The organism is Streptomyces sp. NPDC049597 (genome assembly GCF_040675505.1).
Lineage (GTDB): Bacteria > Actinomycetota > Actinomycetes > Streptomycetales > Streptomycetaceae > Streptomyces.
In genome coordinates this window covers 228,444-282,711 of the sequence record NZ_JBFAOY010000005.1, presented here as the reverse complement: position 1 = coordinate 282,711, position 54,268 = coordinate 228,444, and the positions used below count along the sequence as shown (strand labels likewise).

The 54,268-nt window shown below is 71.5% G+C and carries 58 protein-coding genes and 1 riboswitch (1 of these 59 running past the window's edge); of the genes, 27 read left to right on the top strand and 31 right to left on the bottom strand.

Features of this window, described 5'->3' with window-relative positions; genetic code table 11:
- Positions 1 to 371: 371 nt before the first annotated feature.
- Entirely contained in the window at positions 372 to 1,013 is a 642-nt protein-coding gene (locus AB0K02_RS09440) for a DNA-3-methyladenine glycosylase (protein ID WP_365991752.1), read from the bottom strand.
- A gap of 73 nt (positions 1,014 to 1,086) precedes the next feature.
- Here AB0K02_RS09440 and AB0K02_RS09435 point away from each other — a divergent pair, with 73 nt between their 5' ends.
- The 3 genes from AB0K02_RS09435 to AB0K02_RS09425 all read left to right on the top strand — a co-directional run bounded on the left by AB0K02_RS09435 (position 1,087) and on the right by AB0K02_RS09425 (position 3,150).
- Entirely contained in the window at positions 1,087 to 1,869 is a 783-nt protein-coding gene (locus AB0K02_RS09435; protein WP_365991751.1) for a sporulation protein, read from the top strand.
- A gap of 43 nt (positions 1,870 to 1,912) precedes the next feature.
- Positions 1,913 to 2,449 carry a YbhB/YbcL family Raf kinase inhibitor-like protein gene (locus tag AB0K02_RS09430; protein ID WP_365991750.1) on the top strand — a complete coding sequence of 179 codons (537 nt, stop codon included), beginning with the start codon at positions 1,913 to 1,915 and terminating at the stop codon, positions 2,447 to 2,449.
- 191 nt (positions 2,450 to 2,640) lie between these two features.
- Positions 2,641 to 3,150, top strand: coding sequence for an HNH endonuclease (locus AB0K02_RS09425; RefSeq protein WP_365991749.1), 510 nt, complete (start codon positions 2,641 to 2,643; stop codon positions 3,148 to 3,150).
- Between the two features lie 73 nt (positions 3,151 to 3,223).
- On the opposite strand, the gene AB0K02_RS09420 is transcribed toward AB0K02_RS09425, so the two are convergent.
- The 4 genes from AB0K02_RS09420 to AB0K02_RS09405 form a co-directional block, all read right to left on the bottom strand.
- On the bottom strand, positions 3,224 to 3,997 hold the full coding sequence (locus AB0K02_RS09420) for a sulfite exporter TauE/SafE family protein (RefSeq protein ID WP_365991748.1): 774 nt from the start codon (positions 3,995 to 3,997) through the stop codon (positions 3,224 to 3,226).
- Between the two features lie 78 nt (positions 3,998 to 4,075).
- Positions 4,076 to 5,035: an SPFH domain-containing protein gene (locus AB0K02_RS09415; protein ID WP_365991747.1), complete on the bottom strand. Its 960-nt coding sequence runs from the start codon at positions 5,033 to 5,035 to the stop codon at positions 4,076 to 4,078.
- Positions 5,036 to 5,228: 193 nt separating this feature from the next.
- A complete protein-coding gene (locus tag AB0K02_RS09410) occupies positions 5,229 to 5,660 on the bottom strand; it encodes an NfeD family protein (protein ID WP_307716172.1) in 432 nt (143 codons plus the stop codon).
- Positions 5,661 to 5,744: 84 nt separating this feature from the next.
- Complete coding sequence (locus tag AB0K02_RS09405) at positions 5,745 to 6,536, bottom strand: ABC transporter ATP-binding protein (protein ID WP_365991746.1); 792 nt, start codon at positions 6,534 to 6,536, stop codon at positions 5,745 to 5,747.
- A 165-nt stretch (positions 6,537 to 6,701) separates the two neighbouring features.
- Between AB0K02_RS09405 and AB0K02_RS09400 the strand changes: the two genes are divergently transcribed.
- Positions 6,702 to 7,487 carry a hypothetical protein gene (locus AB0K02_RS09400; RefSeq protein ID WP_365991745.1) on the top strand — a complete coding sequence of 262 codons (786 nt, stop codon included), beginning with the start codon at positions 6,702 to 6,704 and terminating at the stop codon, positions 7,485 to 7,487.
- Between the two features lie 49 nt (positions 7,488 to 7,536).
- On the opposite strand, the gene AB0K02_RS09395 is transcribed toward AB0K02_RS09400, so the two are convergent.
- The gene (locus tag AB0K02_RS09395) at positions 7,537 to 8,181 is read right to left on the bottom strand and encodes a response regulator transcription factor (RefSeq protein WP_365991744.1); all 645 of its coding nucleotides are present in this window, start codon (positions 8,179 to 8,181) and stop codon (positions 7,537 to 7,539) included.
- Entirely contained in the window at positions 8,174 to 9,319 is a 1,146-nt protein-coding gene (locus AB0K02_RS09390) for a GAF domain-containing sensor histidine kinase (protein WP_365991743.1), read from the bottom strand. Before AB0K02_RS09390 ends, AB0K02_RS09395 begins: the two co-directional genes overlap by 8 nt.
- Positions 9,320 to 9,502: 183 nt before the next feature.
- Between AB0K02_RS09390 and AB0K02_RS09385 the strand changes: the two genes are divergently transcribed.
- The 3 genes from AB0K02_RS09385 to AB0K02_RS09375 all read left to right on the top strand — a co-directional run bounded on the left by AB0K02_RS09385 (position 9,503) and on the right by AB0K02_RS09375 (position 12,308).
- On the top strand, positions 9,503 to 10,198 hold the full coding sequence (locus AB0K02_RS09385; RefSeq protein WP_365991742.1) for an SDR family oxidoreductase: 696 nt from the start codon (positions 9,503 to 9,505) through the stop codon (positions 10,196 to 10,198).
- Positions 10,195 to 11,283, top strand: a complete 1,089-nt coding sequence (locus AB0K02_RS09380; protein ID WP_365991741.1) for an S-adenosylmethionine:tRNA ribosyltransferase-isomerase — start codon at positions 10,195 to 10,197, stop codon at positions 11,281 to 11,283. Before AB0K02_RS09385 ends, AB0K02_RS09380 begins: the two co-directional genes overlap by 4 nt.
- A 278-nt stretch (positions 11,284 to 11,561) precedes the next feature.
- Positions 11,562 to 12,308 (top strand): transglycosylase SLT domain-containing protein, encoded by a 747-nt coding sequence (locus AB0K02_RS09375; protein ID WP_365991740.1) that lies wholly within the window; start codon positions 11,562 to 11,564, stop codon positions 12,306 to 12,308.
- Between the two features lie 104 nt (positions 12,309 to 12,412).
- Here AB0K02_RS09375 and AB0K02_RS09370 read toward each other — a convergent pair whose 3' ends face one another.
- Positions 12,413 to 14,932 (bottom strand): FHA domain-containing protein, encoded by a 2,520-nt coding sequence (locus AB0K02_RS09370; RefSeq protein ID WP_365991738.1) that lies wholly within the window; start codon positions 14,930 to 14,932, stop codon positions 12,413 to 12,415.
- A gap of 309 nt (positions 14,933 to 15,241) precedes the next feature.
- Between AB0K02_RS09370 and serB the strand changes: the two genes are divergently transcribed.
- Entirely contained in the window at positions 15,242 to 16,468 is a 1,227-nt protein-coding gene (gene serB / locus AB0K02_RS09365; RefSeq protein ID WP_365991737.1) for a phosphoserine phosphatase SerB, read from the top strand.
- Positions 16,469 to 16,533: 65 nt separating this feature from the next.
- On the opposite strand, the gene AB0K02_RS09360 is transcribed toward serB, so the two are convergent.
- The 4 genes from AB0K02_RS09360 to AB0K02_RS09345 all read right to left on the bottom strand — a co-directional run bounded on the left by AB0K02_RS09360 (position 16,534) and on the right by AB0K02_RS09345 (position 18,942).
- Positions 16,534 to 17,085, bottom strand: coding sequence for a histidine phosphatase family protein (locus tag AB0K02_RS09360; RefSeq protein WP_365991736.1), 552 nt, complete (start codon positions 17,083 to 17,085; stop codon positions 16,534 to 16,536).
- Between the two features lie 71 nt (positions 17,086 to 17,156).
- The gene (locus AB0K02_RS09355; protein WP_365991735.1) at positions 17,157 to 17,363 is read right to left on the bottom strand and encodes a hypothetical protein; all 207 of its coding nucleotides are present in this window, start codon (positions 17,361 to 17,363) and stop codon (positions 17,157 to 17,159) included.
- Positions 17,364 to 17,519: 156 nt separating this feature from the next.
- Positions 17,520 to 17,636 (bottom strand): SGM_5486 family transporter-associated protein, encoded by a 117-nt coding sequence (locus AB0K02_RS09350; protein ID WP_256355980.1) that lies wholly within the window; start codon positions 17,634 to 17,636, stop codon positions 17,520 to 17,522.
- Positions 17,637 to 17,640: 4 nt separating this feature from the next.
- A complete protein-coding gene (locus AB0K02_RS09345; RefSeq protein WP_365991734.1) occupies positions 17,641 to 18,942 on the bottom strand; it encodes an MFS transporter in 1,302 nt (433 codons plus the stop codon).
- A 116-nt stretch (positions 18,943 to 19,058) separates the two neighbouring features.
- Between AB0K02_RS09345 and AB0K02_RS09340 the strand changes: the two genes are divergently transcribed.
- Positions 19,059 to 19,745 carry a FadR/GntR family transcriptional regulator gene (locus AB0K02_RS09340; protein WP_365991733.1) on the top strand — a complete coding sequence of 229 codons (687 nt, stop codon included), beginning with the start codon at positions 19,059 to 19,061 and terminating at the stop codon, positions 19,743 to 19,745.
- Here the strand turns inward: AB0K02_RS09340 and AB0K02_RS09335 are convergent.
- The 3 genes from AB0K02_RS09335 to fabG form a co-directional block, all read right to left on the bottom strand.
- Entirely contained in the window at positions 19,708 to 20,052 is a 345-nt protein-coding gene (locus AB0K02_RS09335; RefSeq protein WP_365991732.1) for a hypothetical protein, read from the bottom strand. The genes AB0K02_RS09340 and AB0K02_RS09335 overlap by 38 nt on opposite strands.
- A gap of 218 nt (positions 20,053 to 20,270) precedes the next feature.
- Entirely contained in the window at positions 20,271 to 21,038 is a 768-nt protein-coding gene (gene fabI, locus AB0K02_RS09330; protein WP_365991731.1) for an enoyl-ACP reductase FabI, read from the bottom strand.
- A 4-nt stretch (positions 21,039 to 21,042) separates the two neighbouring features.
- Complete coding sequence (gene fabG, locus AB0K02_RS09325) at positions 21,043 to 21,762, bottom strand: 3-oxoacyl-[acyl-carrier-protein] reductase (RefSeq protein ID WP_365991730.1); 720 nt, start codon at positions 21,760 to 21,762, stop codon at positions 21,043 to 21,045.
- Between the two features lie 247 nt (positions 21,763 to 22,009).
- Here fabG and AB0K02_RS09320 point away from each other — a divergent pair, with 247 nt between their 5' ends.
- Genes AB0K02_RS09320 through tyrS form a run of 3 tightly spaced genes read left to right on the top strand, consistent with a single transcriptional unit; the run spans position 22,010 to position 26,244 of the window.
- Entirely contained in the window at positions 22,010 to 23,533 is a 1,524-nt protein-coding gene (locus AB0K02_RS09320; protein WP_365991729.1) for a TldD/PmbA family protein, read from the top strand.
- Positions 23,530 to 24,921: a metallopeptidase TldD-related protein gene (locus tag AB0K02_RS09315; RefSeq protein WP_365991728.1), complete on the top strand. Its 1,392-nt coding sequence runs from the start codon at positions 23,530 to 23,532 to the stop codon at positions 24,919 to 24,921. Before AB0K02_RS09320 ends, AB0K02_RS09315 begins: the two co-directional genes overlap by 4 nt.
- 54 nt (positions 24,922 to 24,975) lie before the next feature.
- Positions 24,976 to 26,244 carry a tyrosine--tRNA ligase gene (tyrS, locus tag AB0K02_RS09310; protein ID WP_365991727.1) on the top strand — a complete coding sequence of 423 codons (1,269 nt, stop codon included), beginning with the start codon at positions 24,976 to 24,978 and terminating at the stop codon, positions 26,242 to 26,244.
- A gap of 117 nt (positions 26,245 to 26,361) precedes the next feature.
- Here tyrS and AB0K02_RS09305 read toward each other — a convergent pair whose 3' ends face one another.
- The gene (locus AB0K02_RS09305) at positions 26,362 to 26,640 is read right to left on the bottom strand and encodes a GlsB/YeaQ/YmgE family stress response membrane protein (RefSeq protein ID WP_365991726.1); all 279 of its coding nucleotides are present in this window, start codon (positions 26,638 to 26,640) and stop codon (positions 26,362 to 26,364) included.
- Positions 26,641 to 26,864: 224 nt separating this feature from the next.
- Between AB0K02_RS09305 and AB0K02_RS09300 the strand changes: the two genes are divergently transcribed.
- Positions 26,865 to 27,227 (top strand): DUF3099 domain-containing protein, encoded by a 363-nt coding sequence (locus AB0K02_RS09300; protein WP_365991763.1) that lies wholly within the window; start codon positions 26,865 to 26,867, stop codon positions 27,225 to 27,227.
- Positions 27,228 to 27,418: 191 nt separating this feature from the next.
- Complete coding sequence (locus AB0K02_RS09295; RefSeq protein ID WP_365991725.1) at positions 27,419 to 27,661, top strand: hypothetical protein; 243 nt, start codon at positions 27,419 to 27,421, stop codon at positions 27,659 to 27,661.
- Here AB0K02_RS09295 and moaA read toward each other — a convergent pair.
- The 3 genes from moaA to AB0K02_RS09280 all read right to left on the bottom strand — a co-directional run bounded on the left by moaA (position 27,644) and on the right by AB0K02_RS09280 (position 30,769).
- The gene (gene moaA, locus AB0K02_RS09290; RefSeq protein WP_365991724.1) at positions 27,644 to 28,633 is read right to left on the bottom strand and encodes a GTP 3',8-cyclase MoaA; all 990 of its coding nucleotides are present in this window, start codon (positions 28,631 to 28,633) and stop codon (positions 27,644 to 27,646) included. The two genes, AB0K02_RS09295 and moaA, sit on opposite strands and share 18 nt — an antisense overlap.
- 151 nt (positions 28,634 to 28,784) lie before the next feature.
- Positions 28,785 to 30,407 (bottom strand): cation acetate symporter, encoded by a 1,623-nt coding sequence (locus AB0K02_RS09285; protein ID WP_365991723.1) that lies wholly within the window; start codon positions 30,405 to 30,407, stop codon positions 28,785 to 28,787.
- On the bottom strand, positions 30,404 to 30,769 hold the full coding sequence (locus AB0K02_RS09280) for a DUF485 domain-containing protein (protein WP_365991722.1): 366 nt from the start codon (positions 30,767 to 30,769) through the stop codon (positions 30,404 to 30,406). Before AB0K02_RS09280 ends, AB0K02_RS09285 begins: the two co-directional genes overlap by 4 nt.
- 278 nt (positions 30,770 to 31,047) lie before the next feature.
- Here AB0K02_RS09280 and AB0K02_RS09275 point away from each other — a divergent pair, with 278 nt between their 5' ends.
- Entirely contained in the window at positions 31,048 to 32,580 is a 1,533-nt protein-coding gene (locus AB0K02_RS09275) for a S8 family serine peptidase (protein WP_365991721.1), read from the top strand.
- A gap of 85 nt (positions 32,581 to 32,665) precedes the next feature.
- Complete coding sequence (locus AB0K02_RS09270) at positions 32,666 to 34,048, top strand: CoA transferase (protein WP_365991720.1); 1,383 nt, start codon at positions 32,666 to 32,668, stop codon at positions 34,046 to 34,048.
- Between the two features lie 3 nt (positions 34,049 to 34,051).
- Here AB0K02_RS09270 and AB0K02_RS09265 read toward each other — a convergent pair whose 3' ends face one another.
- Complete coding sequence (locus tag AB0K02_RS09265; RefSeq protein WP_365991719.1) at positions 34,052 to 34,774, bottom strand: VIT family protein; 723 nt, start codon at positions 34,772 to 34,774, stop codon at positions 34,052 to 34,054.
- Between the two features lie 137 nt (positions 34,775 to 34,911).
- Here AB0K02_RS09265 and AB0K02_RS09260 point away from each other — a divergent pair, with 137 nt between their 5' ends.
- The 5 genes from AB0K02_RS09260 to AB0K02_RS09240 all read left to right on the top strand — a co-directional run bounded on the left by AB0K02_RS09260 (position 34,912) and on the right by AB0K02_RS09240 (position 39,790).
- On the top strand, positions 34,912 to 36,045 hold the full coding sequence (locus tag AB0K02_RS09260) for a DEDDh family exonuclease (RefSeq protein ID WP_365991718.1): 1,134 nt from the start codon (positions 34,912 to 34,914) through the stop codon (positions 36,043 to 36,045).
- Positions 36,046 to 36,108: 63 nt separating this feature from the next.
- Positions 36,109 to 36,342 (top strand): hypothetical protein, encoded by a 234-nt coding sequence (locus AB0K02_RS09255; protein WP_005319131.1) that lies wholly within the window; start codon positions 36,109 to 36,111, stop codon positions 36,340 to 36,342.
- Between the two features lie 84 nt (positions 36,343 to 36,426).
- Positions 36,427 to 37,215, top strand: a complete 789-nt coding sequence (locus AB0K02_RS09250; protein ID WP_365991717.1) for an SURF1 family protein — start codon at positions 36,427 to 36,429, stop codon at positions 37,213 to 37,215.
- A 30-nt stretch (positions 37,216 to 37,245) separates the two neighbouring features.
- Positions 37,246 to 39,030 carry a glycoside hydrolase family 15 protein gene (locus AB0K02_RS09245; protein WP_365991716.1) on the top strand — a complete coding sequence of 595 codons (1,785 nt, stop codon included), beginning with the start codon at positions 37,246 to 37,248 and terminating at the stop codon, positions 39,028 to 39,030.
- A 4-nt stretch (positions 39,031 to 39,034) separates the two neighbouring features.
- Positions 39,035 to 39,790 carry an SDR family oxidoreductase gene (locus AB0K02_RS09240; RefSeq protein ID WP_365991715.1) on the top strand — a complete coding sequence of 252 codons (756 nt, stop codon included), beginning with the start codon at positions 39,035 to 39,037 and terminating at the stop codon, positions 39,788 to 39,790.
- A gap of 48 nt (positions 39,791 to 39,838) precedes the next feature.
- Here AB0K02_RS09240 and amaP read toward each other — a convergent pair whose 3' ends face one another.
- The 5 genes from amaP to AB0K02_RS09215 are packed head-to-tail and all read right to left on the bottom strand — an operon-like array spanning position 39,839 to position 42,139.
- Positions 39,839 to 40,420: an alkaline shock response membrane anchor protein AmaP gene (gene amaP, locus AB0K02_RS09235; protein WP_365991762.1), complete on the bottom strand. Its 582-nt coding sequence runs from the start codon at positions 40,418 to 40,420 to the stop codon at positions 39,839 to 39,841.
- A 5-nt stretch (positions 40,421 to 40,425) separates the two neighbouring features.
- A complete protein-coding gene (locus AB0K02_RS09230; protein ID WP_365991713.1) occupies positions 40,426 to 41,088 on the bottom strand; it encodes a DUF6286 domain-containing protein in 663 nt (220 codons plus the stop codon).
- Complete coding sequence (locus tag AB0K02_RS09225; protein ID WP_365991712.1) at positions 41,085 to 41,432, bottom strand: hypothetical protein; 348 nt, start codon at positions 41,430 to 41,432, stop codon at positions 41,085 to 41,087. The genes AB0K02_RS09230 and AB0K02_RS09225 overlap by 4 nt, the downstream gene beginning before the upstream one ends.
- A gap of 6 nt (positions 41,433 to 41,438) precedes the next feature.
- Positions 41,439 to 41,630, bottom strand: coding sequence for a hypothetical protein (locus AB0K02_RS09220; RefSeq protein WP_365991711.1), 192 nt, complete (start codon positions 41,628 to 41,630; stop codon positions 41,439 to 41,441).
- Between the two features lie 11 nt (positions 41,631 to 41,641).
- Positions 41,642 to 42,139, bottom strand: coding sequence for an Asp23/Gls24 family envelope stress response protein (locus AB0K02_RS09215; RefSeq protein WP_365991710.1), 498 nt, complete (start codon positions 42,137 to 42,139; stop codon positions 41,642 to 41,644).
- A 91-nt stretch (positions 42,140 to 42,230) separates the two neighbouring features.
- Between AB0K02_RS09215 and AB0K02_RS09210 the strand changes: the two genes are divergently transcribed.
- The gene (locus AB0K02_RS09210; protein WP_365991709.1) at positions 42,231 to 42,899 is read left to right on the top strand and encodes a nucleopolyhedrovirus P10 family protein; all 669 of its coding nucleotides are present in this window, start codon (positions 42,231 to 42,233) and stop codon (positions 42,897 to 42,899) included.
- A gap of 77 nt (positions 42,900 to 42,976) precedes the next feature.
- Here the strand turns inward: AB0K02_RS09210 and AB0K02_RS09205 are convergent, their stop codons facing one another.
- The 3 genes from AB0K02_RS09205 to abc-f all read right to left on the bottom strand — a co-directional run bounded on the left by AB0K02_RS09205 (position 42,977) and on the right by abc-f (position 46,149).
- Positions 42,977 to 43,768 carry an enoyl-CoA hydratase/isomerase family protein gene (locus AB0K02_RS09205; protein ID WP_365991708.1) on the bottom strand — a complete coding sequence of 264 codons (792 nt, stop codon included), beginning with the start codon at positions 43,766 to 43,768 and terminating at the stop codon, positions 42,977 to 42,979.
- A 135-nt stretch (positions 43,769 to 43,903) separates the two neighbouring features.
- Positions 43,904 to 44,125: a helix-turn-helix domain-containing protein gene (locus AB0K02_RS09200; RefSeq protein WP_005319113.1), complete on the bottom strand. Its 222-nt coding sequence runs from the start codon at positions 44,123 to 44,125 to the stop codon at positions 43,904 to 43,906.
- A 425-nt stretch (positions 44,126 to 44,550) separates the two neighbouring features.
- Positions 44,551 to 46,149: a ribosomal protection-like ABC-F family protein gene (gene abc-f / locus AB0K02_RS09195; protein ID WP_365991707.1), complete on the bottom strand. Its 1,599-nt coding sequence runs from the start codon at positions 46,147 to 46,149 to the stop codon at positions 44,551 to 44,553.
- A 366-nt stretch (positions 46,150 to 46,515) separates the two neighbouring features.
- On the opposite strand from abc-f, the gene AB0K02_RS09190 reads away from it, so the two are divergent.
- Positions 46,516 to 46,923 carry a VOC family protein gene (locus AB0K02_RS09190; RefSeq protein WP_365991706.1) on the top strand — a complete coding sequence of 136 codons (408 nt, stop codon included), beginning with the start codon at positions 46,516 to 46,518 and terminating at the stop codon, positions 46,921 to 46,923.
- A 33-nt stretch (positions 46,924 to 46,956) separates the two neighbouring features.
- Here AB0K02_RS09190 and AB0K02_RS09185 read toward each other — a convergent pair whose 3' ends face one another.
- The 3 genes from AB0K02_RS09185 to AB0K02_RS09175 all read right to left on the bottom strand — a co-directional run bounded on the left by AB0K02_RS09185 (position 46,957) and on the right by AB0K02_RS09175 (position 50,773).
- Entirely contained in the window at positions 46,957 to 48,306 is a 1,350-nt protein-coding gene (locus tag AB0K02_RS09185) for a hypothetical protein (protein WP_365991705.1), read from the bottom strand.
- 170 nt (positions 48,307 to 48,476) lie between these two features.
- Positions 48,477 to 49,598, bottom strand: a complete 1,122-nt coding sequence (locus AB0K02_RS09180) for an alpha/beta fold hydrolase (RefSeq protein WP_365991704.1) — start codon at positions 49,596 to 49,598, stop codon at positions 48,477 to 48,479.
- Positions 49,599 to 50,098: 500 nt separating this feature from the next.
- The gene (locus tag AB0K02_RS09175; protein WP_365991703.1) at positions 50,099 to 50,773 is read right to left on the bottom strand and encodes a class II aldolase/adducin family protein; all 675 of its coding nucleotides are present in this window, start codon (positions 50,771 to 50,773) and stop codon (positions 50,099 to 50,101) included.
- Positions 50,774 to 50,983: 210 nt separating this feature from the next.
- Here AB0K02_RS09175 and AB0K02_RS09170 point away from each other — a divergent pair, with 210 nt between their 5' ends.
- From AB0K02_RS09170 to AB0K02_RS09155, 4 genes are all read left to right on the top strand, one after another.
- Entirely contained in the window at positions 50,984 to 52,210 is a 1,227-nt protein-coding gene (locus tag AB0K02_RS09170; RefSeq protein WP_365991702.1) for an inorganic phosphate transporter, read from the top strand.
- A 12-nt stretch (positions 52,211 to 52,222) separates the two neighbouring features.
- Positions 52,223 to 52,444: a hypothetical protein gene (locus tag AB0K02_RS09165; protein ID WP_365991701.1), complete on the top strand. Its 222-nt coding sequence runs from the start codon at positions 52,223 to 52,225 to the stop codon at positions 52,442 to 52,444.
- A 156-nt stretch (positions 52,445 to 52,600) separates the two neighbouring features.
- Positions 52,601 to 52,737, top strand: a riboswitch (cobalamin riboswitch).
- Between the two features lie 90 nt (positions 52,738 to 52,827).
- Positions 52,828 to 53,778 carry a cobalamin biosynthesis protein gene (locus AB0K02_RS09160; protein ID WP_365991700.1) on the top strand — a complete coding sequence of 317 codons (951 nt, stop codon included), beginning with the start codon at positions 52,828 to 52,830 and terminating at the stop codon, positions 53,776 to 53,778.
- Positions 53,775 to 54,268, top strand: partial view of a cobyric acid synthase gene (locus AB0K02_RS09155; RefSeq protein WP_365991699.1) — the start only. It continues 1,039 nt past the right edge of the window; 494 of the gene's 1,533 nt are visible here — the first part of the coding sequence; it begins with the start codon at positions 53,775 to 53,777; its stop codon lies beyond the right edge, outside the window. The genes AB0K02_RS09160 and AB0K02_RS09155 overlap by 4 nt, the downstream gene beginning before the upstream one ends.

The following is a 54,268-nucleotide window of genomic DNA, read 5'->3' as shown; positions in this document are numbered from 1 at the left end:
TTTTGGCACGCTGTTGAGTTCTCAAGGAACGGACGCTTCCTTTGTACTCACCCGCAGAATCTTCTGGGGCTTTCCTCCGGGCGCTTCCCTTCGGTCTTGCGTTTCCGACTCTATCAGACTCTTTCGTGTCCGATTCCCGGCCGGCGGGATCGCTTTCAGTTCTTCGCTTTCGCGTTTCCCTTTCGGCGTGGTCACTACTTTAGCGGATTTCCCCGGCGTCTCATAATCGAGTCGATCAGGTCGAATTTCGGCATGCCGAAATCGCACCCGTTCGGGTTTGTCGTCAGTAGTGGATGGCCGCTTCGGAGCTGCTGAAAAGCAGTGCCCCGTTCAAGCGGCTCGGGCTACGTTAGGCGTCTCGCCGTACCGAGTCAAGTCGCCCTGCGGCGCGGCGAGTGGGCCCGGTACGGGCTCACGGTGGGGTCGCCCTCGATCCAAAAGCGCCACGGATGGTACGCGCCTTCGCCGCCGACGCCCGTCCGTGGGCCGTTGCGCACCTGGTCGGGGGAGGGCGGGCGGCCATGGCAGAGGGTCAGCGGCGCGGCCGGGCCGTCGCAGAGGTCCGCCCCGTTGAGGGCGCGGTCGACACCGAGGGCGGTGGCCAGACGGGCCGGGCCTTTGGCCAGTTCCTTGTCATGGCGGGCCGAGACGCGTCGATGGCGGGTGAGCTCCGCGCCCACCTGGATCTCCCCCGCCCGCAGGAGGATTCCGCTCGCCTTCCCCTCGGGGCCGCACACCACGTTGAGGCAGTGCCACATGCCGTAGGTGAAGTAGACGTACGCGTGTCCGGGCGGGCCGAACATCACCTCGTTGCGCGCGGTGCGGCCGCGGAAGGCGTGGGAGCCGGGGTCGGACTCGCCCGCGTACGCCTCCACCTCGGTCAGGCGCAGCTCTATCGGGCCGTCCTCCGTCATGCGGATCAGCGTGCGGCCCAGCAGTTCGGGCGCCACTTCCAGGACCGGGCGGTCGAAGAAGGAGCGGGCCAGCGGCGTACGGTCGGAGCTCTCGATCATCGCTTCGAGCGTACCGGGGAACCGACTACGGTCGTCGGGCGTATGTAGGGGTCAGGACCTAGAAGGAGTGGACATGGGCTTCAAGAAGCTGCTCGCGAGCCTCGGCGCCGGTGGTGCGTCCGTCGAGACGGTGCTCACCGAGGAGAACGTCGTTCCGGGCGGGGTCGTCCAGGGCGAGGTGCGGATCCAGGGCGGTTCGGTCGATCAGCAGATCGAGGGGCTGTCCGTCGGCCTTCAGGCGCGTGTCGAGGTCGAGGGCGGTGACCAGGAGGTCAAGCAGGACATCGAGTTCACCAAGCAGCGGCTCGGTGGCGCGTTCGAGGTCAAGGCCGGCGCGGTGCACGTGGTGCCGTTCGGTCTCGAGATCCCGTGGGAGACGCCGGTCACGTCGATCGGAGGGCAGCAGCTGCGCGGGATGAACATCGGTGTGACGACCGAGCTGGAGATCGCGCGTGCCGTGGACTCGGGCGACCTCGACCCGATCAACGTGCACCCGCTGCCGTCGCAGCAGGCGATCCTCGACGCGTTCATCCAGCTGGGCTTCCGCTTCAAGAGCGCGGACATGGAGCGCGGTCACATCCGGGGGACGCGCCAGCGGCTGCCGTTCTACCAGGAGATCGAGTTCTTCCCGCCGCAGCAGTACCGCGGGCTCAACCAGGTCGAGCTGACGTTCGTCGCGGACGACCACGAGATGGACGTGGTCCTGGAGATGGACAAGAAGCCGGGTCTGTTCAGCGAGAGCAGCGACTCGTACAAGGCCTTCAAGGTCGGGCACCACGACTTCGCGGGGACCGACTGGGCCGCTTACCTGAACCAGTGGCTCGCCGACGTCGGTGGCCGTCGCAACTGGCTCTAGGCTCGGGCCACAGACGCAGGACAGCCGAATCGGAGGTTTTGACGTGACCGAGCTGAAGCGTGCGCCGCTGCCGCACGACTTCCACCCGCCGGTGCCGTCGTTCACGGTGGTGAGCGACGACATCGAGCCGGGGTCGGTACTGAAGGACGCCCAGGTCCACGCGGCGGGCAACACGTCCCCGCATCTGCGCTGGGAGGGCTTCCCGGCGGAGACCAAGAGCTTCGCCGTGACGTGTTTCGATCCGGACGCTCCGACGGGCAGCGGTTTCTGGCACTGGGTCCTGTTCGACATCCCGGCGTCGGTGACCGAGCTTCCGGCGGGTGCGGGCACCGGGAAGTTCGAGGGGCTGCCCGAGGGCGCGGTCCAGGCCCGCAACGACTACGGGTCGAAGGACTTCGGGGGTGCCGCTCCCCCGGCCGGTGAGAAGCACCGTTACGTGTTCACGGTGTACGCCGTGGACAGCGAGAAGCTCGGACCGGACGCGGACGCCTCGCCCGCGGTGGTGGGCTTCAACCTGCGCTTCCACACGCTCGCCCGCGCGCACGTCATCGCGGAGTACGAGGGACCCGCCGAGAGCTGATTGTTCGTTTTCCGTTTGCCCTGCCCTGGTCTTGGAGAGATCAGGGCAGGGCAGTTTTGTTGCCGGGGGCCGGGGGTTCGCTCTCCCGGAAGGCACAGATATTGCGTTGTCCATCTCGGCGCGCCCGGCCAGAGTTGATCCGAGCCCGATGCCCGCCGACGGGCTGGGCCGGCGAACGGGAGGTGGGCGAGATGCGGGACACGCTGGTGCTGAATGCGAGCTTCGAGCCGCTGTCGACGGTGACGCTCAACCGTGCGGTGGTGCTGGTGCTCCAGGACAAGGCCGTCGTCGAGCAGGCCCACCCCGGTCTCCGTGTCCGCGCGGCCGCCGTCGATCTTCCGGTGCCCCGGGTGATCAGGCTCTGCCGGTACGTACGGGTGCCGTTCCGAAGACAGGCGCCGTGGTCACGGCGGGGTGTGCTGGTCAGGGACCGGCACCGGTGCGCGTACTGCGGCAGGCGCGCGACGACCGTGGACCACGTGGTGCCGAGGTCGCACGGTGGTGCCGACTCCTGGCTGAACACGGTCGCCTCGTGCGCCGAGGACAATCACCGCAAGGCGGACCGTACGCCGGAGCAGGCGGGTATGCCGCTGCTGCACCAGCCGTTCGTGCCGTCGCCGGCGGAGGCGATGCTCCTCGGGATGAGGTCGGGCGAGCGGGCGGCCCTGCCGGACTGGCTGGCGGCGGACACCGCCGCGTAGTGCGCGGCGCAGGTCGCTGTCTCTCGTGAGGGAGCCCGTCCCCGTACGGCTAGGGGGCGGGCTCCCTCACGTGTCAGCGCAGGAGCAGCTGCACGATGGCGCAGGTGCCGACGACCACGATGAACACACGCAGCGCGGTGGGGTGCAGTTTGCGGCCGATCTTCGCCCCGAGCTGGCCGCCGATCGCCGAGCCGACGGCGATGAGGAGGACGGCGGTCCAGTCGAAGTCGGCGACGAAGAGGAAGAACAGTGCGGCGATGCTGTTCACGATGGCCGCGAGGACGTTCTTGACGGCGTTGAGGCGCTGGATGGTGTCGTCGAGCAGCATGCCCATGAGGGAGAGGTAGATGATCCCCTGGGCCGCGGTGAAGTAGCCGCCGTACACGCTGGCGAGCAGCAGGCCGCCGAAGAGGACGGGCCCGCCGTCGGTCTTGGTGAGGGTGCCGTTGCGTTCGCGGCGGCGCTGGACGGCGGTGGAGATGCGGGGCTGGAGCACGACGAGGACCAGGGCGAGCGCGACGAGGACGGGCACGATCGTCTCGAAGGCGGTCGACGGGAGCATCAGCAGCAGCACGGCTCCCGCGAGACCGCCGATCGCGGCGGCGACGCCGAGGCGCATCACGAGGGGCCGCTGGCCCTTGAGTTCCTCCCGGTAGCCTATGGCGCCGCTGATGGAGCCCGGGATGAGGCCGAGGGCGTTCGACACCGTGGCGGTGACGGGCGGCAGCCCGGTGGCCAGTAGTACCGGGAAGGTGATCAGGGTCCCCGAGCCCACGATGGTGTTGATGGTGCCGGCGCCGACTCCTGCGGCGAAAATCGCCAGTGACTCCCAGATGGGCAACGCCATCTCCTCCACGCTCGGTGAGACGCCTCCCCGCCATCAAGGTCGAGGGGCCTCAACGATCATGCACGAAGGATGCCGGCGTCAGTCGATGGGGGGCTGCTCGCGGCGTTCGGTGCCGCTGCCGTTCCCGTTGCCCGCCTTGCTCGGTCCGCCGCCCATGCCGGCCATCGGGTTGAAGTTGCCCATGGCTCCGGAGAGCCCCTTGAGGGCGTCGCCGATCTCGCTGGGCACGATCCAGAGCTTGTTGGCGTCGCCCTCGGCGATCTTCGGGAGCATCTGGAGGTACTGGTAGGCGAGGAGCTTCTGGTCGGCGTCTCCGGCGTGGATGGACTCGAAGACCGTACGGATGGCCTGGGCCTCGCCCTCGGCGCGCAGAGCCGCCGCCTTGGCCTCACCTTCGGCGCGGAGGATCGCGGACTGCTTCTCGCCCTCGGCGGTGAGGATCTGCGACTGCCGGATGCCCTCGGCGGTGAGGATGGCGGCGCGCTTGTCCCGGTCGGCGCGCATCTGCTTCTCCATCGAGTCCTGGATGGAGGTGGGCGGCTCGATGGCCTTGAGCTCGACGCGGTTGACGCGGATGCCCCACTTGCCGGTGGCCTCGTCGAGGACTCCGCGGAGCGCCGCGTTGATCTCCTCGCGGGAGGTCAGCGTCCGCTCCAGGTCCATGCCGCCGATGATGTTCCGCAGGGTGGTGACGGTGAGCTGCTCGATGGCCTGGATGTAGCTGGCGACTTCGTAGGTCGCGGCCCGGGCGTCGGTCACCTGGTAGTAGATGACGGTGTCGATGTTGACGACCAGGTTGTCCTGGGTGATCACCGGCTGGGGCGGGAAGGGGACGACCTGCTCGCGCAGGTCGATGCGGTTGCGGATGGAGTCGATGAAGGGGACGACGATGTTGAGGCCCGCGTTGAGGGTGCGGGTGTAGCGTCCGAACCGCTCCACGATGGCGGCGCTGGCCTGCGGGATGACCTGGATCGTCTTGATCAGGGCGATGAAGACCAGCACCACCAGAATGATCAGGACGATGATGATCGGTTGCATCGCGTTCCCTGTGCCCTTCGCTGCCGGATGATTCTGCGATTTCTGCGGATCGAGCTGAGGTCGGATCTGACGGCTGTGATGATCAGTTTCCCAGAACAGGGGCTGTGCTGTGGGCAGTTCGGAAGGTTCGGCCCGTTCCGGTCCGTTCGCCGGGGGGCTGCGGTCGTCGTCGCTGGGAACGCCGTCGTGGCGCTCACATCACGACGGCGGTGGCTCCGTCGATCTCGACCACGTCGACCTGCTGGCCCTGCTCGTAGGACATGGACGCGTCGAAGGAGCGGGCGGACCAGATCTCGCCGGCCAGCTTGATGCGGCCGCCGTTGCCGTCGACCCGTTCGACGACAACTGCCTGACGGCCTTTCAGGGCATCGACACCGCTGGCGAATCTCGGGCCCTGCTGGGCTCTGTGCCGGGCCGCGATGGGGCGTACGACCGCGATGAGCGCGACGGACACCGCGGCGAAGACGAGGACTTGAGCCACCGATCCGCCGCCGAGCGCCGCGACGACGGCCGCGGCCACGGCTCCGGCGGAGAACATTGCGAATTCGGGCATCGCGGTCAGCACGAGCGGAATGCCCAGCCCGACCGCGCCGATCAGCCACCACACCCATGCGTCGATGTCCACGTGGTCATGGTAGGTCCGCCGGTCGCGGTCCGGACAGGGGGCGATACGGGTCGCCTTCGGTTCTGCCCTTGTTCGTCAGGGAGTTCAGCCGAGCGGCAGGCCCTGCGCGGTCCAGCGCTCGCCGTTGCGCTCGACGACGAGCGGGAGGCCGAAGCAGTGGGACAGGTTGCGGGAGGTGAGCTCGGTCTCCATCGGGCCGGCGGCGAGCACCTTGCCCTGCCGGATCATCAGCACGTGGGTGAAGCCGGGCGCGATCTCCTCGACGTGGTGGGTCACCATGATCATGGAGGGCGCGTACGGGTCGCGGGCGAGCCGCCCGAGACGGCGCACCAGGTCCTCGCGGCCGCCGAGGTCCAGGCCGGCGGCGGGCTCGTCGAGGAGGAGCAGCTCGGGGTCGGTCATCATGGCGCGGGCGATCAGGGTGCGCTTGCGCTCGCCCTCGGAGAGGGTGCCGAACCTGCGGTCGAGGTACTCGGTCATGCCGAGCCGGTCGAGGAAGGCACGGGCGCGCTGCTCGTCGACCTCGTCGTAGTCCTCGTGCCAGGTGGCGGTCATGCCGTACGCGGCGGTGAGCACGGTCTGCAGGACCGTCTGGCGCTTGGGGAGCTTGTCGGCCATGGCGATGCCGGCCATGCCGATGCGGGGGCGGAGCTCGAACACGTCGACGCCGCCGAGGCGCTCGCCGAGGATCCGGGCCCGGCCGCTGGTGGGGAAGAGGTAACTGGAAGCGATGTTGAGCAGGGTGGTCTTGCCCGCGCCGTTGGGGCCCAGGATCACCCAGCGCTCACCCTCCTTGACCGACCAGGAGACGTCGTCCACCAGAGCGCGTCCGTCGCGGACCACGGATACGTCCACCAGCTCCAGTACATCGCTCATGAGCGCGTTGTCTCCCCATGCAATCGTCGAGGCCTTCGGGTGCGTGTGGGCGGTTCGTGCGCCTGTGGGCACAGCACCCAGGGAAAACCTACGCCACCTGCCCGGCGCTCCGGTCGCCCGGTCCCGTGCTAGGGGGTGTCCGCCGGGCACGCCTAGGGTGGGAGCATGCTTTCGGAACCTCGTTCAGGCCGCTTGGCGGCATGGGGAAACGCCCTTTTGGCAGGAGTTGTCTCGCCGGACGACGCCGTGCACGCGATCGTCGGCGACGATGCCGTGCACCGCGTGGAGGGACTGCCGGGCGAGGCCGGTCCGGTCGGGCTGACGCTCGCGCTCGGGCGGCTGCGGGCGCTGGGCGTGACCGGTTACCGGGTGGCTCTGCCCGCGCCGGGGCATCCGCTGGGGCTGAGCGGCCCGCCCGAGTTCAACGCGCGGGCGCTGGAGGCCGAGGAGGCCGTCGTCGCGACGGGCGCCGCGTACGGGCTGGTGCCGGAGATCCGCGAGGCGGGTCCGGCCGGGGACGTGCACGTGGACGTCCTGTGGCACTGCCTGCCGGTACGGGAGGCGCCGCCCGCCGACGTGCCCTCGCTCGGCGAGGCGGAGCGGGAGCTCGCGGAGGCGCTGCGCGAGGCGACGTCCACGCTGACCCGTCTGGATGTGGCCGCGTCGGGGCCGGTGGCGGAGGCGGCGGTGGACGTGTACCGGGCGCGGGCGGAGCGCGGGGCGGCGAGCACCCTGGCGCCGGGCTATCCGCCGCGTGCGGCACGGGTGCTGGAGCTGGCGCAGCGGATCGGGCTGCTGATCTCGGTGGCGTACGAGAACGGGCACGGCGGTGCGGTGAGCGCGGCGGAGATGGCGGCGCGGGTGGAGGCGCTGCGGCCGGTGGAGCGGGTGGCGCGCAGGGCGCAGGTGGCGGCGTACAACGCGTATGTGGAGGAGCGGCAGCGGGGGTGACGTCTCCTCCCGGGTCCGGGCCGCGTCCCGGGTCCGGGACGCCCTGCGATCAGCCGGTCAGCCCGTGCCGCACCGCCCAGAGCGCCGCCTGGGTGCGGTCGGCCAGGTCGAGCTTCATCAGGATGTTGGACACGTGCGTCTTCACCGTCTTCTCGGAGAGCACCAGCGCCCTGGCGATCTCCCGGTTGGACCGGCCGTCCGCTATCAGTCCCAGGACCTCGCGCTCCCGCTCCGTGAGGTTGCTCCCGCGGCCCGTGCCGCCCGGTGAGTCGTCCTCGGACAGCAGCGCGACCGCGACCTCCGGCTGGAGCAGGACGTGGCCCGCGTGGACCGAGCGGATCGCGCCGGCCAGAGCCTCCGGGTCGACGTCCTTGTAGACGTAGCCCGAGGCGCCCGCGCGCAGCGCCGGGACCACCGTGCGCTGCTCGGTGAAGCTGGTGACGATCAGGACCTTGGCCGGGTTGGCGAGCTCGCGCAGCTTGCGCAGGGCGTCGATGCCGTCCATGCCCGGCATCTTCACGTCCATCAGCACCACGTGGGGCTTCAGCTCCTCGGCCCGCGCGACGCCCTCCGCACCGTCGCCGGCCTCGCCCACCACCTCTATGTCGTCCTGGACCTCCAGGAACGTGCGCAGCCCGCGCCGCACCACCTGATGGTCGTCGACCAGCAGCACGCGGATCCTCCTGTCAGCCACCGGGGACCTCCATCTCGATCGTGGTGCCCTTGCCGGGCGCCGACTCCACACTGAGTGTGCCGCCGACACCGCCCGCCCGGTCCCGCATCGAGACGAGTCCGAGATGGCGCCCGGCCCTGCGCACGGTGCGGGGCTCGAACCCCTTGCCGTCGTCCCGCACGCTGAGCAGAACTCCTTGGCCGCGGCGGACGAGCACGACCTCGACGCGGTCCGCACCGGAGTGGCGCAGCGCGTTGTGCAGGGCCTCCTGGGCGACGCGCAGCAGGGCCTCCTCCTGGGCGGCGGGCAGGGCCCGCACCCCGCAGGCGTCGAAGGTGACCTCGGCGGTGTGCGCGCGGTCGAGGACCTGGATCTGGGTACGCAGCGTGTTGACGAGGCCGTCCTCGTCGAGGGCCGCGGGACGCAGCTCGACGACGGCGGCGCGCAGCTCGTCGGCCGCTTCGGCGGCGAGCTCGGCGACCTGCTGGAGCTCCCCCTTCGCCCTGCCCGGGTCACGGTCCACCAGGGCGGCGGCGGCCTGGGCGGTGAGCCGCAGGGAGAAGAGCTTCTGGCTCACGGCGTCGTGCAGCTCATGGGCGAGGCGGGAGCGCTCCTCGGCGATGGTCAGCTCGCGGCTGCGCTCGTACAGCCGGGCGTTGGTGAGGGCGATGGCCGCGTGCTGGGCGAGTATGCCGAGCAGTTCCTCGTCGTCCTCGGTGAAGCCGCACCCGCCGCCCTGCCTGGGGCAGCGCTTGTTGGCGAGGAAGAGCGCGCCCATGACCTCGTCGCCGTCCTTGATGGGCAGGCCCAGGAAGTCGGACATCTCGGGATGGGCGGAGGGCCAGCCCTCGAAGCGGGGGTCCTGGCGCACGTCGGCGAGCCGCTCCACCTTCGCCTCCTGCAGCATCGCGGCGAGGATGCCGTGCTGGCGCGGCAGGGGGCCGATGGCCTTCCACTGGTCGTCGCTGACGCCGTCGACGACGAACTGCGCGAAGCCGCCGTGGTCGTCGGGCACACCGAGCGCCGCGTACTCCGCGTCGAGGAGGTCGCGGGCGGAGGCCACGATCGTCTTGAGCACGTCGCGCACCTCGAGATGCCTGCTCATGGCGAGGAGCGCGGTGCTCACGGCGGCCAGGCCCGAGCTCGGTCGGTGACTCATGACCTCACCGTACCGGCGGGGTGTGACCGTGCGTATCGGCCCCGGGACCGCCCCCGCCTAGGCCGGGGGACGTAGGGCCAAATGCCCGTGCGGGAAGGGGCCGCGGCACGAGGCGGCGGGCCCCTCCGCGTTCCTACGTTGGCCGCACCACGCAGGAGCGGTACGGCGAAGGGGATGGGTCTCATGGCGGTTGCGGTGATCACAGGGGCGTCGAAGGGGCTGGGCCGCGCGCTCGCGGCCGGTCTCGCCGGGGAGGGCTGGGACCTGGTCCTCGGGGCACGCACCGAGGACGTACTGAAGGAGAGCGCCCGCCTGGCCGGTGTCCACGGCACACGAGTGGTGGCGGTGGCGGGGGACGTCACGGACGCCGCGCACCGCGCGGCGCTGGTGGCGGAGGCCGCTGGACTGGGCGGGCTCGATCTGGTGGTGAGCAACGCGAGCGCGCTGGGGGCGCAGCCGCTGGTGCGGCTGGAGTCCCTGCCCCTGGAGGGGCTGCGGGCGGCGGTGGAGACCAATGTGGTCGCGGCGCTCGGTCTGGTGCAGGAGGCACTGCCGATGCTGCGCAGGTCGCCGGCGGGGGCGGTGCTGGCGGTCAGCTCGGACGCGGCGGTGGAGGCGTACGGGACCTGGGGAGGCTACGGCGCTTCGAAGGCGGCGCTCGACCAGCTGGCCGCCGTGCTGGCCGTGGAGGAGCCGGGGCTGCGGGTGTGGAGCGTCGATCCGGGCGACATGGCGACGGACCTCTATGCGGCTGCCGTCCCGGACGACGACGAGCCCCGGCCGTCTCCGGAGTCCGTGGTGCCCGCCTTCCTGCGGCTGCTCTCGCAGCGTCCGGCCAGCGGCCGGTACACCGCTGCCGCCCTGCTGGAGTCCCGATGAGGACGGTGCCGGAGGAAAGGGCCGTGCTGGAGTCGCTGACGGTCCCCGAGGAGTTGTCGGCGCGGGTTCCGGCGGAGGAGCGGGGTGCGGGCCGCGACGACGTGCGGCTGCTGGTCTCACGCGGGACGCGGGTGTCGCACCACGCGTTCCGCGGTCTGCCGCGGCATCTGCGGGCGGGTGACGTGCTGGTCGTCAACACGTCATTGACGCTGGCGGCGGCGGTGGACGGCCGCGTGGGCGGCGAGCCGGTGGTGGTGCACTTCTCCACACAGGGGGACGACCTGCGGTGGGCGGTGGAGCTGCGGCGCCCGAACGGCTCGGGCAGTACGGTCCCGCGCCCGGGCGGGCCGAGCGGCGCGGTGGTGCGGCTGCCGGGCGGCGCGCACCTGGTGCTGGAGGAGCCGCTGACTCCGGGGGCGCGGCGGCTGTGGTGGGCGTCGGTGTCGGTCGGCGTGGCAGGGCTGCTGGCGCGGCACGGGCGGCCGATCCGCTACGGGTACACGACCAGGGACCAGCCGCTCGCCGCGTACCAGACGGTCTTCGCGCTGCCCTCCCCCGAAGGTTTCGGGTCGGCGGAGATGCCGAGCGCCGGGCGGCCGTTCACCGCGCCGCTGGTGGCGGAGCTGGTGAGCCGGGGGGTGCAGTTCGCGCCGGTCACGCTGCACACGGGCGTGGCGTCGGCGGAGGCGCACGAACCGCCGTATCCGGAGCGCTTCGAGGTGCCCGCGACGACGGCGTGGCTGGTGAACGCGGCACGGGCGGCGGGCGGCCGGGTCGTGGCGGTGGGGACGACGGCGGTGCGGGCCCTGGAGTCGGCGGCGGATCCGGCTGGGGTGGTGGGCCCCGCTGCCGGGTGGACGGATCTGGTGGTGACGCCGCGGCGGGGGGTGCGGGTGGTGGACGGCCTGCTGACCGGGCTGCACGAGCCGGCGGCGTCCCATCTGCTGATGCTCGGCGCGATCGCCGGCGAGGCGGCGTTGACCCGCGCGTACTCCGAAGCGCTGAGGCACCGCTACCTCTGGCACGAGTTCGGCGACGTCCATCTCGTGCTGCCGGACAGCGACGCTCACTCACTGAATTGCTGAAGCAACACACGGTGAGGCCGACGCGCGCGCCATGTGAGCCCGCGCATAGGACGTAGGTCACTTACGAACCTCTTTAGTGCGTACATAAAGGGCGCGTGAGCGGGGACAGGGCGCATGAATCGGACGTTTGGGATCAACGTGATCCACTACCGCGGATCGTACGTCACACCTTTGCCACCAGATTTTGCTGCCGCTAAGAATTGCCGACGTCGCTTCCGAACAGCGCAGAGCCGAACCGGCCTGGAGCGACTTTCCGCTATTCGAAGAGGTACGTCTGTATGTCCGCGTTCAACACCGCCGCTCTCCGTCGTCTCCGATCGCGCAAGGCCGCGGTCACCGGTGTCGCCGTCGCCGCTTCCGCCGCTCTGGCGCTGTCCCTGGCTCCCGGCGACGCCGAAGCCGGCACGACGACCGAGGTGGCCGCGGCCGCCCCCGTGGCCTGGAAGGTCAACGAGAAGCAGGCCGCCGCGGTGCAGGAGAGCATCGCCAACCAGCAGACCGCCTTCGAGGCCCAGCTCAAGGCCGCGCAGGCGAAGAAGAAGGCAGAGGCCGCCGAGGCCAAGAAGCAGGCCGAGGCGAAGAAGCTGGCTGAGGCCAAGAAGAAGGCCGAGGCCAAGAAGAAGGCGGAGGCCGCCGCGAAGAAGCGTGCCGCCGAGCAGGCCGCCAGCCGGTCCGCCGCGCGCAAGCCCGCGAAGGTCACCTACCCGAACAACCTGGACGGCTGGATCCGCGAGGCGCTGTCCATCATGAAGAAGCACAACATCCCCGGCACCTACGAGGGCATCCACCGCAACATCATGCGTGAGTCCAGCGGTAACCCGCGTGCCATCAACAACTGGGACATCAACGCGATCAACGGTGTCCCGTCGAAGGGCCTGCTGCAGGTCATCAAGCCCACCTTCGACGCGTACCACGTCCCCGGCACCTCCTGGGACCAGTACGACCCGGTCGCCAACATCGTCGCCGCCTGCAACTACGCGGCCGACCGCTACGGCTCCATGGACAACGTGAACAGCGCCTACTGAGGCACTGCCACGAACGGCGCCGCGACGAGGCGGTAGCAGACATACGCCGAAGGGCGCACCCCGTGCGGGGTGCGCCCTTCGGCGTCGTCAGGGGACGCGTGCGGTCACTTGCGCATGACCTCGGGCTCGTGGCGGCGCAGCAGGCGCTGGACCACGAAGCCGCAGATGATGCCGATGGCGAGCAGGACGGTGATGTTCATGCCCCACTGGCCGGCCGTGTGCTCCCACAGCGGGTCCAGGTCGGTGGGGTTCTTCGGGTCCCACGGCGGCATGAGGTGCGCCAGGTCGAGCGTGGTGCCGGCGCCGGCGATGGCCCAGCGGGACGGCATCAGCCAGGCGAACTGCTCCAGGCCGGGCGAGCCGTAGACCTGGAAGAGGATGCCGGTGAAGACGACCTGGACGATGGCGAACATGACCAGCAGCGGCATGGTCTTCTCGGCGGTCTTCACCAGCGAGGAGATGACCAGGCCGAACATCATCGAGGTGAAGCCGAGCGCGATGACGACGAGGCAGATCTCGACGGCCGGCGGCATGATCAGGCCCTCTTCGGGCAGCTCGCGCGTCGCGAAGCCGATGCCGCAGATGATCACGCCCTGCAGGGCCGTGATCACGCCGAGCACGATGACCTTGGACATCAGGTACGCCGAGCGGGACAGGCCGGTCGCCCGCTCCCGTTCGTAGATGACCCGTTCCTTGATCAGCTCTCGTACGGAGTTGGCCGCGCCGGAGAAGCACATGCCGACCGCGAGGATCAGCATGATCGTGCCGGCGTCGCCGTTGAACCTGGACGGCGGCTCGGGCGCCGCGAGGCCGAAGTCCGCCGGGATGACGACCGAGACCAGGCCGAGGACGGCCGGCAGGATCACCATCAGGCCCATGAAGCCCTTGTCGGACGCGATCACCGACGAGTAGCGGCGGATGAGGGTCCACAGCTGGGAGCCCCAGCTCTGCGGCTTGGGCGGGTTCATCTGCTGCGGGGGCGGCATGTTGACCGCCTGCGGGGCGACGGCGTCGAGGTCGGCCGCGTACATCTGGTAGTGCTGCGAACCGCGCCAGCGGCCGGCCCAGTCGTAGTCGCGGTAGTTCTCGAACGCGGAGAACACGTCCGCCCACGTGCTGTAGCCGAAGAAGTTGAGCGCCTCCTCCGGCGGGCCGAAGTAGGCGACGGAGCCGCCGGGCGCCATGACGAGGAGCTTGTCGCACAGCTGGAGCTCCGCCACGGAGTGGGTGACCACCAGGACGGTGCGGCCGTCGTCGGCGAGGCCGCGCAGCAGCTGCATGACGTCGCGGTCCATGCCCGGGTCGAGGCCGGAGGTCGGCTCGTCCAGGAAGATCAGCGACGGCTTGGTCAGCAGCTCCAGGGCGACGGAGACGCGCTTGCGCTGACCGCCGGACAGGGAGGTGACCTTCTTGTCCTTGTGGATGTCGAGCTTGAGCTCGCGCAGCACCTCGTCGATGCGCGCCTCGCGCTCGGCCTCGGTGGTGTCCGCCGGGAAGCGGAGCTTGGCCGCGTACTTGAGCGCCTTCCGGACGGTCAGCTCCTTGTGCAGGATGTCGTCCTGCGGAACCAGACCGATGCGCTGGCGCAGCTCGGCGAACTGCTTGTACAGGCTGCGGTTGTCGTAGAGGACGTCGCCCTGGTTGGCGGGCCGGTAGCCGGTCAGCGCCTTGAGCAGAGTGGACTTTCCGGATCCGGACGGGCCGATCACGCCGATCAGGGACTTCTCGGGGACGCCGAAGGAGACGTCGCGCAGGATCTGCTTGCCGCCGTCGACCGTGACGGTCAGGTGACGGGCGGAGAAGGAGACCTCACCGGTGTCGACGAACTCCTCGAGGCGGTCACCGACGAGCCGGAACGTGGAGTGACCGACACCGACGATGTCGTTCGGGCCGATGAGGACCGTGGACGACTTGGCGATCGGCTGACCGTTGACGTACGTGCCGTTGTGGGAGCCGAGGTCGCGGATCTCGAAGCGGCCGTCGGGCGTCGCGACGAATTCGGCATGGTGGCGCGAGACCTGCAGGTCGGAGACGACCAGCTCGTTCTCGAGCGCACGACCGATGCGCATCACGCGGCCGAGGGCCAGCTGGTGGAACGTCGTGGGGCTGCGGTCGCCGTAGACCGGCGGGGTGCCCTGTGCCTTGTGCACCCCCTGCTGGTGCGGGACCTGGGGCGGCTGCTGCGCCTGCGGGGCCGACGGCTGCTGCCAGCCCTGCTGGGCGGCCTGCGGCGCCTGGCCCTGCGGCCAGCCCTGCTGCGGGGCCGGGGCCTGCTGGGCGGCGGCCTGCTGGGGTGCGGCGGCCTGGGCGCTGTAGGCGGCGGCAGCGGTGAGGCTGAGCCGCGGACCGTCGGTGGCGTTGCCCAGATGGACGGCGGAGCCCGCGCCGATCTCCATCTGGTGGATCCGCTGACCCTGCACATAAGTGCCGTTGGTGCTGCCGTGGTCCTCGATGACCCAACTGCGCCCGCCCCAGCTGATCGTGGCGTGCCGCCACGAGACTCTGGCGTCGTCGACCACCAGATCACCCTGCGGGTCGCGGCCGAGGGTGTACGACCTGGACGGATCGAGGGTCCAGGTCCTTCCGTTCAATTCCAGTACGAGTTCCGGCACTCCATGCCCCACTAGTTGTCCCCCGAGCTACCCCCGTTGCCGGGAGTCTAGGGATGGCGAACATCGTGGGGAACTATTTCAGGCCGGGATCCGTATCCGAAACTCGGGCCTTGTAAACGCAGTGTTCGGTACGGAGTTGGGACCTTCGTGGATGATCGGGGACGCCCGGCGGGGCGGCACATCGTCCGCACTGCCCATGGACGGGGCGCAACAGTGCGTAACCATGACGAACCCGGGCGTGAGCGGCGTTGGGGGCCCGGGTGTCCGGCAGGCGGGACAGAAGGTGGGATCGCGGCCGCCGCCCGATACGGTGGTAACACCATGAGCGCATCGCAGCCCCCTCTCGGCAACGACATCCCGACCCTTCTCGTCAAGATCTTCGGGAAGGACCGTCCCGGTATCACCGCCGGGCTCTTCGACACCCTCGCGGCCTTCTCGGTCGACGTGATCGACATCGAGCAGGTCGTCTCGCGCGGACGCCTCGTGCTGTGCGCGCTCGTCACCGCGCCGACGGCCGGCGGCGCCACGGAGGGCGAGCTGCGGGCGACCGTGCACAGCTGGGCGGAGTCCCTGAAACTGCAGGCCGAGATCATCTCGGGTACCGGCGACAACCGGCCGCGCGGCAGCGGACGTTCCCATGTGACCGTGCTCGGTCACCCGCTGACGGCCGAGGCCACGGCGGCCATAGCGGGCCGGATCAGCGGCATGGGCGCGAACATCGACCGTATCTTCCGGCTGGCGAAATATCCCGTGACCGCCGTGGAGTTCGCGGTGTCCGGCGTGGAGACCGAGCCGTTGCGCACCGCGCTGGCCACCGAGTCGCACGAGATCGGCGTCGACGTGGCCGTCGTGTCGGCGGGCCTGCACCGGCGGGCCCAGCGCCTGGTCGTGATGGACGTCGACTCCACGCTCATCCAGGACGAGGTCATCGAGCTGTTCGCGGCCCATGCGGGCTGTGAGGACGAGGTGGCCGAGGTGACGGCCGCGGCGATGCGCGGCGAGCTGGACTTCGAGCAGTCCCTGCACGCGCGGGTGGCGCTGCTGGAGGGGCTGGACGCGTCGGTCGTCGACAAGGTGCGTGCCGAGGTGCGGCTCACGCCGGGGGCGCGAACCCTGATCCGTACGCTGAAGCGGCTCGGTTTCCAAGTGGGTGTCGTCTCGGGCGGGTTCACCCAGGTCACCGACGATCTCAAGGAGCGTCTCGGCCTCGATTTCGCGTCGGCGAACACCCTGGAGATCGAGAACGGCAAGCTGACCGGCCGGGTCGTGGGCGACGTCGTCGACCGGGCGGGCAAGGCGCGGCTGCTGCGCGCCTTCGCGGCCGAGGCCGGAGTGCCGCTGGCGCAGACGGTCGCGATCGGCGACGGCGCCAATGACCTGGACATGCTGAACGCCGCGGGGCTCGGGGTCGCGTTCAACGCCAAGCCCGTGGTCCGCAAGGCCGCGCACACCGCGGTCAACGTGCCCTTCCTGGACACGGTGCTGTATCTGCTGGGCGTCACCCGCGAAGAGGTCGAGGCCGCCGACGACGGCACCGAGGAGCACTGAGCGCGCAGAGCGCGATACGAAGGCCCCGGCGCACGGTGTGCGCCGGGGCCTCGCCGTTGCGGTGATCAGTCGTGCGGGGTCCAGTAGTCGAGCAGCTTGCCCACACCGTGCTCCACCGACTTCCAGGAGCCGGTGAACGAGACGACGGCGAACGCCGAGGTCGGGAAGCCGTCCTGGGTCATCCGGGCCAGCGCGTCGCCCTCCGCACTGCCCGAGAGGGCGTCGGCCAGGGCGTGCATACCGGGGTTGTGGCCGATGACGAGCAGGTCCTGGACCTCGTCCGGGGTCTCGTTGAGCAGGGCGATGAGCTCTCCGAGGGAGGCCTCGTACAGCCGCTCCTCGTAGACCGTCTTCGGGCGGTGCGGCAGCTCGTGCACGGCGAGCTTCCATGTCTCACGGGTTCTGGTCGCGGTGGAGCACAGGGCCAGGTCGAAGGCGATACCGGTGTCGGCGAGCCTGCGGCCGGCCACGGGGGCGTCCTTGCGGCCGCGCTCGGCGAGCGGGCGGTCGTGATCGGACACCTGGGGCCAGTCGGCCTTCGCGTGCCGGAGGAGGACGATCCTGCGGGACTCGGAAGATCCGGGGGGAGTCTCCCCGGAGGACACAGCGGCGCTCATGCCCCCCAGCTTCGCATGAAATGAGCCAGTGGGCGCAGGGTGTTGACGCGTCTCCCCCGAAGGGGAACGCGTCAGCGGACCAGTATCCGCAGGATCTGCCGCAGGAGGTCACCGGCCGCCGGACCGGCTCCGGCCGCGTGCGCGTCGCCGGGGGCGGCGATGAGCGTCAGCAGTGCGGCGAAGGCGAGCACGGGCAGGACGAGGGCCCACCACGGCAGTCTGGCCACGACGACGCCCGTGGCCGGGGGGTGGGGCCTGGTACGCGTCTGGGCCGTCATGGCCGCCTCCGTCGGGTCCGGGGTCGAGTCCCTCAAACGTACGGATCATGAAGCGCCGCGCACATCCGGTGACCCACCCACTTCACCCTGAGCCCGGCCCCCTAGGGGTCGCCGGCCGGCGCCGGCTTGTTCGGGGCCCGGGCCGGGACGGGACCGTCAGGGCGCCGCGACCGTGGCGATGATCGCGATCACCACGCCGATGAGAAGCATCGCGCCGAAGACTCCGAGGAGCTTCTTCTGGCCGTTCTGGGGGTTCGGGTCGAGCACAGGCATGGGATCAGTCTCGCACCCGCGTCTCGTCCTCGATCGTCCGGTCCCGTCCTGCCATCACGCCCACGATCATCTGGGGCACCAGCAGGCCGGCCATCAGCCCGAGCGGCAGCGCCCAGCCGCCGCTGTGCTGGTAGAGCACGCCCACCAGCAGCGGGCCCGGGATGGAGATCAGGTAGCCGGCGGACTGGGCGAAGGCCGACAGCCGTACGACGCCGGCGCCGGTGCGCGAGCGCATGCCGATCATGGTGAGGGCGAGGGGGAAGGCGCAGTTGGAGACGCCGAGCAGCAGCGCCCAGAGCCAGGCGCCCTGCACCGGCGCGAGGAGCAGGCCGAGGTAGCCGGCGAGTCCGCACACGCCCAGGGCGACGGCGATCAGGCCCTGGTTCTTCATGCGGGCCGCGAGACGCGGGATGACGAAGGCGAGCGGCACGCCCATCACCATGGTGACGGCCAGGAGCACCCCTGCCGTGGAGGCGGGGACGCCCGCGTCACGGAAGATCTGCGGCATCCAGCCCATCGTGATGTACGCGCCGGTGGCCTGGAGCCCGAAGAAGAAGCCGAGGGCCCACGCGGTGGGGCTGCGGGTCACGCGCGGCGCGGGGACGTCCTCGGCGGCTGCCGCACCGGCGGTGTGCGGGCGTGCGCGGTCCCGGTCGCGCACCAGCCCGAGCCAGGGCAGTACGGCCAGCGCGGCGACCGCGGCCCAGACCGCGAGCCCGACGCGCCAGCCGCCGCCCAGGGCCTGGGTGACGGGCACGGTCGCGGCGGCGGCGAGCGATGTGCCGAGCGCGAGGGCCATGGAGTAGAGGCCGGTCATCGTGCCGACCCGGTCGGGGAAGTACCGCTTGACGATCACCGGCATGAGGACGTTGCTGACGGCGATGCCCATGAGCGCGAGCGCGCTGGCGGCGAGGAAGCCCGGTGTGCCGCCCGCGAAGGGACGGACCAGGAGCCCGGCGGCGATGGCCGCCATGCCGGCGCAGACGACGGCGGCGGGTCCGAAGCGGCGGGCCAGCCGGGGGGCGGCGACGCCGAACACGGCGAAGCACAGCGGCGGTACGGACGTGAGGAGGCCGGCGACGCTGCCGCTCATGTGGAGCCCTACGCGCGCCTCTTCGAGGAGGGCGCCGAGGCTCGTGATCGCGGGCCGCAGGTTGAGGGCGGCGAGGACGATGCCGACGACGACGAGCCGGGTGGCCCACACGGAGCGCCGCCCCGCCGTCTCCGGCGCGGCGGCTTCCAGGGATGCGGCGAAGGAAGGGAGCGCCGTGGCGGCGCGGCGGAGGGTCCGGGTCTCGTCTGGCATGGGACCATCATAGAATCATGGGATGATTGGTTGTCCAATCCCGTACTACCCGGGCTTCTCCGCGGCCCGGTCGGCGTACGACCATGAATGGGCGACTCTCCACGACAAGGAGCACCATGGCGCTGTCCTCTCCCCGGCGTTCCGCGCTCTCGGACCAGGTGATCGCCGAGCTGCGCAACCAAATCACCTCGGGCGAGTGGCCGGTCGGCTCGCGCATCCCGACCGAGCCGGAACTTGTCGAGCAACTGGGCGTGGCCCGCAACACCGTCCGTGAGGCCGTGCGCGCGCTCGCCCACAACGGCCTGCTGGACATCCGCCAGGGCTCGGGCACCTACGTGATCGCCACCAGCGAGCTGGCCGGCGTGATGCATCGCCGGTTCGCCGGCGCCGACCCCCGTCATGTCGCCGAGCTGCGCTCCACGCTGGAGTCGTCCGCGGCCCGCCTCGCCGCAGAGCGGCGCACCGCGAAGGACCTGAGGCAGCTCGACACGCTGCTGGCCCGCCGCGAGGAGGCGTGGGCGTCGGGCGACGCGGAGCAGTTCGTCGCGGCCGACGCGACCTTCCACCTGGCCGTCGTGGCCGCCTCCCACAACGAGGTCATGACCGAGCTGTACGCGGACCTGGCGGACCTGCTGCGCGACTGGCTGCGCGGCGACGTGGGCGGCGAGCTGCGCGAGGAGAACTACATGGACCACGCGCGGATGGTCGAGGCGATCCGGGCCGGGGACGGCGAGGCAGCCGCCGCGGAGGCGGCGGGCTACCCGTTCATGTGCCTGCGGCGGCCCGCTGCGGCTGGTGGCTGATCCAGGCGGCCCGGATCTCCTTCCAGCACCGCTGGGTGAGCTCCGCGTACCCGGCGGGGCGCAGCTCGACCGGCTCCGAGTCGGCGTCGACGTCCCACCAGCGCGCGCATTCGACGTGCAGCTGAACGCGGTCAGCCGCGGGATAGGGGTTGTGGCAGTAGGCGGTGACCTCCGAGCCCTCGATCACCGTGCCGCAGTCGGCCCGGTAGTCGGGGGGCTGCTCCCGTGTGTGCTGCCGGGGGCTCTGCCGTTCCTGACGACTGCCGGTCTGGGACCCCGTCGGTGTCGCCCACAGCAGGACCGTCACCGTGGCGAGTACGGAGGCTTGACGCCAGTTCGTACACACAAGCAGTACCCCCTCGGCCGAACTGCGGCGCGAACGCCGCAAAAGCACCACAAGGAAGAGTTGCCCCTCCAGCATCGCCGCGCGCCGGTCGCACCGCCCACCCGTAGGGCCGAACGGGTGACGCCCCGCCCCCCGCGCGGTGCGGGGAACGGGGCGTCGTTCTGCTACGTCGCGCCTGGTCAGGCACCCATGATGTGCACGCCGCCGTCGACGTGGACGATCTCACCCGTGGTCTTCGGGAAGAAGTCGGAGAGCAGGGCGACCACACCGCGGCCGGCCGGCTCCGGGTCGGTCATGTCCCACTCGAGCGGGGAGCGCTCGTCCCAGACCTTCGCGAGGTCCGAGAAGCCCGGGATGGACTTGGCGGCCATGGAGCCGAGCGGGCCCGCCGAGATCAGGTTGCAGCGCACGTTCTGCTTGCCCAGGTCGCGCGCGAGGTAGCGGCTGGTGGCCTCCAGCGCGGCCTTGGCCGGGCCCATCCAGTCGTACTGCGGCCAGGCGAACTGGGCGTCGAAGGTCAGGCCGACGACGGAGCCGCCGTTCTGCATCAGCGGCAGGCAGGCCATGGTCAGCGACTTCAGCGAGAACGCCGAGACGTGCATCGCGGTCGCCACGGACTCGAACGGCGTGTTCAGGAAGTTGCCGCCGAGGGCGTCCTGCGGGGCGAAGCCGATGGAGTGGACGACGCCGTCGAGGCCGCCGAGCTCCTCGCGCACGGTGTCCTCGACGCGGGCAAGGTGCTCGTCGTTGGTGACGTCGAGCTCGATGACCTTGGCCGGCTTCGGCAGCTTCTTGGCGATGCGCTCGGTCAGGGTGGGCCGCGGGAAGGCCGTGAGGATGACCTCGGCACCCTGCTCCTGGGCCACCTTCGCGGTGTGGAAGGCGATGGAGGACTCCATCAGCACACCGGTGATCAGGACGCGCTTGCCCTCGAGAATTCCGCTCATGTGATCAGTGACCCATGCCCAATCCGCCGTCGACGGGAATGACGGCTCCAGTGATGTACGAGGCGTCGTCGGAGGTGAGGAAGCGCACGGTGGCCGCGATCTCCTCCGGCTGCGCGTAACGGCCGAGGGGCACCTGCGAGACGATGCCGGCGCGCTGCTCGTCCGTGAGCGCCTGGGTCATGTCGGTGTCGACAAAGCCGGGCGCGACGACGTTGAACGTGATGTTGCGCGAGCCGAGCTCACGCGCGAGGGAGCGGGCGAAGCCCACGAGAGCGGCCTTGGAGGCCGCGTAGTTGGCCTGCCCGGCGGAGCCCAGCAGCCCCACGACGGAGGAGATCAGGACGACGCGGCCCTTCTTGGCGCGGAGCATGCCGCGGTTGGCGCGCTTCACGACGCGGAAGGTACCGGTGAGATTGGTGTCGAGGACGGAGGTGAAGTCCTCCTCCGACATGCGCATCAGCAGCTGGTCCTTGGTGATACCGGCGTTGGCCACCAGCACCTCGACGGGACCGTGCTTCTCCTCGATCTCCTTGTACGCCTGCTCCACCTGCTCGGAGTCGGTGATGTCGCACTTGACCGCCAGGCACCCCAGCTCCGCCAGGGCGGCCGGGGGCTCCCCCGAGCGGTAGGTGATCGCGACGTTGTCGCCGTTCTCGGCGAACGCGCGGGCGATGGCGAGGCCGATGCCCCGGTTTCCTCCGGTGACGAGAACCGAGCGGCTCAACGGATCACCCTTTCCCTATGCGGCTGGTACGTCTGCAAACTATCGGTACGGCACGGCGTACGGAGAATCGGGGCCTGACAGCGCCTTCCACCCGTCGCTGTCGGATCCCTACAGAAAGTCCCCGCAAAGCCCCCGCGCAAAGTCCCCCTCGCGGGCAGGGAGCCACGGTCCCTCCGAACTGGCTGGCGACGGGCCCGTCCGGCGCGACATGATCGGGGCGACCACGTCTCGACGACAGGAGACATCCGTGCCTCATTCCATCGACGCGGCCTTCACGGCGCTGCCGCTGAGGGCGCTCGCCGACGCGGCGCTCGCCCGGGCGCGCGCGCTCGGCGCCGAGCACGCCGACTTCCGCCTGGAGCGCGTCCGCAGCGCCTCCTGGCGGCTGCGGGACGCCAAACCCGCCGGATCGTCCGACTCCACGGACCTCGGGTACGCGGTGCGGGTGGTGCACGGCGGCGCCTGGGGATTCGCCTCCGGTGTCGACATGACCATGGACGCCGCGGCCAGGGTCGCCGGGCAGGCCGTGGCGATGGCGAAGCTGTCCGCGAAGGTGATCGCGGCGGCGGGCTCCGACGAGCGCGTGGAGCTGGCGGACGAGCCGGTCCACGCGGACAAGACCTGGGTCTCCTCGTACGAGGTCAACCCCTTCGACGTGCCGGGCGAGGACAAGAGCGCGCTGCTCGCCGACTGGAGTTCCCGGCTGCTGCGGGCGCCGGGGGTGGCGCACGTGGACGCCTCGCTGCTGACCGTGCAGGAGAACAAGTTCTACGCGGACACCGCGGGGACGGTCACCACGCAGCAGCGGGTGCGGCTGCACCCGCAGCTCACGGCGGTCGCCGTCGACGAGACGACCGGCGAGTTCGACTCCATGCGCACCATCGCGCCGCCCGTGGGACGCGGCTGGGAGTACCTGACCGGCACCGGCTGGGACTGGGACGCCGAGCTGGAGCGCATCCCGGAGCTGCTCGCGGAGAAGATGCGCGCGCCGAGCGTCGAGGCCGGGCGCTACGACCTGGTCGTCGACCCGTCGAACCTGTGGCTGACGATCCACGAGTCGATCGGCCACGCCACGGAGCTGGACCGCGCGCTCGGCTACGAGGCGGCCTACGCGGGGACGTCGTTCGCGACCTTCGACCAGCTCGGGAAGCTGGCGTACGGCTCCTCCGTGATGAACGTGACCGGTGACCGGACCGCCGAACACGGGCTGGCGACGATCGGCTACGACGACGAGGGCGTCGAGGCGCAGAGCTGGGACCTGGTCAAGGACGGCACGCTGGTGGGCTACCAGCTGGACCGGCGCATCGCGAAGCTCACGGGCCTCGGCCGCTCCAACGGCTGCGCCTTCGCCGACTCCCCCGCCCATGTGCCGGTGCAGCGGATGGCGAACGTGTCGCTGCAGCCGGACCCCGGCGGTCTGTCGACGGAGGACCTGATCGGCGGGGTGGAGCACGGGATCTACGTGGTCGGCGACCGGTCGTGGTCGATCGACATGCAGCGCTACAACTTCCAGTTCACCGGGCAGCGGTTCTTCCGCATCGAGAACGGCCGGCTGGCCGGTCAGCTGAGGGACGTCGCGTACCAGGCGACGACGACGGAGTTCTGGGGCTCGATGGAGCAGGTCGGCGGGCCGCAGACGTACGTGCTGGGCGGCGCCTTCAACTGCGGCAAGGCACAGCCGGGCCAGGTCGCCGCGGTCTCCCACGGCTGCCCCTCCGCCCTCTTCCGGGGCGTCAACATTCTCAATACGACGCAGGAGGCAGGCCGATGAGCCGGGTGAGCAAGCCGCACGAGATCGTCGAGCGGGCGCTGGAGCTGTCGACGGCGGACGGCTGTGTCGTCATCGCCGACGAGCACTCCTCGGCGAACCTGCGCTGGGCCGGCAACGCGCTGACCACCAACGGCGTGACCCGCGGCCGTACCCTCACCGTCGTCGCCACGGTCGACGGCTCCGAGGGCACGGCGTCCGGCGTGGTCTCGCAGTCGGCCGTGACCGCCGACGACCTGGCGCGGCTCGTGCGCGCCGCGGAGGCCGCCGCGCGGTCCGCCGGGCCGGCCGAGGACGCCCAGCCGCTGGTCGAGGGCGTGGCCGTCTCCCCCCACTTCACGGACGCGCCGGCGGAGACGTCGTCGGCGGTGTTCGCGGACTTCGCACCGGCGCTCGGCGAGGCGTTCGCCCGGGCCGGCGCGGGCGGGCGGGAACTGTACGGCTTCGCCAACCACGAGCTGACCTCGACGTACCTCGGCACCTCGACGGGGCTGCGGCTGCGCCACGACCAGCCGACCGGCACGCTGGAGCTCAACGCCAAGTCGCCCGACCGTATGCGCTCGGCCTGGGCGGGCCGTTCCACGCGGGACTTCACGGATGTGGACCCGGCGGCGCTGGACGCCGAACTGGCGGTGCGGCTCGGCTGGGCGGAGCGCCGCCTCGACCTGCCGGCTGGTCGCTACGAGACGCTGCTGCCGCCGACCGCCGTGGCCGATCTGCTGATCTACCAGATGTGGTCGTCGACGGCCCGGGACGCGGCGGAGGGCCGTACGGTCTTCTCCAAGCCCGGCGGTGGCACCCGTATCGGCGAGGCGCTGTCCTCGCTGCCGCTGACGCTGCGCAGCGATCCGCACGAGCCGGGGCTGGAGGCGGCGCCCTTCGTGATCGCGCACTCGTCCGGCGACGACGCCTCGGTGTTCGACAACGGTCTGCCGCTGTCGCCGACGGACTGGGTGCGTGACGGGAAGCTGGCACACCTGATCACGACCCGGCACACCGCCGGCCTGACCGGCCTGCCAATCGCCCCGGGAACGGACAACCTGATCCTTGACGCGGGCGGCGAGCGCTCGCTGGCGGAGATGGTCTCGGCCACCGAGCGCGGTCTGCTGCTGACCTGCCTCTGGTACATCCGCGAGGTCGACCCCGCGACGCTGCTCCTGACCGGCTTGACCAGGGACGGCGTGTACCTGGTGGAGAACGGCGAGGTCGTGGGCGAGGTGAACAACTTCCGCTTCAACGAGTCGCCCGTCGACCTGCTGGGGCGCGCGACGGAGGCCGGCCGGACGGAGAAGACGCTGCCGCGCGAATGGGGCGATTGGTTCACCCGCGCCGCGATGCCCGCGCTACGGGTGCCGGACTTCAACATGAGCTCGGTCAGCCGGGGCGTGTGACCCGCCTAGACTGACTCCCACCGATCCATTCACGTACGAGGAGACGGAAGAACCGTGACGGACATCGTCGACGAGCTGAAGTGGCGCGGGCTGATCGCCCAGTCCACTGACGAGGACGCTTTGCGCAAGGCGCTCGCGGACGGTCCCGTCACCTTCTATTGCGGCTTCGACCCGACGGCGGCGAGCCTCCACGTCGGGCACCTGGTGCAGGTGCTCACCGTGCGCCGGCTCCAGCTGGCCGGGCACCGGCCGCTGGCGCTGGTGGGCGGGGCCACGGGTCAGATCGGTGACCCGCGGCCGACCGCCGAGCGCACGCTGAACGATCCGGAGACGATCGCGCAGTGGGTGACCCGGCTGCGTGCGCAGATCGAGCCGTACCTCTCCTTCGAGGGCGACAACGCCGCGATCATGGTGAACAACCTGGACTGGACCGCGGGCATGTCCGCGATCGAGTTCCTGCGGGACATCGGCAAGCACTTCCGCGTCAACAAGATGCTCACCAAGGACTCCGTCGCCCGGCGCCTGGAGTCCGAACAGGGCATCAGCTACACGGAGTTCAGCTACCAGCTGCTGCAGGGCATGGACTTCCTGGAGCTGTACCGGCGGTACGGCTGCACCCTGCAGCAGGGCGGCAGCGACCAGTGGGGCAACCTCACGGCGGGCCTGGACCTGATCCACCGCCTGGAGCCCGACGCGGAGGTGCACGCGCTGGCCACTCCGCTGATGACCAAGGCCGACGGCACCAAGTTCGGCAAGTCGGAGACCGGCACGCTCTGGCTCGACCCGGAGATGACCACGCCGTACGCGTTCTACCAGTTCTGGCTGAACACGGACGACCGGGACATCAACCGGTACCTGCGCGTCCTCAGCTTCAAGAGCCGTGAGGAGCTCGAGGAGCTGGAGAAGCAGACGGCGGAGCGTCCGCAGGCCCGCGCCGCGCAGCGCGCGCTGGCCGAGGAGCTGACGACCCTGGTGCACGGCGCCGACCAGTGCGCCGCGGTGATCAACGCGTCCAAGGCGCTGTTCGGGCAGGGCGAGCTCGACGAGCTCGACGAGCCGACGCTGCGTGCGGCGCTCTCGGAGCTGCCTCAGGCGCGGGTGTCCGAGCTGGCGCCGGTCGTGGACCTGTTCGCCGAGGTGGGCCTGGTCGCCAGCAAGTCGGCCGCCCGGCGCACGGTGAAGGAGGGCGGTGCCTACGTGAACAACGTGAAGGTCACCGCCGAGGACGCCGTGGCGACGCCGGAGGAACTGCTGCACGGGCGCTGGCTGGTGCTGCGCCGCGGCAAGAAGAACCTGGCGGCGGTCGAGGTCACGGCGGGCTGACCGGGCAGGACGGAAGAACGGCGGCGGCCGGGCGGGCTCTGTGCCCTCCCGGCCGCCGCCGTCGTCCGTGATCCGTTGTGCCGTTCCGTCACGCCGTCGTCCGGCGACGGCGGCCCGTCATGCGCGGCGTTTCCTGCCGCCGCGGGCCGCGGTGTACGCCATGTCGCCCAGGAACACGATGACGATGGCCGCCGCGAGCTGAAGTGCGTGCCGGCCCCAGTCGATGCCGGGGGTCTCCTGGATTCCGAAGCCCCGGGCGAGGGCGTTGCCGATGATCGCCCCGATGATGCCGAAGATGGTGGTCAGCCAGAGAGGACTGTGCTGCTTGCCGGGGATGACCGCCTTCGCGATCAGGCCGAGCACGAATCCCACGATGATCGCCCACAACCAGCCCATGGCTGCCTCCTTGTACGGCTCCCAGCGAGCAGTTACGCCTGCCAGTCTCGGCCCCTGGGCCGTACGGCGCATGTCGAAGGCACCCGTACGCGTCCCGGCGCAGACGGGGCACGCAGGACCGGGGGCCACCCGCTCTCGAAGGCGGCGCAGTCGCGGCGTACCGTTGATGGGGTCAGCGCGGGACGTCCGGGATCGTCCGGCGCGGAATTCGGGTGGTGGAGCAGATGCGCAGGCGGGGCGGCACGGAGGTCTTCCGGATCACGGGGGCCCGGCAGGGGCTCGCCGACGATGTCCGCGGTCGGCAGCGGCGCTATGTGATCTCCATGTCCGTGCGCACGGTGTCGGTGATCCTCGCCGCGGTCCTGTGGAACGTGGAACGCCATGTGGCCGTCGTCGCCCTGGTGCTCGGCGTTGTCCTGCCGTACATCTCCGTGGTCATCGCCAATGCGGGCCGGGAGCACGCGCCGTCTCTGCCGTCGACGTTCGTGGCCCCGCCGTCGCGGCCCATGATCGAGCCGGCGCCCGAGGACTCCTCGTCGGCCGGCGGATCTTTCACGCATGAGCGCCCCATGTCCGAACAGGGCTGATGACGACCGTCCGTGACGGGGCCCGCGAACCTCAGGAAAACCTCAGATCAATCATGAAGTTCCTGTGCACGGTGGCCCGTTACCCGTGACATACTGCCTAGGCGCTCCGCATCCCCCGTCGGAGCGACGGACCGACGCCGGGCAGCTCCCCCCGTGGCTGCCCGGCGTCGCCATGTGGGGACAATGATCGGGTGAGTGACGAAACCCCGATCTGTTCCGCCAAGGGCTGCCGCGCCGACGCCGTCTGGGTCCTCGCGTGGAACAACCCGAAGCTGCACACCCCCGAGCGCCGCAAGACCTGGCTGGCCTGCGAGGAGCACCGGGAGCACCTCTCGCAGTTCCTCGGCGTGCGAGGGTTCCTCAAGGACGTCGTGGCCCTGGAGGAGTGGGAGCGCGCGCGGGGGCGGGAGGGCGGATCAGCCGCCGATCGCTGACATGGGGCGCTCGGGCTGGAGGAACGACGGGTCGTCCAGACCGGATCCGGCCTTCTTCCCCCACATCGCCAGCCGCCATATGCGGGCAATCTCCTCGTCCGGCGCGTCCGAGCGCAGCGCCGCCCGCAGGTCCGTCTCCTCGGTGGCGAACAGGCAGGTGCGCACCTGGCCGTCCGCGGTGAGGCGTGTGCGGTCGCAGGCCCGGCAGAAGGGGCGGGTGACGGAGGCGATGACGCCGACGCGGTGCGACCCGCCGTCGACGACCCACCGCTCCGCGGGCGCGGAGCCACGGGCGGCGTCACCTTCGGGGGTGAGCGAGAATCGTGTACGCAGAGAGGCGAGGATGTCACCGGCCGTGATCATCCCGTCCCGCTTCCAGCCGTGCTGGGCGTCCAGCGGCATCTGCTCGATGAACCGCAGCTCGTAGTCGTTCTCGACGGCCCAGGCGAGCAGGTCGGGGGCCTCGTCGTCGTTGAGCCCCGGCATGAGGACCGCGTTGACCTTGACCGGGGTGAGTCCGGCGGCGCGGGCGGCCTCCAGCCCGTCGAGCACGTCGTGGTGGCGGTCGCGGCGGGTGAGCGTCTTGAAGACGTCGGGGCGCAGGGTGTCGAGGGAGACGTTGACCCGGTCGAGGCCGGCGGTCTTGAGGGCCTCCGCGGTGCGCTTGAGTCCGATGCCGTTGGTGGTCAGGGACATCTTCGGGCGGGGCTCGAGGGCGGCGACACGCTCGACGATGCCGACGAGGCCGGGGCGCAGCAGGGGCTCGCCGCCGGTGAAGCGGACCTCGGTGATGCCGAGGTCGGTGACCGCGATGCGGATCAGGCGGACGATCTCGTCGTCGGTGAGCAGGTCGGGCTTCTTCAGCCACTGCAGGCCCTCTTCGGGCATGCAGTACGTACATCGCAGGTTGCACCGGTCGGTCAGGGAAACCCGCAGGTCGGTAGCCACTCGGCCAAAGGTGTCGATGAGCACTGTGGGCCCCCTCCCCATTCGCGGATCTGACTCTTCCGAGCCTACGTCAGGGCACGGACATCGCGTGTGGCCCATTTGGCACGAGGCGCGGCACGGCCGCGTCGTAGGACTCTACGACGCGGCCGCTACGGCGGTGTGTCGGCGGGCTCACTCAGTGCGCGCCGACACCGGTGAGGGACTTGACCTCCAGCTCGGCGTACTTGCCCTTGTCGGGCTCCTCCTTGGACAGCAGGGAGCCGATCCAGCCGAGCAGGAAGCCGACCGGGATGGAGATCAGGCCGGGGTTCTCCAGCGGGAACCAGGAGAAGTCGGCGTCGGGGAACATCGAGGTGGGCTTGCCGGAGACGACCGGCGAGAAGAGCACCAGGACGACCGAGGCGACCAGGCCGCCGTAGATGGACCACAGGGCGCCCTGGGTGGTGAATCTCTTCCAGAACAGGCTGTACAGGATCGTCGGCAGGTTCGCGGACGCGGCGACCGCGAAGGCGAGGGCGACCAGGCCGGCGACGTTCAGGTCGCGAGCGAGGGCGCCGAGCGCGATGGACACGATGCCGATGGCGACGGTCGCCCAGCGGGCCGCGCGGACCTCCTCCTTCTCGGTGGCCTGTCCCTTGCGGATGACGTTGGCGTAGATGTCGTGCGCGAAGGACGACGAGGAGGCGAGGGTGAGGCCCGCGACCACGGCCAGGATGGTGGCGAAGGCGACGGCGGAGATCACGGCGAGGAGGATGGCGCCGCCCGCCGAGTCGACACCGCCGATGTGCAGGGCCAGCAGGGGTGCCGCCGTGTTGCCCGCCTTGTTGGACGCGGTGATCTCCGCCGGTCCGACGAGCGCCGCCGCGCCGAAGCCGAGCGCGATGGTCATCAGGTAGAAGGCGCCGATGATGCCGATGGCCCAGTTGACGGACTTACGGGCGGCCTTCGCGGTGGGCACGGTGTAGAAGCGGATCAGGATGTGCGGCAGGCCCGCGGTGCCGAGGACGAGCGCGATGCCGAGCGAGATGAAGTCCAGCTTGGACGTCCCGGTGGCGCCGTACTTGAGGCCGGGCTCAAGGAACGCCGCGCCCTTGCCGCTCTTCTCGGCCGCCTGGCCGAGCAGGTCGGAGATGTTGAAGTTGAACTTCAGCAGCACCAGGAACGTGATGAGCAGGGTGCCCGCGATGAGCAGGACGGCCTTGACCATCTGCACCCAGGTGGTGCCCTTCATGCCGCCGATGGTGACGTACACGATCATCAGCAGACCGACGAGGGCCACGATGGCGATCTTCCCGCCGTCGCTGGTGATGCCGAGCAGCAGGGAGACGAGGACGCCGGCGCCCGCCATCTGGGCCAGCAGGTAGAAGATCGAGACGACGATCGTGGACGTACCCGCCGCGGTGCGCACGGGGCGCTGGCGCATGCGGTAGGCGAGGACGTCGCCCATCGTGTAGCGCCCGGAGTTGCGCAGCGGTTCCGCGACGAGCAGCAGGGCGACGAGCCAGGCGACCAGGAAGCCGATCGAGTAGAGGAAGCCGTCGTAGCCGAAGAGGGCGATGGCGCCGGCGATGCCGAGGAACGAGGCGGCCGACATGTAGTCGCCGGAGATGGCGAGGCCGTTCTGGAAGCCGGTGAACTGGCGGCCGCCCGCGTAGAAGTCGGAGGCGTCCTTGGTCTGCCGGCCCGCCCACACCGTGATGAAGAGGGTGGCGACGACGAAAGCGGCGAACAGGGTGATGATGAGCGGCCGGTGCTCGGTGGTCGCGCTCGACGCCGCGAGCTGGAGCGTGGGGCTCATGCGTCGGCCTCCATACGGGACTTGATGGCTTCCGCCTTGGGGTCGAGCTTCGCGGCGGCGTGCCGCGAGTAGAACCAGGCGATGAGGAACGTGGTGGCGAACTGGGCGAGGCCGAAGACCAGGGCGACGTTGATGTTGCCGAAGAGCTTCGTGCCCATGAAGGCGCCGGCGTAGTTCGAGAGCAGGACGTAGAGCAGGTACCAGGCGATGAACGCGACGGTCAGGGGGAAGGCGAAGGAGCGGTAGGCGCGGCGCAGTTCGCCGAATTCCGCACTCTCCTGCACCTGGACGAACGACTCTGTCGTGGGCTGGGCGGGGCTGGCGCCCTTACCGCCCGGGGGCGGCGGTGCATCGGTGGCCACGGAGACTCCTCGCGACGCGGGTTCGGTGGTGACGGTCATGGGGATGTTGCCTGCGGGAGCTGTGTGATGTTGCTCCACTCCCTGACAACGGCACGGACCGGGCACCGAACCGGTTCACGTTCGGTCTTTTTCCTCTGCACTTCTTGTCCTACTTGTTGTCGTACATCTGCGCGGATCCATTGAAGAGCCGCCTTGATCAGCGATAGCTTCGCCCGGCATAACCCGCCCATTCGCAAGGGGTGTTTGGGCGGTTTTTTCACGGATGATGTGGAGAACCCATGGCTCATCTGGGATCCAGACGACGGCGCGCACTCGCGCTGCCCGCCGGTCTGGCGCTCACGGCCTCCCTCGGATTCCTGCCGGCGGGTACGGCGTCGGCAGCAATCACCGACGACGTTCCGGCAGCGGTCCGGACGGACGGTCCGAAGCTGTCCTACGTGGTCAACGTCCAGGGCGGTCACGGCACCTCGAAGGCCGTCAAGAAGGCGATAGCCAAGGCCGGTGGATCGATCGTCCACGCGTACGACCAGATAGGCGTCATCGTCGTCCACTCGCAGAACCCTGCGTTCGCGGAGACGATCCGTCAGGTCCGCGGAGTCGCGTCGGCCGGTGCCACGCGCACCGCCCCGCTCGCGCCCGTGGCGGACACGGCCATCGAGTCGGAGCGCCCGCTCACCGCCGAGGAGGCAAAGGCGGCGGCGGGGCAGGCGGCGGCGGGCCAGGACGCGCTCGAGCCGCTGCAGTGGGACCTGCCCGCCATCAAGGCGGACAAGGCCCACGAGAAGACGCTCGGCAGCAAGAAGGTCACGGTCGCGGTCATCGACACGGGTGTCGACGACACGCACCCGGACCTGGCGCCCAACTTCGACCGCGAGGCATCCGTCAGCTGTGTCGGCGGTGTGCCCGACACGGCGGACGGCGCCTGGCGCCCGGGCCCGACGGAGAGCGACCACGGCACGCACGTCGCGGGCACGATCGCGGCGGCGAAGAACGGCACCGGCATCACGGGTGTCGCTCCGGGCGTGAAGGTCTCCGGCATCAAGGTCTCGCAGCCCGACGGCTTCTTCTACACCGAGGCCGTCGTCTGCGGCTTCGTGTGGGCCGCCGAGCACGGTGTCGACGTGACCAACAACAGCTACTACACCGACCCGTGGCTGTTCAACTGCAAGAACGACGCCGACCAGGCCGCTCTGATCGAGTCGCACCGGCGCGCCATCCGGTACGCGGAGAGCAAGGGCGCGGTGAACGTCGCCGCGGCCGGCAACTCGCGGATGGACCTCGCGGCCGACGAGCTCACCGACACCTCGAGCCCGAACGACACCACGCCGGTCGAGCGCAAGGTCAACCCGGCCGAGTGCCTGGACATCCCGACGCAGATCCCGGGCGTCGTCACGGTCTCCGCGCTGGGCGCGAAGAACCTGAAGTCCTCGTACTCCAACTACGGCAACGGCGTCATCGACATCTCCGCCCCCGGCGGCGACGCCACCCGCTACCAGGCGCCCGACGCGCCGGCCGTCGACGGCCGGATCCTGTCGACCCTGCCCGGCGGCGGCTTCGGCTACAAGGCCGGTACGTCGATGGCCTCGCCGCACGTCGCGGGTGTCGCCGCGCTGATCAAGTCGACGCATCCGTACGCGTCGCCGGCGATGGTGAAGGCCCTGCTCTCCGTGCAGGCCGACGACACCGCCTGCACCAACCCGTACGACATCGACAAGAACGGGACGGTCGACGCGGTCTGCGAGGGCGACGAGGACAAGAACGGCTTCTACGGTGAGGGCGTCGCCGACGCTCTCGACGCCGTTCGCCGCTAGTCACCTCTGAGCTCTGCTCCCCGGGGCCCGGTGCGGTTTTCCGCGCCGGGCCCCTTCGCATGGCACTCGGTGCCATAGTGGCTCCATGGGTCGGACATCTTCGAGCGGCACGGCCGCTGCCTGGGCCGCTCTGGGCGGCGATCCCGCTCTTTCGGACCGCGTGACGTACGGGGGCCGGGGCGCGCTGCCGGCCCGTCTGCCGGTCATGGAACTCGCGCGGTCCACGGTGGCCGTGTGCTCACTGGCCGCCGCGGAACTCGCCGCCCGCCGCACCGGCGGCCCCGTCCCGGCGGTCCGCGTGGACGACGGCGCCGTGACCGCGGCGTTCCTCAGCGACCGGCTGGTGAGGGTGGACCAAGCGGCCGCGGTGACGTTCGCCCCCCTGTCCCGCTTCTGGCGCGCGGCCGACGGCTGGGTGCGGACGCACGCCAATTACCCGCACCACCGGGCCCGGTTGCTCGCCGCACTCGGCCTGCCCGGCGACGCGGGCGAGGACGCCGTCGCGGCCTCCGTCGCTGAGCGGCGGGCGCTGGACGTCGAGGAGACCGTGTACGCGGCGGGCGGCCTGGCCGTCGCCGCACGCGGTCCGAAGGAGTGGGCCGGGCATCCGCAGGGCGCTGCCGCGGCCGCGCACCCTCTGCTGGTCGTGCGGCGCGTCGGGGACGGCTCCGCGCCGAGGGTGACGGGCGGTTCGGCGGCGCTGCCCTGTGCGGGGCTGCGCGTGCTCGACCTGACCAGAGTGCTGGCGGGCCCGGTCGCCACCCGCACCCTGGCCCTGCTCGGCGCCGATGTGCTGAGGGTCGACTCCCCGGGGCTGCCGGAGAGTCAGGAGGCCCACAACGACACGGGCATGGGCAAGCGGTCCACCCGGCTCGACCTGGCCGTCGCCGCGGACCGGGACACCTTCGAGGACCTGCTCTCCTCCGCCGACGTGGTGGTCACCGGCTACCGGCCGGGCGCCCTGGACCGGTTCGGTCTCGCACCCGAGGAGCTGGCGGTACGGCGCCCCGGCCTGGTCGTGGCCCGGCTGTCCGCGTGGGGGCGGTACGGGCCGTGGGCGGACCGGCGCGGTTTCGACAGCCTGGTCCAGGCCGCCTCCGGTATCGCGGAGATTGAAGGGGACGGGGAGCGTCCGGGGGCACTGCCCGCGCAGGCCCTGGACCACGGCACCGGCTACCTGCTCGCCGCCGGCGTGCTGCGGGCGCTGACCGAGCAGCACGGGACGGGCGGCGCGCGGCTGGTCGAGCTGGCTCTCGCGCAGACGGCCGCGTGGCTGGTGAACGGCCTGGAGAAGACACCGGACGCCGCCCCCGGCGAGTACGACGCCGAGCGGTGGCTCACCGAGACGGACAGCCCCATGGGCCGGCTGCGCCATGCCCTGCCCGCGGTCGCGTTCGACGGCGGCCCCGCCGGCTGGGCCCGCCCAGCAGGGCTCCTGGGCGCGGACACGCCCCGGTGGCGCGACTGACCCTCAGACGCCCGCCGCGCCCAGCAGCGTCCCGGCCGCGTACGTCACCGCCATGGCCAGCGCCCCGCCGGCGGTGTTGCGCAGCACGGCGGGGCCCGGTTCCGCCGCGCCCAGACGGGCGCTCCACCAGCCGGTGAGGGCCAGGGCCGCGAGCACCGACAGGACCGTGACGTACAGGCGCGCCGATGAGGGCGGCAGGACGATCGCGAGCAGCGGCAGCAGCGCGCCCGCCGTGAAGGCGAGGAAGCTCGCGCCCGCCGCGTGCCAGGGATTGGTCAGCCGGTCGGGGTCGATCCCGAGTTCCACGCGCGCGTGCGCGCGCAGGGCGTCCCGTTCGGTGAGCTGCTCGGCGGCCTCCCTGGCCACGTCGCGGGACAGGCCGCGCTCGGCCAACAGCTGGGTGAGTTCGTCGAGTTCGGCCTGGGGCTGCTCGCGCAGCTCCCGCCTCTCGACGGCGAGCGCGGCCTTCTCCGAGTCCCGCTGGGTGGACACGGAGACGTATTCGCCCGCGGCCATCGACATGGAGCCCGCGAGCAGTCCGGCGAGGCCCGCGGTGAGCAGGGTCCCGCGCGCGTCGGTCGCACCGGCGACGCCCACGACGAGGCCGGCGGTGGAGACGACTCCGTCGTTGGCACCGAGGACAGCGGCGCGCAGCCAGTTGAGACGCGTGCCGAGTCCGTCGCCGTGCGGTTCGTCGTGCGCCTGCCGCGAAGTCTGGTCACTCATTCCCGGAGCGTCTCACCCGAGCCGTGAACCGCGCCCGGACAACCCGCCGGAACGGGACCGGAGATCGGGCGTCGCCCGGTGCGGGGCGCCGGTAGCACGGGGCCGTCCTGCGTTGTCGGTCCCGGCCCGTATTCTCTGTGACCATGCTCGACGACCGTACGACCGCAGCGACGACGTGGCCGACCGCGTACCCCGACGGGTACGCGGTCGTCGACGTGGAGACCACCGGCCTGCACCACTACGACCGGATAGTGTCCGCTGCCGTCTACCGCCTGGACTCCCGGGGCGACATCGAGGACCACTGGTACACCCTCGTCAACCCCGAGCGCGATCCCGGCCCGGTCGAGATCCACGGTCTGACGAGCGAGATGCTCCGCGGCGCGCCGCTCTTCGGTGACATCACCGACGAACTCACCGAGCGCCTGGAGGGCCGCGTCCTGGTCGCGCACAACGCCAAGTTCGACTGGGGCATGCTCGCCCGGGAGTACGCGCGCGCGGGGCGGACGGCGCCGGTCCGGCAGCGTCTGTGCACCATCGCGCTCGCCAGGGAGCTCGCGCTGCCACTGCCCAACTTCAGGCTGGAGACCCTCGCCGCGCACTACGGCGTCGTGCAGCAGCGGGCCCACCACGCGCTGGACGACGCGCGGGTGCTGGCCGAGGCGTTCCGGCCGAGTCTGCACTCGGCGGCGAGCGACGGCGTACGGCTGCCGCTGCTGGAGTGCCGCCCGCTGACCGAGTGGTCCGACACCCCGCCCGCACCGCGCGTCGGCTACCAGCCGTCGTACGGGCGGAGCAGCTGGCGGCCGTCGCGCAAGCGGCCCCCGTGCCCCTACCCCAACCCGGGCAGGTACGAGCCGGGCGGGCAGCTGAAGCAGGGCATGCGGGTGGCGTTCTCCGGCGACACCTCCATAGAGCGCGAGTTGCTGGAGGACCGGGCGACCGAGGAGGGCCTGCACGTCGCCACGAGCGTGTCGCGGCTGACGAGCCTGCTGGTGACCAACGACCCGCACGCGTCGACGTCGAAGGCGCTCAAGGCCGCTTCGTACGGCACACCGGTCGTCGACGAGGCGGCGTTCACCCAGCTGTTGGGGCACGTGGTCCCGGCGGCGGGCACCGCCGCGGCCACGGCCACGGGAGGCGTCCCTGCGCCGGGACGCCCGGCGGGTCCGCCCGAGCAGCGGTCGGAGCGCGTGGAGCACGTGACGGAGCCGGGGACGGACCGCGGGGCGGCGCAGGAAATGCTGCCGGGCACGGCACCCGCATCGGAGTGAACCCGGCGCGACTCGCCCGCCGCCCGCTCGCCCCCGCCCGCCGCGCGTCCCACCCTGTGGCGCATGGCACGTTGCGAGGTTTGCGGAAACGACTACGGCATGTCCTTCGAGGTGCACGCGCAGGGCGCGGTGCACGTCTTCGACTGCTTCTCCTGCGCCATTCACCGCATGGCGCCCATCTGTGAGCACTGCCGGGTCCAGATCATCGGCCAGGGTGTCGAGGCCGAGGGCCACTGGTACTGCGGCGCGCACTGCGCCCGCGCCGAGGGGAGGGCCGGCATCGTCGACAGGGTGTGACCCCGCCGTGCCCCGGCGCCGGGACGGGGCGCCACCGGGACCCCCCGTCCCGGCGCCGGGGAACTAGCAGGTACGGTCGAAGCCGTGTACCGCTTCCTGTTGTCCCGGCAGTGGGTGATCCTCACCCTCATCGCCCTCGTTCTCATCCCCACGATGGTCGAGCTGGGCTTCTGGCAGCTGCACCGCCACGAGCGCCGCGTCGCGCAGAACTCCCTGATCGCCCGGAACCTGGAAGCCGCGCCGGTGCCGGTGTCCGACCTGACGTCCCCCGGGCACACCGTCCCGCGGGACGACTACTGGCGGCAGGTCACCGCGACGGGCACCTTCGACCCGGCCCATGAGGTCGTCGTACGCCGCCGCACCAACGCCGACGACCGCGTCGGCTTCCATGTGCTGACTCCCCTGCTGCTGGCCGACGGCTCAGCGGTGCTCGTCAACCGCGGCTGGGTGCCGGCCGCCGCCGACCAGAAGGCGTTCCCCGAGGTGCCGCCCGCACCCGGGCACACCGTCACCGTCACCGGCCGGCTCAAAGCGGACGAGACGACCGGTGCGAGCGGCATCAAGGACCTGGCCGGTCTGCCGCCCCGCCAGGTGATGCTGATCAACAGCAAGCAGCAGGCGAAGCTGCTGGACCGCCCGGTGCTCGGCGGCTATCTGGAGCAGACGGACCCGAAGTCCGCCGCGGCCGGCCCGGAACAGATCCCCGACCCCGACCACGACTCCATCGGCGCGCACATGGCGTATGCCGTCCAGTGGTGGCTGTTCGCCGCGGCCGTGCCTGTCGGCTGGTCGATTCTCGTACGGCGGGAGAAGCGGGACAGAGCGGCGGCGGCCGCGAACGGCACGCCGGAACCGGCCCACGCGGCTGCTTAACGGCCGACCGGGCCGGGAACACGCCAGAGCGTGACCCAACGTATCGAGGACTACGCCCTCATCGGTGATCTGCAGACCGCGGCACTGGTCGGTGCCGACGGTTCGATCGACTGGCTGTGCCTGCCCCGGTTCGACTCCGCGGCCTGCTTCGCGGCGCTCGTCGGCAACGAGGAGAACGGGCACTGGCGGCTCGCACCCAAGGGCGCCGTCCGGTGCACGAGTCGTCGATATGTCGATGAGTCACTGGTACTCGAGACGACGTGGCAGACTCGCACAGGAACCGTCAAAGTGCTTGATTTCATGCCACAAAGGGACAAAGCCCCCGACGTGGTGCGCATCGTGGCAGGCGTCAGCGGCACCGTCGAGATGGCCTCCGTCCTGCGGCTGCGCTTCGACTACGGCGACATCGTGCCCTGGATGCGGCGCGCCGACGGCCACCGGGTCGCCGTGGCGGGCCCCGACTCCGTCTGGCTGCGCAGCGAACCCCAGGTGCAGACCTGGGGCCAGCAGTTCAGCACCTGCTCGGCGTTCACCGTCGCGGCGGGCGAGAAGGTGGCCTTCGTCCTCACCTGGCACCCGTCGCACAAGCCGCGCCCCGCGCTGGTCGACCCCCATGAAGCGCTGCGCCACTGCCTGGAGGACTGGGCCGAGTGGTCGTCCCGGTGCCGTTACGAGGGCCCGTACCGGGATGCGGTCCTGCGCTCACTGATCACCCTCAAGGCGCTCACCTACGCGCCCACGGGCGGCATCGTCGCCGCCCCGACGACGTCGCTCCCCGAGGAGATCGGCGGTGTGCGCAACTGGGACTACCGCTTCTGCTGGCTGCGCGACTCCACTCTGACGCTCGGCGCGCTGCTCGCGGCGGGCTATCTCGACGAGGCGGCGGCCTGGCGCGACTGGCTGCTGCGCGCGGTGGCCGGCGACCCCGCCGACCTGCAGATCATGTACGGCCTCGCGGGCGAACGCCGACTGGCCGAGATGGAGCTGGGCTGGCTCGGCGGCTACGCCGGGTCCGTCCCGGTCCGCGTCGGCAACGACGCGGCCTACCAGCTCCAGCTCGACGTCTACGGCGAGGTGATCGACTCGCTCTTCCTGGCCAGGGCGGCGGGCCTGAAGGCCGAGCGGCACGCGTGGAACATCCAGTTGAGCCTCCTCGGCTTCCTGGAGTCGAAGTGGCGAGAACCGGACCAGGGGCTGTGGGAGGTGCGCGGGCCGCGCCGCCACTTCGTGCACTCCAAGATCATGGCGTGGGTCGCGGCCGATCGCGCCGTACGCACCCTGGAGGCCCACCCGGCGCTGCGCGGGGACGCCGCGCGCTGGCGCACGATGCGCGACGAGGTGCACCGGGAGGTGTGCGAGAAGGGCTTCGACCCGGTGCGGAACACGTTCACGCAGTCGTACGGCTCGACGGACCTGGACGCGGCGACGCTGCTGATCCCGCACGTCGGCTTCCTGCCCCCGGACGATCCCCGGGTCCTCGGCACGATCAAGGCGGTGCAGGCCGAGCTCGGCAGCGGCCCGCTGGTGCGGCGCTACAGCACGGAGGGCATCTCCGTCGACGGCCTGCCGGGCGGCGAGGGCGCGTTCCTGGCGTGCTCGTTCTGGATGACGGACGCGCTGTGCATGACGGGGCGTGTGGAGGAGGCACGCGAGATGTTCGAACACCTGCTGGCACTGCGCAACGACGTGGGCCTGCTGTCCGAGGAGTACGACCCGGTGGCGGGCCGCCAGCTCGGCAACTTCCCCCAGGCGTTCAGCCATATCGGGCTGGTGCACACCGCCCTCGCGCTGGGCCGGCACGAGGCGGCAGGATAGGCCCATGGATCTTGGACTGAAGGAACGCGTCTACATCGTCACCGGCGCCTCCCGCGGCCTGGGCAACGCCTCCGCGCGGGCCCTGGTGGCCGACGGCGCGAAGGTTGTCATCACGGGCCGGGACGAGAAGACGGTCAAGGAAGCGGCTGCCGAACTGGGACCGAACGCGGTGGGCCTGGCGACGGACAACGCCGACCCGGCCGGCGCCGAGCGCCTGGTGGCGGCGGCCCGCGCGCACTTCGGCCGCTTCGACGGCATTCTCATCAGCGTGGGCGGTCCGGCACCGGGCTTCGTCGCGGACAACACGGACGAGCAGTGGCGGTCGGCGTTCGAGTCGGTCTTCCTGGGCGCGGTGCGGCTGGCTCGGACCGCGGCGGCGGAACTGAACGAGGGCGGCGTGATCGGCTTCGTCCTGTCGGGGTCCGTCCACGAACCGATTCCCGGCCTGACGATCTCCAACGGGCTGCGCCCCGGTCTCGCGGGCTTCGCCAAGTCCCTCGCCGACGAACTGGGGCCGCGGGGCATCCGCGTGATCGGTCTGCTCCCCTCACGCATCGACACGGACCGGGTCCGGGAGCTCGACGCGCTGTCCGGCGACGCGGAGGCGGCGCGCACGGGCAACGAGTCGCGGATCCCGCTGCGGCGCTACGGCACGCCGGCGGAGTTCGGCACGGTCGCGGCGTTCCTGCTGTCACCGGCGGCGTCGTACCTGACGGGCGTCATGCTCCCGGTGGACGGCGGGGCGCGGCACGGTTTCTGACGGCGGCCGCGGACCGGGGCACCGGGGGCGACGCGCCCTCGGTGCCCTTCATGTCACGCGTTGCGCCTTGTGCTTCGCGATCCGCAGCCTCGTCTCGGTCGGCAGCGACGACAGCCCCGCCGACTCCCGCGCATGCGCCACCGCCTCGTCGACCAGCCGGGACACCGTCTCGGCCGGAGCCGCATGGGGCTCCAGTCGCAGCAGGATCCTCGCCTGGGGAGCCCTGCGGCTGCGGCCCGTCAGCAGGACCCGTGCGTGGGAGACGCCCTCCAGCGACTCCGCCTCCCCCGTCATCACGTGCTCCAGCGCCCGGCCGCGCAGCAGCGCGCCCTCTCCGTCGCCGGTGTCCACGAGGACCTCGGCGAGGCGGGGGCGGCGCAGCTGTGCGAGAAGCCACCACAGGGCCAGCAGCACCAGCGCCGCGAGGACCGCGATGACGAGCGGCCACCACCAGCCCTCGTCCCGCCACCTCATTCGGTCCGCATCGCTGAGCAGCACGTCGCGCCGCCCGCTCCAGGGCCACCACGAGGGCACGGACAGCCCGGTCCCTGCCGCCAGTACGGCGCCGCCCGCGCACACCAGCACCAGCCCGGCGAGGCCGAGCACGACCCGGTTGACCGTTTTGATCATCCGTCTCACCCCTCGCTCCTGAGCTTTCCGGCCGGAGGGCGGCCGACGTGGACGGCCAGGGCGGGGGGTCTGGCGAGGCCCAGTTCCTTGAGGCCGATTCCGAGCGCGGTGTCCAGGTCGGCGCGTACGTCGTCGAGTTCGCGGAAGTGGGAGCGGGCACGCACCGTGGCCTTGGTGCGTCCCATCCGGACCCGTACGGACTGCACTCCGGACACCTCCATCGCGCGGTCGCGCAGCACGAGCGCCGCCGCCTGCCGGTCCAGTCCGGCCCGTACGTGCGCGCGGTCGCGATGCATGGGCAGCACCCCGCGCAGCCCCGGCGTCACCGCGAGAACGATCAGCCAGACGCCGACGAGCACCGCCGCCGCGGCGACCGCGAGGACCGCCACCTCGTCGAGACGCCATCGGTCGAGGTGGCCGGCCAGGGCGCGCCGCCAGTACATGGCGGGTCGGCCGGCCCGTACCGCGGCGACGTCGTAGAGCAACAGCCCCGATCCCGCGAGGACCACCAGGGCCAGCAGCGCGGCGGGGACGCGGCGCGCCGACCAGAAGCGCCCCGCCCCGCCGTGCTCGCCTTCCGGGGGGACCGGCGCGGGGTCGTAGGCCGCGGCGGAGGCGGACTGGTCCAGTTCACGGACGGGCCGGTGGCTCTGTCCGGGCTCGGTCATCGAATCCTCCCCTGGGCCGAGTGCCGCGAGTGGACGGAGTGCAGGCGCTCGACCTGCACCGCCACCTCGGGCACCTCCATCCCCGCCAACGTCCTTACCCGTTGGGTCACTTGACGACGCACCGCGCCGCACTGGCGGCCGATGTCACCCGGGTAGTCGAGTTCGAGACTGACGCGGACCCGAGCCGTGTCGTGGTGCACGACGACCATCGCGTGCGGCGGCGAGGCGCCCTCGGGCCGACGCCCGAGGGCCTCCCGTGCCGCCTGCGTGGCGATCTTCGCCACGACGCGGTCGGCGATGGTGGTCGCGCCGCGTTCGGCGGGGGCCACACGGTCGGCGGCCACCGTGCGTCACCGCCGCCCTTCGCCACGATCGCGACCCCGGAAGAAGTCACCGACCTCCAGGTCGCCCTCGAGAAACCTGCCCGCCACGAAACCGACCGCCCCCAATGCGGCGACGAGCAGAAACGCCCCGAACCCGCCGAAGTACCCGGCGAATCCGAGCGCCATGCCGGCCACCATGCCGACCACGGCCATGCTCATTCTGAGCTCCTCTACTGGAGACGCGGCTCCGCCTCGTCCTCTTCCTCATCGGGCAGCTTGACGTCGCTCACGGCGATGTTGACCTCGACCACCTCCAGGCCGGTCATCCGCTCGACGGCGGCGACGACGTTCTCGCGGACGTCGCGCGCGACATCGGCGATGGCGACGCCGTAGTCGACGACGATCTCCAGGTCCAGGGCGGTCTGCACCTCACCGACCTCGGCCTTGACGCCGCGCGTCACACCGGCCCTGGCGCCACCGCCGGGCACCCGGTCGCGTACGGCTCCGATGGTGCGGGAGAGACCGCTGCCCATGGCGTGGACGCCGACGACGTCCCGCGCGGCAAGTCCGGCGATCTTCTCCACGACGCCGTCGGCGATCGTGGTGCGTCCGCGGACGCCGGGTTCCACCCGCTTGCCGATCGAGGTCCTGCGGGACGACGGCTCGCCACCGCCGGCCGTTTCGTTCCCCGTGTTCTGGGGCCGGTTGCGCTCACCTGTCTCAGTCATCGCGGTGTCCTTTCGGGTGGTGATTACCTCCCTTTGCCCACATTAAGTGCGGTTGCCCGGTTCCGCGCCGGGGATGCGGCAGGCTGGAGGAATGAGCACTGCGGGAGCGATGGGGCGCATGCGACGGGCGATGGGGCTCGGCAGGCTGGTGGCGCTGGGAGGGCCTGAGGACGGCACCTGGCTGGCTGAACGCGCGGCCGCCTCGGTGCTCGTCAAGGCCGCGGCGAAGGCGGTACGGGGGGCGGCCGTGACCCGGCTCGACGTGCGGCTCGCGGACCACGCAGCGGCGGGCGAGCCCGCGGTGCCCCCGCCGCCGAGCGCCCTGCCGCCGGGCGACCACCGGATCGCGGCGGAGATCGCGGTGTGGAGCGGGGAGCCGCTGCCGGCCGTGACGGCGGCCCTGCGGTCGGCGCTGGCCAGGGCGGCGGCGGACCGGCTGGGCCTCGTGGTCTCCGAAGTGGATCTGCGGGTGGCGTCGCTGCCGGACAGCCCCTTGCCACCGGCTCCGGAACGTGCCCCCACGGCCGTGACGCCCTCGGACGCGGCGGGTGAGGCCGCGGCGGCGACGGCGGGCGTGGTGTGCCTGACGGCGGAGCTGGGCGGCGGCGCCGTGCACACGGCAGCGGACCGGGTACGGGTCGAGGTCGCAACGGCCGACGGGTTCCGGGCGCTGGACGTGGGCCGTGCGGTGCGTGCGGCGGTGTCCGCCGCGCTCGCGGACGGCCGCCCGGTCGCGGTCCTGATCTCCTCGGTCGCCTGACGCCCGTGGCGAGTACGCCGCACACCGGCCGCTCCCGTGGGAGCGGCCGGTGTGCGGCGTACGCGTGTGGTGCCCGGTCAGTCGCCGAGACCGGCGAGGTCCCGGAGCCTGCGGGCCTGGGCGGCGCGCTCGGCCGCGCGCTGCTCCTCGAAGGTGCGGCCCGAGGCGCCCTGGAGCAGGGCCTTGGTCTCGATCACGGCGTCGCGGGGCGCGGCGACGAGCGCGGCGGCGAGGTCCCGTACGGCGGCGTCGAGTTCGGCGCCGGGCACGACGAGGTTGGCGAGGCCGGTGCGCTCGGCCTCCTCGGCGTGGACGAACCGGCCGGTCGCGCAGATCTCGAGCGCGCGGGCGTAGCCGACGAGCGATACCAGGGGATGCGTGCCGGTGAGGTCCGGGACGAGCCCGAGGCTGGTCTCCCGCATGGCGAACTGGACGTCCTCGGCGACCACCCGCAGGTCACACGCGAGGGCGAGCTGGAAGCCCGCGCCGATCGCATGGCCCTGAACGGCCGCGATCGTGACGATGTCGCTGCGGCGCCACCAGGTGAACGCTTCCTGGAACTCGGCGATGGCCGCGTCGACCTCCGCGTCGCTGCTGCGTGCGAGGTCGATGAACGACGGCTCGCCGTCGAAGCCCTCAGGGGTGAAGGCCTGCCGGTCGAGTCCCGCGGAGAAGGACTTGCCCTCACCGCGCAGCACCACGACACGCACGTCGCCCGGCAGTGACCGGCCGGCCTGCGTCAATGCCCGCCACAGCGCGAAGTCCTGGGCGTTGCGCTTGTCCGGCTTGGTCAGGGTCACCGTGGCAACGGCGCCGTCGACGGTGAGTCGCACACCGTCCTTGTCGAGCACAGGGTCGAGCGAAGTCATGGGACGCCTCCGGTTCGGTGCAGTGGTGCCTACGAAGATAAGCGACTGCACAGTAACCACCCGGACCGGTCGGACGACCGCCCGGGTGGCCACCGCGGAACCGATGGGCCGCAGGAGTCCTTACGACGGGCTGTGTCAGGCCGAAGCGGCCTTCTTGCCCCTCGTCGCTCCGCCGCGTCCACGCAAAACGACTCCGGACTCACTGAGCATCCGATGGACGAATCCGTAGGAGCGGCCGGTCTCTTCGGCCAGCGCCCGGATGCTCGCACCGGAGTCGTACTTCTTCTTCAGGTCTGCCGCGAGCTTGTCGCGCGCGGCGCCGGTAACCCGGCTGCCCTTCTTCAGAGTCTCGGCCACCCGTGCCTCCTCATGGGAAGTGCGCTCTGGACTTCTCATGATCACCCCTCTCGGGCGTCCTGGCCACCCATTCGACAAGGTCCGTACGGAACGCTTGGCCATGCGATATGCGGCCCCCATGACCGGAATCAATCCCTCCGGTCATACGAGAGGGAACGTATCGCCGGACCGTTCGCGAAAATGCCTGGTCAGGGGGTGCGGAAGGGTGTGTGCAGGCCGGGGGGGCAGGCGCGGGCGGCAGGCGAGCCGCCACGCCGCAGTACGAGACGCTCTCACGCAGATGATGGATCACGCGTAGGCCGAATGATCCATAAGGAGTGGATCAACGGGCGGGCACAGGCCCCGGACGGCTCGGCGAGGACGAGGCGTACGACGGCCGCGAGCGGCTCGGCGAGCGCGGACCGCGCCCGGAGGCGCCGCACGCGTCAGGCGAGCGCCACCAGGTCCGCGTAGTCCGCACCCCACAGGTCCTCGACGCCGTCAGGCAGCAGGATGATCCGCTCCGGCTCCAGGGCCTCGACCGCGCCCTCGTCGTGGGTGACGAGGATGACGGCGCCCTTGTAGGTGCGCAGCGCGCCGAGGATCTCCTCGCGGCTGGCGGGGTCCAGGTTGTTGGTGGGCTCGTCGAGCAGCAGGACATTGGCCGACGAGACGACCAGCGTGGCCAGCGCGAGACGGGTCTTCTCACCACCGGAGAGCACCCCGGCCGGCTTGTCGACGTCGTCACCGGAGAAGAGGAATGAACCGAGCGTCTTGCGCACCTCGACGAGGTCGAGGTCGGGCGCCGCGGAGCGCATGTTCTCCAGGACGGTCCGGTCCGGATCGAGGGTCTCGTGCTCCTGGGCGTAGTACCCGAGCTTGAGGCCGTGGCCGGGGGTGACCGAGCCGGTGTCGGGCTTCTCGACGCCGGCGAGGAGACGCAGCAGCGTCGTCTTGCCCGCGCCGTTGAGCCCGAGGATGACGACGCGCGAGCCCTTGTCGATGGCGAGGTCGACGTCGGTGAAGATCTCGAGCGAGCCGTAGGACTTGGACAGGCCCTCGGCGGTCAACGGCGTCCTGCCGCACGGTGCGGGCTCGGGGAAACGCAGCTTGGCGACCTTGTCGGCGATCCGGATCTCCTCCAGGCCGGACAGCAGGCGCTCGGCACGGCGGGCCATGTTCTGCGCGGCGACCGTCTTCGTGGCCTTGGCCCGCATCTTGTCGGCCTGGGAGTTGAGGGCGGCGGCCTTCTTCTCGGCGTTCTGCCGCTCGCGCCTGCGGCGCTTCTCGTCGGCCTCACGCTGTTGCTGGTAGAGCTTCCAGCCCATGTTGTAGACGTCGATCACGGAGCGGTTGGCGTCGAGGTAGAAGACCTTGTTGACGACCGTCTCGACGAGATCGACGTCGTGGGAGATCACGATGAAGCCGCCGCGGTAGGTCTTCAGATAGTCGCGCAGCCAGACGATCGAGTCGGCGTCGAGGTGGTTCGTGGGCTCGTCGAGGAGCAGGGTGTCGGCGTCCGAGAAGAGGATGCGGGCGAGCTCCACACGGCGGCGCTGACCACCGGAGAGCGTGTGCAGCGGCTGTCCGAGGACCCGGTCCGGCAGACCGAGCGCGGCGGCGATGGTGGCGGCCTCGGCCTCGGCGGCGTATCCGCCCTTGGTCAGGAACTCCGTCTCCTGGCGCTCGTACTGCCTGAGCGCCTTCTCGCGGGTGGCGCCGAGCCCGTTGGCGATGCGGTCCTCGTTCTGGCGCATCTTGCGGATCAGGACGTCGAGGCCGCGGGCGGAGAGGATGCGGTCGCGGGCGAGGACGTCGAGGTCGCCGGTGCGGGGGTCCTGCGGCAGGTAGCCGACCTCGCCGGAGCGGGAGATCGTGCCGCCGGCGGGGATGCCCTCGCCGGCGAGGCACTTGGTGAGCGTGGTCTTGCCCGCTCCGTTGCGGCCGACGAGGCCGATGCGGTCGCCCTTGGCGATACGGAAGGAGGCCGACTCGATGAGGACGCGCGCGCCTGCGCGCAGCTCGATACCGGATGCGGTGATCACGGGGGAAATACTCCAGGGCGGTGGGACGGCGGAAGGGACGGGCGAGCGACGCTTCGACGCCGTCTAATGCACAAGGAGAATTGCCATACGGCTCAGTCTAACGGGGCATGGCAAGTGCTTTTCCGGCTGCGGCCGCAGCGGGGCGGTCTTCTCCCCGCGGGTCCGCGGCGCGCCGGGACGGCCGCGGCACAGTGGCGGCGCGGGGGCGTACCGCGTCGACCTGGACGGCCCGGTACGACACGTTCGGCTGAGCCTTTCCGCGCGGTGTTGACGAGCGGGGCGATGCGGCCCGGGATTGTCGGTGGGCGGTGCCAGACTGAGACGCAGATCACCATCCTGTCGTCGAGCGAGTGAGGAGTGATCGGGATGACGCCGTCGCCGAACATCTGTCCCACGCTGGTCTACCAGGACGCCAAGGCCGCGATCAGACAGCTCACCGAAGCCTTCGGCTTCACCGAACACGCGGTGTACGAGGACGAGGACGGCGGGGTGCTGCACGCGGAACTGACGTATGGCAACGGCATGGTGATGCTGGGCAGCAAGGGCACCGGCAGCGAGTTCGACAAGCTGATGCAGGGGGCGGGCCCGGCTGGGGTGTTCGTCCATGTCGACGACGTGGACGCGCACCACGGTACGGCGGTCGAGCACGGCGCCGAGATCGTCATGCCGCCGACCGATCAGGACTACGGGGCACGGGACTACATGGCCCGGGACGTCGAGGGCAACATCTGGAGCTTCGGCTCGTACACACCGGGGGTGGCGGAGTCGTCGTAGCCCGCGCCGCCCCCGGTGTGCGTGTGACGCGTGTCAGACGCCGCCGGTGTGCACCTGGAAGGCAGCCCGCCGGACGGCCTTGGCCAGGGCCGGGTCCGGGTGCGCGGCGGCGAGGGCGACGAGGACCTGGACCGTACGGGGGTGGCCCCCGGCCCGGACCTCGTCGATGAGCGCCGGGACCGTGCCCTGGACCGCGGAGTCGAGGTGGCGCAGCAGCAGTTGGGGCTCCCCGTGGTCCGCGACGGCGGCTGCGGTGTCCACCCAGAGCCAGGTGGCCTCCTCACGGGTGAGGACCTCGGCGGCGTCCTCGGGATCGGCGCCCTCGTACTCGGCGAGCCACAGCAGGGCGTAGGGGCGCAGGGACGGTTCGACGGCGGCCGCGCGGACCTCGGGCTCGGCGGGGGCGCCGACGACGCGGAGCGCCTCGAAGGCCAGTCCGCGCAGCAGGGCGTCCTCGCCCCGTGCGACGGCGAGGAGCTCGGCGACCGCGCTGGAGACGGTGCGGGCGGCGAGCCAGGCACGGTATTCGGCGCGTGCGGGTCCGGGGGTGAGACGGGCGCATCCCCGGAGCATGTCCTCGGCGGACTGCTCGATGTTGCCCGCGGGACTCTGGGCGGCGACGCAGATCTGCTCGAGTTTGACCCACACCGCCCAGTTGCCGAGGGGGGTGAGCGTGGCCTGGCCGCGCTCGAGAGTCAGGGCGCCGACGGCGGCGAGTCCTTCGAGGGCCCAGTCGAGCAGCACGGAGAGGGGGACGTCGTCGCCGTCGACGGGGGCTCCGGGCTCGTCGGCGGTGGGCTGCGTCTCGCCCCGGGGGCCGTAAGGGACCTCGCAGCGCTCCTCGCGCAATTCGGCGACGCGCTGCTGCAGCAGATCGAGCAGGGCCGGTACGAGCACGGGGCCGGCCGAGAGCTGGAGGAGGGAGAGCACTTGAGGCACGGCCTCGACGACCTCGGCCACGACGGTGGGTGCGACGTCCTCGGGGGCGGGGTGCGCGAGCGACCATGCGTCGAACAGAGCGACCCAGCCGCGCAGCACGGCCATGTCGTCACGGTCCCAGGCGCGCAGCCGCCAGCCGGGGCGCGCGGTGCCGCCGTGCAGTTCGATCAGGCCGGCGAGGCGGGCGCGGTCCCAGCCCGCGCGGACCTGGTCCGGCGTCAGGCCGAGTGCGGAGGCGGCCCGTTCCCGCGCGCCGACGACGAGCGCGACGGTGCTCGGGTCACCGCCGGGTCCGCCGGGCAGGGACGCGGCCGCTCCCGCGGCGGCCCAGCGGGCGATGCGTACGGCGTCGGCGAGGACCGCGCGGGCCTGTCGTGCCAGCTCTGCGGGGGCGGGCGTGCCCTCCGGCGGACGCGGCGCCGGACGGCTGCGCCGGGTCGTCACGGCCCGTCGTGCGGTGGCCAGGGATCGCGGGCGGACAAGACGGAGTCTGGAGTTGCGCGCCAATTGCTCATCAGGCTTTCGGGACGTCACGGGGAGCAGTCTTCCCGCTGACGGCCCGAAAGCCCAAACGGACGGGGGGAGGCCGGGTCGGACACGGCTCTCGCCTGCGGTTACATGAGGGGGGTGAGGAAGCGGCGAAGGGCTTCTTCGTACGCCTCGGGGTCGGCGTTCCACATCGCGGCGTGCGGGGCGCCGGGCACGGTGTGCAGGCCGATCAGACCGGGGCGTTCGGCCGCCAGCCGGCGCGAGTGCTGCCAGGGGGCGATGGTGTCGTCCGGCCCGTGGAAGATCAGCACCGGGACGCGGACGGCCGACGGGTCTGCGGCCTCGGCGATCCGGTCGCCGTGCGGGCCGGTGCGGCCGAGCGCGGCGCGCACGGCGAGGGGAAGCAGCGGCCCCGGGGTGTGCCGGGCGGTGGCCAGGGCGCGCAGGGTCGTCTCCCAGTCGAGGACCGGCGAGTCCAGCACAAGCCCGCTGATGCGGTCGCGCAGGCCCGAGTTGGCGGCGGCCCGCAGCGCCATCGAGGCGCCGACGGACCAGCCGTGGACGATGACGCGTTCGGCGCCGTGCCGCACGGCGTGCCGTACGGCCGCGTCCAGGTCGCGCCACTCGGAGTCGCCGAGGTGGCTCAGGCCGTCCGGCGGGCGGGGAGCGCCCTCGTCTCCGCGGTAGGCGAGGTTCAGCACGGGGAACTGCTGGTCGCGCAGGAAGGGGAGCAGGTTCAGCGGGTGCTCCCGGGTCGTGCCGATGCCGTGCACCGTGATCACCCAGGTGGAGCGGGTGCCGGGGACGAACCATGCCGGGAGGGCGCCGAGTTCGCCCGGGACGAGGACGTCGGCGTGCGGGATGCCGAGGGCGTCGGCCGGGGCGCCGCTGTGCACCTGTGGGGTGAGGCGGACCCGGCTGCCGGGCCGGAGGCCGCCGGCGACGACGCGGTCAAGGCGGCGTACCACGGTGTCCGCGGAGTGCGTGACGCCCTCGAGGACCGGGCCGACGACGGCGTGGACTCCGGAGCCCTCCAGCCCGTACGTCCCCCGGCGCAGTGAAGCGAGGCTGCGCGTGAGCGTCACCCGATCGGAATCGGTCCCGTGCACGGTGAGCTTCGGGTCGCCGGGGAGGGGGCGGGACGCTCCCAGGGCGGCGTTGCTCGCGTGGCGGCCGGCGGCGACCGTGGCCGCGCCGACGCCGATGAGGGTGGTGACGGCCGCTGCCGTCGCTGTAGCGGGGCGCACGGGTCCAGTGTCGGCGGGGGCGGGCGGGGGTGCCAGTGGGCGCGGCGGACGGGCCGCTCGCCTGGGGGCGTGTTCCCCTGGGGCTGCGCCCCGGATTCCGGTACGGCCGTCGTCCCCTGGGGCTGCGCCCCGGATTCCGGTACGGCCGTCGTCCGTGCCCTCGTACGCCGAACGGGCTGGACCTTCCGCCTGCGCGGCCGACCTGGCCCTGCGGGCCGCGCGGGTCCACCCGTACGCCGGGCCCCCGGGCGAAGTCCCGACGACGCCTGACGGCGGAGGGCCCGGGTGGCCGCGGCGCACGCGGCCGCGCCCGGGCCCGCACTCGGGCCCCGCACGACCTCTGCGCGCTGGAGGACCGCGGCGGAGCCCCGCGCCAGGCGCGACCAGCGCGGGCGGCGACCGCGGCGCCCGAACGGGGGCCCACCTGCCGGCACTCGGGCGCTTCCGGAACCGGGGCGGAGCACCGCGCCAGGCGCGGGCGGCGACCGGGCCGGGGCCGGTCATGGGGTGGCGGGGCGGGGCTGGCCGTAGGTGTTCAGGCGGGCGGCCGCTGCCGACAGTTCCGCTTCGGAGAGGAGGCGGGGGGTCAGCGACGGGAGCGAGGACGCCTTCAGCCAGACCTGGCACATCCATTCCAGCTGGGCCGTGCGGTCGTACGCCTGGGGCAGGGTCGCCCCGTACGCGACGGTGCCGTGGTTCTGGAGGAGGCAGGCCGTGCGGTCGCGCAGGGCCTGGAGCATGTTGCGGGCCAGTTCCGGGGTGCCGTACAGCGCGTAGGGCGCCACGCGGACCGGGCCGCCGAGTGCCGCCGTCATGTAGTGGACCGGCGGCAGCTCGGGCACCAGCGTGGACACGGCGGTGGCGTGTACGGCGTGGGTGTGCACGACGGCTCTGGCCGGTGTGCCGCGGTAGACCGCCAGGTGCAGCGGCAGCTCGCTGGTGGGTTCCAGCGTGCCGACGACCTGGCGGCCGCCGAGGTCGACGGCGACGGTGTCGTCGGGTCCGAGCCGGTCGTAGGGCACCCCGCTCGGGGTGACGACCACGAGGTCGCCGACGCGGACGGAGACGTTGCCGGACGTACCGACCACGAGACCCTCCGCCGCGGTTCTGCGGGCCGTCGCGACGACGTCCTGCCAGCCCTGTTCGATCGTGTCCGTCCCCGCGTGATCCGTCATGCGGAGATCCTGTCAGGCGCGCCCCTCGGGGCGACAGGCGACGGAGTGTGTTCGAGTGGATGCCGGGTGCTGTCGCAGGGCCTCAAAAGGGGCAAGCGGAATGCTCGGTCCCTACTTACGGACACCGCAGAGCCCGGCCCAGTTCATCTTCCGTTCACCCAGGTTGCCTACGGTCGCCGAGTCAATGACGTCAAACGATTGCCTGGGTAAATGGAACACATCACGCTGCTGCTCGCGATTGTGATCGTGACAGCTCTCGTGTTCGATTTCACGAACGGTTTCCACGACACCGCCAACGCGATGGCGACGACCATCTCGACCGGCGCCCTGAAGCCCAAGACCGCGGTGGCCATGTCCGCCGTTCTGAATCTCGTCGGCGCTTTCCTGTCCGTGGAGGTCGCGAAGACGATCTCCAGTGGCCTCGTCGACGAATCAGGCATCTCACCTGAAGTCATCTTCGCGGCGCTCGTCGGCGCCATCCTCTGGAATCTGCTGACCTGGCTCATCGGCCTGCCGTCCAGCTCCTCGCACGCCCTGATGGGCGGCCTCATCGGCGCCACCGTCGCGTCCGTCGGCTTCGACGCGGTCAACGGCGGCGTCGTGGTCACCAAGGTGCTGATCCCCGCGGTCGCCGCGCCGCTCGTCGCCGGTGTCGCCGCGTTCCTGGCCTCCCGGCTGACCTACAGGCTCGGCCGGAACGCCGACCCGAAGGCCACCGGCAAGGGCTACCGCGCCGGCCAGATCGCCTCCGCCGGTCTCGTCTCGCTGGCGCACGGCACCAACGACGCGCAGAAGACGATGGGCATCATCACCCTGGCCCTGGTCGCCGGGAACGTCATCGCCCCCGGCTCCAACCCTCCCCTGTGGGTCATCGTCTCCGCCGGTGTCGCCATCGCCCTCGGCACCTACCTCGGCGGCTGGCGCATCATCCGCACCATGGGCAAGGGCCTGACCGACCTCCAGCCGCAGCAGGGCTTCGCCGCCCAGACGGGCGCGGCGAGCGTCATCCTCGCCTCCTCCAACCTCGGCTTCTCCCTGTCGACCACCCACTCGTGCTCCGGCGCGGTGATGGGCGCTGGTCTCGGCCGCAAGGGCGGTGTCGTCCGCTGGTCCACCGCGACCCGGATGTTCGTCGCCTGGGGCCTGACCCTGCCGGCCGCCGGTCTCGTCGCCGCCGGTTCGGAGTTCGTCACCCAGCAGGGTGACTGGGGCGTCGCGGCCGTCGCGGTCTTCCTGGTCATCTCCTGCGCCGCGATCTGGTTCGTCTCCCGGCGCCAGGTCGTCGACCACACCAACGTCAACGACATCGAGGAGCAGGAGCCCGCCGGCGTCGTCACCACCGCCATCGCGGCTGTCACCCCGCCGCCCGCGGGCGAGCTCAAGACCACCATCCCGGCTCCGGCCGAGCCCGAGCCGGTCCGTCCGGCCACGGTGTAAGGAATCAGCAGCATGAAGATCGACTGGGCAGCTCTCGGCTCCGTTTTCGGCGTGAGCCTCGTCGCCACCGTCGCCCTGGTGGGCCTGTTCACCCTGGGCATCGTGGGCCTGACCAAGCACGAGGCGGCGGCCGCCGACGGCGGATCGGCCGCCATGGCCCGCACCGGCGCCTACGCCTGCTTCGCCCTGTGCGCCGCGGCCGTGGCGTACGGCATCTACCTGATCGTCACCTGACTCCCTTCGAGTCCTTCCGTTCGCCGGCCACGGCGACCCGCCCGGAGCCGGGCCGGAGGCACCCCGCGTGCCTGCGGCCCGGCTCCGGCGTGCGTGGGGTGTGGGGCTTCGCACACTGTCCCTCCGCAGGTCAAGGGTGAGTTGACGGGCGTTCGCGGGGCGTGGTGGACTGCCGGGGCCATCTACGGCGGCAGAAGAGGAAGTCCGGTGCGAATCCGGCGCGGTCCCGCCACTGTCACCCGGAGGATCACACCCCTGGGGAGCCAGGAACTCTCGCCGCCGGTCACGTCGAACCAGGGCGCGGACCCTGAGTGAGGACTCCTCCCATGCCCGGCTGCCGTCCGGCCCTGTCCGTCGGCCCCCGCCTGCGGGATCACTGACCCATGCGTGCCGACCGCGTCTTCGTGTACGGCGCCACCGCGGGCCTCGTCGTCGACCGGCTCGTCGGCGACCCCCGCCGCGGGCACCCCGTCGCCGCCTTCGGGCGGGCCGCGGGCGCCGTCGAGCGGCTGCTGTGGCGTGACCACCGGGGCCGGGGCGCCCTGCACACGGCCCTCTGCGCCGGCGGAGCCGTCGCCGCGGGCGCGCTGGCGTCCCGTGCCGTGCGCCGCTCCCCCGCCGCGTCCGTCGCCCTGACCGCCGCCGCCACCTGGGCCGTGGTCGGAGGCACCACGCTCGGCCGGGAGGCGCGCCTCGTCGGCGATGCGCTGGCCGCGGGGGACGTCGAGGCGGCCCGCGCACGGCTCCCCCACCTCTGCGGGCGCGACCCGCAGGCCCTGGACGAGCAGCAGATCGCCCGCGCCGTGGTCGAGTCCGTCGCCGAGAACACGTCGGACGCCGTCGTCGGCGCCCTGGTGTGGGGCGCTGTCGCGGGCGTTCCCGGGCTGCTCGGCTTCCGTGCCGTGAACACGCTGGACGCCATGGTCGGCCACAAGTCGCCGCGCCACCGGCGCTACGGCTGGGCCTCGGCACGCCTCGACGACGTGGCGGGCTGGCCCGGCGCACGGCTCACCGCGGCACTCGCCGTGATCGCGGGCCCCGACCCGCGGGGGGCCGTACGCGCCTGGCGGGCCGACGCGGCGAAGCACCCGAGCCCCAATGCCGGTCCGGTGGAGGCGTCGTTCGCGGGAGCGCTCGGCGTCCGGCTGGGCGGGACCCTGTCGTACGGGGGCCGTGTCGAGCACCGGCCGGTGCTCAACGGATCCGGCCGGGCCGTGGAGTTCGGGGACATCGGGCGGGCCGTGCGGCTGTCGCGGCGGATCGGCGTGCTGACGCTCGCGACGTGCGCGGGCGCACGACTGGCCTGGGGGGCCATGAGGGGGAGGCGTACATGAACGGCGGCGGACTGCTGGTCGCGGGGACCACGTCGGACGCGGGCAAGAGCGTCGTGACCGCCGGGATCTGCCGGTGGCTGGTGCGGCGGGGGGTGAAGGTCGCGCCCTTCAAGGGCCAGAACATGTCGCTGAACTCGTTCGTGACGCGCGAGGGCGCGGAGATCGGGCGGGCCCAGGCGATGCAGGCGCAGGCGGCCCGTGTGGAGCCGACCGCGCTGATGAACCCGGTGCTGCTCAAGCCCGGCGGCGACCGCTCCAGCCAGGTCGTCCTGATGGGCAAGCCCATCGGCGAGATGAGCGCGAAGGGCTACCACGGGAACCGGCAGCGCGAGTTGTTCGAACCGGTCATGGCGTGCCTGGAGGAACTGCGGGGCACGTATGACGCCGTGATCTGCGAGGGGGCGGGCAGTCCGGCCGAGATCAACCTGCGGCGCACGGACATCGTGAACATGGGCATCGCGCGGGCCGCACGGCTGCCCGTGCTCGTGGT

Bases quoted from the DNA above. Each gene is read 5' to 3' on its own strand.
- AB0K02_RS09440 (WP_365991752.1), bottom strand. From the start codon at position 1,013: ATGATCGAGAGCTCCGACCGTACGCCGCTGGCCCGCTCCTTCTTCGAC.
- AB0K02_RS09435 (WP_365991751.1), top strand. From the start codon at position 1,087: ATGGGCTTCAAGAAGCTGCTCGCGAGCCTCGGCGCCGGTGGTGCGTCC.
- AB0K02_RS09425 (WP_365991749.1), top strand. From the start codon at position 2,641: ATGCGGGACACGCTGGTGCTGAATGCGAGCTTCGAGCCGCTGTCGACG.
- AB0K02_RS09420 (WP_365991748.1), bottom strand. From the start codon at position 3,997: ATGGCGTTGCCCATCTGGGAGTCACTGGCGATTTTCGCCGCAGGAGTC.
- AB0K02_RS09415 (WP_365991747.1), bottom strand. From the start codon at position 5,035: ATGCAACCGATCATCATCGTCCTGATCATTCTGGTGGTGCTGGTCTTC.
- AB0K02_RS09405 (WP_365991746.1), bottom strand. From the start codon at position 6,536: ATGAGCGATGTACTGGAGCTGGTGGACGTATCCGTGGTCCGCGACGGA.
- AB0K02_RS09400 (WP_365991745.1), top strand. From the start codon at position 6,702: ATGCTTTCGGAACCTCGTTCAGGCCGCTTGGCGGCATGGGGAAACGCC.
- AB0K02_RS09390 (WP_365991743.1), bottom strand. From the start codon at position 9,319: ATGAGTCACCGACCGAGCTCGGGCCTGGCCGCCGTGAGCACCGCGCTC.
- AB0K02_RS09385 (WP_365991742.1), top strand. From the start codon at position 9,503: ATGGCGGTTGCGGTGATCACAGGGGCGTCGAAGGGGCTGGGCCGCGCG.
- AB0K02_RS09380 (WP_365991741.1), top strand. From the start codon at position 10,195: ATGAGGACGGTGCCGGAGGAAAGGGCCGTGCTGGAGTCGCTGACGGTC.
- AB0K02_RS09375 (WP_365991740.1), top strand. From the start codon at position 11,562: ATGTCCGCGTTCAACACCGCCGCTCTCCGTCGTCTCCGATCGCGCAAG.
- serB (WP_365991737.1), top strand. From the start codon at position 15,242: ATGAGCGCATCGCAGCCCCCTCTCGGCAACGACATCCCGACCCTTCTC.
- AB0K02_RS09360 (WP_365991736.1), bottom strand. From the start codon at position 17,085: ATGAGCGCCGCTGTGTCCTCCGGGGAGACTCCCCCCGGATCTTCCGAG.
- AB0K02_RS09355 (WP_365991735.1), bottom strand. From the start codon at position 17,363: ATGACGGCCCAGACGCGTACCAGGCCCCACCCCCCGGCCACGGGCGTC.
- AB0K02_RS09350 (WP_256355980.1), bottom strand. From the start codon at position 17,636: ATGCCTGTGCTCGACCCGAACCCCCAGAACGGCCAGAAGAAGCTCCTC.
- AB0K02_RS09345 (WP_365991734.1), bottom strand. From the start codon at position 18,942: ATGCCAGACGAGACCCGGACCCTCCGCCGCGCCGCCACGGCGCTCCCT.
- AB0K02_RS09340 (WP_365991733.1), top strand. From the start codon at position 19,059: ATGGCGCTGTCCTCTCCCCGGCGTTCCGCGCTCTCGGACCAGGTGATC.
- fabI (WP_365991731.1), bottom strand. From the start codon at position 21,038: ATGAGCGGAATTCTCGAGGGCAAGCGCGTCCTGATCACCGGTGTGCTG.
- AB0K02_RS09315 (WP_365991728.1), top strand. From the start codon at position 23,530: ATGAGCCGGGTGAGCAAGCCGCACGAGATCGTCGAGCGGGCGCTGGAG.
- AB0K02_RS09305 (WP_365991726.1), bottom strand. From the start codon at position 26,640: ATGGGCTGGTTGTGGGCGATCATCGTGGGATTCGTGCTCGGCCTGATC.
- AB0K02_RS09300 (WP_365991763.1), top strand. From the start codon at position 26,865: ATGCGCAGGCGGGGCGGCACGGAGGTCTTCCGGATCACGGGGGCCCGG.
- AB0K02_RS09285 (WP_365991723.1), bottom strand. From the start codon at position 30,407: ATGAGCCCCACGCTCCAGCTCGCGGCGTCGAGCGCGACCACCGAGCAC.
- AB0K02_RS09275 (WP_365991721.1), top strand. From the start codon at position 31,048: ATGGCTCATCTGGGATCCAGACGACGGCGCGCACTCGCGCTGCCCGCC.
- AB0K02_RS09270 (WP_365991720.1), top strand. From the start codon at position 32,666: ATGGGTCGGACATCTTCGAGCGGCACGGCCGCTGCCTGGGCCGCTCTG.
- AB0K02_RS09265 (WP_365991719.1), bottom strand. From the start codon at position 34,774: ATGAGTGACCAGACTTCGCGGCAGGCGCACGACGAACCGCACGGCGAC.
- AB0K02_RS09255 (WP_005319131.1), top strand. From the start codon at position 36,109: ATGGCACGTTGCGAGGTTTGCGGAAACGACTACGGCATGTCCTTCGAG.
- AB0K02_RS09240 (WP_365991715.1), top strand. From the start codon at position 39,035: ATGGATCTTGGACTGAAGGAACGCGTCTACATCGTCACCGGCGCCTCC.
- amaP (WP_365991762.1), bottom strand. From the start codon at position 40,420: ATGATCAAAACGGTCAACCGGGTCGTGCTCGGCCTCGCCGGGCTGGTG.
- AB0K02_RS09230 (WP_365991713.1), bottom strand. From the start codon at position 41,088: ATGACCGAGCCCGGACAGAGCCACCGGCCCGTCCGTGAACTGGACCAG.
- AB0K02_RS09220 (WP_365991711.1), bottom strand. From the start codon at position 41,630: ATGAGCATGGCCGTGGTCGGCATGGTGGCCGGCATGGCGCTCGGATTC.
- AB0K02_RS09215 (WP_365991710.1), bottom strand. From the start codon at position 42,139: ATGACTGAGACAGGTGAGCGCAACCGGCCCCAGAACACGGGGAACGAA.
- AB0K02_RS09210 (WP_365991709.1), top strand. From the start codon at position 42,231: ATGAGCACTGCGGGAGCGATGGGGCGCATGCGACGGGCGATGGGGCTC.
- AB0K02_RS09205 (WP_365991708.1), bottom strand. From the start codon at position 43,768: ATGACTTCGCTCGACCCTGTGCTCGACAAGGACGGTGTGCGACTCACC.
- AB0K02_RS09190 (WP_365991706.1), top strand. From the start codon at position 46,516: ATGACGCCGTCGCCGAACATCTGTCCCACGCTGGTCTACCAGGACGCC.
- AB0K02_RS09175 (WP_365991703.1), bottom strand. From the start codon at position 50,773: ATGACGGATCACGCGGGGACGGACACGATCGAACAGGGCTGGCAGGAC.
- AB0K02_RS09170 (WP_365991702.1), top strand. From the start codon at position 50,984: ATGGAACACATCACGCTGCTGCTCGCGATTGTGATCGTGACAGCTCTC.
- AB0K02_RS09165 (WP_365991701.1), top strand. From the start codon at position 52,223: ATGAAGATCGACTGGGCAGCTCTCGGCTCCGTTTTCGGCGTGAGCCTC.
- AB0K02_RS09160 (WP_365991700.1), top strand. From the start codon at position 52,828: ATGCGTGCCGACCGCGTCTTCGTGTACGGCGCCACCGCGGGCCTCGTC.